Origin of the sequence: uncultured Oscillibacter sp. (assembly GCF_950073225.1) — a bacterium.
Classification (GTDB): Bacteria; Bacillota; Clostridia; order Oscillospirales; family Oscillospiraceae; genus Oscillibacter.
This window is the reverse complement of sequence record NZ_CATMPS010000014.1, coordinates 1-57,671: the sequence shown is the minus strand read 5'-3', so window position 1 is coordinate 57,671 and position 57,671 is coordinate 1. Positions and strand designations below refer to the sequence as shown.

The window sequence follows — 57,671 nt, the reverse complement described above, 5'->3', positions numbered from 1 at the left end:
AACATCCCCGCTGTCACCGCCACGGTCAATCTGACCTATGGCTCGGTGGAGGCCCCCACCGTCAATGACTACGCCAAGACCTATGATGGGCAGTCCACCGATCTGCCCATGCCCAGACTGCCGGAGGGCATCCAATCCGTTGCTGTGGCCTACAAGGGGACCGCCAACAGCGGACGGCCTTACAGCAGCGCCACCGCCCCGGTGAACGCGGGCAGCTACACCGCCGCCGTCGCCTTTGTCATGGAGCAGGGCTATCCCCAGCTCTCCGGCGTGACAGCGCAGTATGTGATTGAAAAGGCAGAGCAGACCTGCCCCGCCCCCACGCTGGCGGCGGCAGCTACCAACTCCCTGACGCTGAACACGGTAGAGAACGCCGAGTACAGCGTGGACGGGAAGATGTGGCAGGACAGTCCTGTGTTCAAAAACCTGGACGCTGGCACGATCTATACCCTCTATCAGCGACTCAAGGCCACCGAGGACGGCAACTATGAGGTTTCTCCCGCCGCCTCCGCTCAGTTCTCTACCGAGTACACCACCGTGGACCCTGGCGATCTGTCCGATGTGCTTCAGCCGCAGACCCGCCCATATACCGGCAGTCCTGTGGCCTATCAGGTCCCGTCCATTTCTCACGTCACCAAGTCCACCGTGACCTACTCCGTGGACGGCCAGACCACTACCGCCGCCCCCACCAACGCGGGGACCTACCCCGTGACCGTCAGCTTTACCATGCAGACGGGTACGGCACAGTTGGAGCCTGTCACTTCCACGCTGACCATCACAAAGGTGGAGCAGAGCGCCCCCTCCGCTCCCCGCGCCAGCAATACCGCCACCAACTCCATCACCGTCACCGACATTCCGGGGGCGGTGTTTTCCATTGACGGCGGAAAAACGTGGCAGGTCAGCACCATCTTTGAGGGACTGACTCCAGACACGGCCTATACCATTCAGGCCAAGTACCCTGCTGATCGTAACCATGAGGAAAGCCCTACATCCTCCGCCATCATTCGCACCACCCGGCAGGATACCTCCGCTGGTACGGTCCAGTCCGCCGTCTACACCTATGACGGGACGCCGAAGTCCCTGACGGTGGATGTTCCCACGGGATGTACGCAGGTAGTCCAGACATTCACTGGAACCAATGGGACCTCCTACGGCCCCACCACCGAGCTGCCGACGAACCCTGGCGTTTACAATGTGAAGGTCAGCTACACCATGCAGAGTGGATACGAGGAATTACAGCCGCAGTACGCCACCCTGACCATCAACAAGGCCACCCCCGCCACACCCCTGGCCCCGGTGGTCACTGGCGTTACCGATTCCTCCATCACCATTGAAGTGGTGGACGGTATGGCCTACTCCATTGACGGCGGTGTGACGTGGCAAACCACGGACACCTTCACCGGCCTGAACCGGGACACCGCCTATGAGATCAAGGTCAAGGCGGTGGAGACCGCCTGTTACAAGGAATTAGAGGGCCCCTCCACCATGCAGGCCACCGAGAAAACCGTTGTCACCTTTGAGCGGTTTGCCGATCAGACGGTGGAGTACACCGGACACGCGCAGACCTATACCCTCCCCAAGTCCAACCCCGGCATCGCCTCCATGACCATCGTCGGCTATGACGGCATTGCCACCCCGCCCGTTACCGTGGGCGATTATGTGGTCAACATCGACTTTGTGGCGGCGGAGGGCTATAAACTGCCCGAAGCCCTGCCCGCACCGGTGCTGCATATCACCCGTGCCTCCGGCGAGGCCGGGACTGTTCGGCCCGTGCTGAAGGATGAGACTGTCACCTACACCGGCGCGCCCCAGCGTTACCACGGGGCGGACGGCATTGAGGGCATGGCCTCCGTTGCCCTGACCTACACCGGCGCGGACGGCGTGGAGAGTACCACCGCTCCCACCAACGCCGGAACCTATGCCGTAACAGCTATTTTCTCCCCGGACGCCAACCACACCCTGGCTCCCGGTGACTACACCGCCACCCTGACCATCCGCAAGGCGGGGCAGGATACCCCCATGGCTACGCTGGAGAGCAGTTCTTCCCACTCACTGACCGTCTCCGCTATCCCTGGTGCGGAGTACAGCATTGATGGCGGGACCACTTGGCAGAGCGGCAACACCTTCAGCGGGCTGGAAGCGGATAAGGATTACACGATTCTGGTCCGCATGGCCGAGGACGAAAATCACACCGCCTCCGGTGTCCGCCCTGTCTCCGGCAGGACCACCGACAAGCCTTTGGACATTCTGGACACGGATATGCCCGCTTACAGTACCGTCTACAACAGCAACCGTCAGCCCTACCCCTATACCAATCTTCTGACGGAGATGGAGGGTGTAAAGTCTGTCAGCGTCATGTATGTCGGCACCCTGGCCAGCGGCAAGCCCTATGAGACTTCCGAGGCCCCCGTGGACGCTGGTACTTACAAGGTTCGCTTCTACTTGGTTGCCGAGGACGGCTACGATCTGACCGCCGAGCAGGTCTACGCGGATATGACCATCTCCAAGGCTCCGCAGACCATGACTACCGCCCCCACCATCGCCCGCCGCACAACGACCACCATTGCGCTGAACCCCGTTCCCGGCGCGGAGTACAGCATGGACGGCGGCGAGACTTGGCAGGACAGCCCCAAGTTTACCGGCCTGACCCCGGATACCGTTTACACCTTCACCCAGCGGATGAAGGAGACGGACAATCTCACCGTCTCTGAAAGCCAGAGCGTGGAGGGCCGGACCGTGGCCGACACGGGGCTGGACTATGAGATCGACTACCGGAAGGAGATCGTCACCTTCGACCCCGATGTGGTGGAGGCCGGGAAGGACTACACCCTGACCGATAGTCTGCCCAACGGCGGCGAAATCATCCCCGGCACGACCATCTATGTCCGTCTGGTGGATGATGGCACTGGAAGTCCCGGCCCCGTGGTCATGGAGGTTTTACCGGAGCGCCCCGCCGCCCCGGATGTGAAGGTGAATCCCTTCGACCTCACCATGAACACCACCGAGGATATGGAGTATTCCGACGATGGCGGCAAAACCTGGAAGCCTTGCGGGGACAGCCAGAATGTGGAGGACCGGCAGGGCGAGACGCTGCTGGTGCGGATCGCCGCTACGGACGATTCCTTTAAGAGCGAGGCCACAACCGTGACCGTCCCCGTCCGGGGCGAGGCTCCCGCGCTGACCGTTGACAACGCCACGGAGCGCATGGACAGCACCGCCGCTATGGAGTATTCCAAGGACGGCGGTAAGACCTGGATTCCCTGCCTGGACAACATGGACCTCTCCGAGCTGACCAACGCCACGTTGCTGGTGCGCTATGCCTGTGACGGCACCAAGCACGCCAGCAACAGCGCCACCCTGACCGTCCCCAGCCGGAACGCCGCCCCCACCGCCGACATTGACCGTGTGGCAGAGCTGCTGACCGTCTCCGGCACCGCGCCGGAGTATCGGACGGAAAATGGCTGGGCTGCTGTGCCTGTTGATGGGCTGGATGCGTCCAGCTTCTACGGCAAGGAGCTGGCAGTCCGGGAGAGGTACGATGCCGAACATTTTGCCAGCCTGCCCGTGCTGGTGAAGGTCCCCAACAAGGGTGCGAAGCCCGACCTCACTATTGACCGGGATAAGCAGACGGTAAATACTACCACCAGTATGGAGTATTCCACGGACGGTGGCAAAACCTGGACCAAGTGTGACCCGGATATGGATGTGTCCAACCTGACGGGCCAGACCATTCTCGTCCGGGAAGCGGCGACCGAGGACCAGTTTGCCAGCGATATTACGGAAGTCCATATCCCCAGCCGGACGGAGAATCCCACCGTTACCCTGGACACGATCACCGAGACGGTGGACACCACCGAGGATATGGACTACTCCACCGATGGCGGTTTGACCTGGAACCCCTGCACCAAGCCCCTGGACGTTTCCGGCCTGACCGGGCAGACCATCATTATCCGCAACCATGGCAATGAGGATTCTTTCCCCAGCAGCGGTTTGAGCATTACCATTCCCGTTCGCCGGGAAGCCCCCAAGGTGGAGGTGGACAGCAGAGCGCAGACCGTCAGCTCCGACAAGGGTACGGAGTTCTCCATGGACGGCGGCAAGACCTGGACCGCCCTCTCCAAGCTCTTGAACACAGCCGATTACCTGGGCAAGACGGTTCTGTTCCGCTATCCCGCCACCAAGGAGGACTTTGCCAGCCGGACCGTTACCGTGGTGATCTCCAAGAACCCCGGCGCTCCCATTCTGGTCTTTGACCCTAAAAATGAGACGCTGAACACCACCCCGGATATGGAGTACAGCACGGACGGCGGCAAGACTTGGAAGCCCTGCCCGAACCCTCTGGACGTATCCGATCTGGCTGGGAAGGATGTTCTCATTCGTTACCCCGGCAAGGGTGACGGCCTGCCCGGTGAGACGGTCACGGTGAAGATTCCCGACCGCCGCAAGGCTCCCAGCGTGGGCCATACCGATGAAACCCGGCAGGGGCGGAATGACGGCGCTCTCACCAAGACGGATAAGACCATGGAATACCGGCTCCTGCCTGACGGCAAGTGGACCGCTATCACCGGAGAAACCGTGAGGGGACTGGCTCCCGGCACATACGAGGTGCGCTATGCGGCCACCGCCTCTGAAATGGCCTCCCAGGTCCAGAAGGTCACGATTGCCAAGGGCGGCAGCACGGGCGGCATTGGTGATCTGACAACTCCCGGCTCCAAGCTCTCCCTGCTGAACCGGAAGGACCACATCGCCTATATCGCCGGACGGACCACCACCCAGGCCGCGCCCAACGCCGATATTACCCGCGCCGAGGTTGCCGCTATCCTCTACCGGCTCCTGACCCCGGAGGCCAAAGCCGCCTACGGTACGAATATCAACCGCTTCAAGGATGTGCCCGCTGGGGCGTGGTGCGGCACCGCCGTCTCCACCCTCTGCAACATGGGCGTGATTAACGGCTACCGGGACGGCACATTTGGCCCCCGGCGCAATATCACCCGTGCGGAGCTGGCGACCATCCTCTCCCGGTTCTGCGATACCAGCGGCAGTAATACCGTTCTGGACCGCTTCACCGACATTTCCCATAGCTGGGCGCGGAAGTACATCAATCTGGCGGCGGAGGCCGGTCTGGTCTACGGCTATAAGGACGGCACCTTCCGGCCCGACCAGAACATCACCCGCGCGGAGACAATCGTGATGGTCAACCGTATCCTGGGCCGCAGCGCCAGCGCCGACACGGTGGTGAAGGGCTACAAGACCTTCTCCGACGTGCCCACCGGCGCATGGTACTATTGGGACATTGTAGAAGCGTCCAATGGACATAGCTTCAGCATGAATGGCTCCACGGAGAAGTGGACCGCCCTGGGATAATCCCATAACACTTTCAGCCCCGGAAGGACTTGCTCCTTCCGGGGCTTGTTTTACGTTTAAGGAGGTATATTTTACGAAAACAGGAGAAAACGGTAACAATTTATGTTCAATCTCGCTTTCTGGCGGCAAGGATTCGACAGCCATGCTCCTGCTGATGATCGAGAAGGAAATGCCCATTGACTGCGTTCTCTATGCGGATACCACCATGGAATTTCCCGAAATGGAGGCACATATCGCCAAACTGGACGAACATCTCTACCGGGAGCGTGGTATCCATATCACGACCCTGAGCCATCCCCACGGCTTTGAGTGGCTGATGCTGGACGTCCCCATGCAGCAGGAACGGGCCATAGCCAGACGGATTGCCAAGGGTCAGCCCCTTACCGGCTACGGCTGGCCCGCAATGCGGATACGCTGGTGTACCGGGCAACTCAAAACCCATCTGATGACCAAAGAGGTCAACCGGCTGAAAAAAGAGAAGAACGCTCTGCACCATATCGGCATTGCTGCTGATGAGGCCCACCGCTGTAAGGACGATCCGCAGAATCGCTATCCCCTGGTAGAGTGGGGGATCACCGAAGCCCAGGCGTTGCAGATTTGCTATAATCGAGGATTTGATTTCGGGGGACTGTATAAGATTTACCGCCGTGCCTCCTGCTGGTGCTGTCCCCTCCAACGCATTGACGAGCTGCGGAAACTGCGTACCCACCACCCGGAGCTGTGGGCGCGGCTGCGGGAGATGGACAACCGGGCACGGGCTATGTATGGCCCTGGTCCCCTGGGACAGTTCAAGAAGGATTGGAGCGTGGAGCGGCTGGAGGAACGCTTTGCCCGTGAGGAAAAGGAGGGCTGCGCCTGATGCACGTTCTCTGCCGTCTAGTGGTTCCGCCTTAGTTCTCATTGCCGTGCCTACATCAAAATTCGATTAGGAAGGAGTTGACTATTATGGAAATGTTTGCGGAGCATGACGCACAGCAAAAGCTGGGGGAAAGATTGGACGAAAGCCTCTTGAATCACGCAAAGGCCCTTTCTACGGCGGACAGACCTCAGATCGTGCAAGTGTATGGACTGCAAGCCTTGGCGGAAATTCACTGCTATCTGAAAACGGTGCATCAGTTTGACCCTGCCGAGGTAGAGGCCCTTCTGCAATTTAATGACCCGCTGGTGGCGGCGAGCCTCTGTTGGGAGGAAAATTCCCATGAGTACAGTTTTCCCATCTGCGATCTGCTGCGGGAGACAGGGGCAAAGGAGCGCCTGCCTCTGGCGGAGCCTGAGCCGCCGAAAAAGCTCTCTGTGCGGGAACAGTTGCGTTCCGCTATGAAGAAGGCCCGCCAACAGCTCGCCCCGGCAGAACGGCCCAGGGGTGATGAGGGGCGCTGATGCAACCAGCCGCCGCTTGTGAGAACGGGGTAATCTCTATTCTAACAATAAGACCAATCACGCTCAAAGTCGCCAACGCCTATGTAGTGCAGTATCATCGGCACAACCAGCTCACAAATGGACATAAGTGGTTTGTGGCCTACTATGACGGCGAAAGACTATGCGGCGTTGCAATAGCTGGACAACCCGTGGCACGGAGACTGGATGATGGATTGACGATTGAAATAAGGCGTGTCTGTACGGATGGGACCCGTAATGCTTGCAGCATTTTATATGGAGCGTGTGCCAGAATTGCACGCGAAATGGGCTATAAGCGGATCATTACATACACGCTTGCTTCAGAACCGGGAACAAGTCTGCGGGCAAGCGGATTTGAAGATCACGGCGAGGCTGACGGGGTGTCCTGGAATATGCCCGGACGCCCACGGGAGATCATGCAGGAAACGGCCCAAGGTCCTGTGCAAAAATACTCGCTGGGAAAGAAAAGGCGGTGGGAAAAACATTTTAGTACAGGAAGGGGGTAAATCATCATGCAGGACGAAGTGCGGGACAAATCCGTAGCACTGGCAATCAAGGTGAGCAAGACCGGCGGCAGACTGACCTCCGATTTGCTCAAATGGGCCATGCGGAAGTACATGGCGCAATCCCAAAATCCGAAAATCCATCACGGCAAGCAGACTGTAAAGCAGCTTGTCGGGCAGGGAACGGGCGTGAAAAGTATTGATATTACGGAGAAAAATATCAAATCCTTTGAACGTGTGGCAAAAAAATATGGCATTGATTTTGCGCTGAAAAAGAACCCGGGGAAAGGCGAATACTACGTCTTTTTCAAAGCGCGGGATGATGATGCCATGCAAGCCGCCTTTGCCGAGTACGCCGCCAAGACTGTCCAGCGCAAGGCCCCGGAGAAGCCCTCTGTGCTGCAACAGCTCTCCCATTTCAAGGAGACGGTCAAGAACATGGCGCGGGATACGGCCAAGAACAGGGACAAAGGGGGCCATGAGCTGTGAAATTTGACTTGAAAAAGTTTCTCATCCTCAATTTCCCCTATGTGTTCATCTTCTGGTTTTTCAACCGTGTGGGCGAGGGCTACCGGCTGGCGGCTGGCGCGGATGTGGTGGCAAAGAGCATGGGGGCAATTTCCAGCCTGGGGGAGATCATTTCCCACAACCCTCTCCCCAGCTTCCACCTCCAGGACCTCCTTGTGGGGTTGATCGGCGCAGCCTGTGTCCGGGCGGCGGTCTATATCAAGGCCAAGAACACCAAGAAGTACCGCCACGGAGTAGAATATGGCTCCGCACGATGGGGCACGGCGGAGGACATTAAGCCCTTCATTGCCCCTAAGTTTGACCAGAATATCCTCCTGACGCAGACCGAGCGCGTCATGGTAGGCCGCAACAAGATTCCCAAGTACAACATCAATAAAAATGTGCTGGTGATCGGCGGCTCCGGCTCCGGCAAGACCCGTTTCCATATTAAGCCCAACCTCATGCAGATGAACGCTTCGTATATTGTTACTGACCCGAAAGGTACAGTGGTCAAGGAATGTGGCAAAATGCTCCAACAAGGCGGATATGTTATAAAAATCCTCAATACTATTAACTTCAAGCAGTCTATGAGGTACAATCCGTTCAAATACATCTACTGCGAGAACGACATTCTGAAGCTGGTCAACTGCATTATGGAGAACACCAAGGGCGAGGACAGCAAGGGCGGCGAAGATTTTTGGGCCAAAGCCGAAGCCTTGTACTATCAGGCGTTGATCGCCTATATCTGGTATGAGGCCCCGGAGGAAGAAAAAAACATGACCACGCTGCTGGAAATGTTAAACGCCTCGGAAGTGCGGGAAGATGACGAAAACTTCAAAAATGCCGTGGATTTGATGTTTGAACAGTTGGAAAGCCGGGACCCGGATCACTTCGCCGTCCGGCAGTACAAGAAGTACAAAATGGCAGCGGGCAAAACAGCGAAGTCGATCCTGATTTCCTGTGGCGCACGAATGGCCCCCTTTGATATTAAGGAGGTCCGCCAGCTTATGGAGGGTGACGACCTGGAGCTGGACAAGATCGGGGACCGGAAAACGGCGCTGTTCTGTATCGTCTCCGATACGGATATGACCTTCAATTTCATCTCGGCCATGGTCTACACACAGATGTTCAACGTCCTGTGCGACAAGGCTTTAGAGAACGGCGGCGCGTTGAAAACCCACGTCACCTGTCTGCTGGACGAGTTCGCCAACCAGAAGATTCCAAACTTCCAACATCTTATCAGCGTGATTCGCTCCCGCGAAATTTCCGCCCATATCGTGGTCCAGACGCAGAGCCAGCTCAAGGCCGTTTATAAGGACCACGCGGAGACGATTATCGGCAACTGTTCCTGTGTGTTGTTCCTCGGAGGCAAGGAAAGAAGCACCTTAAAGGAGATTTCCGAAACTTTAGGGAAGGAAACCATTGATCTATATAACACCTCTGACACCAGAGGGAGCCAGCGGAGCATGGGTGTAAACTACCAAAAATTAGGGAAGGAACTCATGACAACCGACGAACTGGCGGTAATGGACAACAGCAAGTGCATTTTGCAGGTGCAGGGCGTAAGACCGTTCTTCTCTGAAAAATATGATATTACCAAGCACCCGCAATACAAATACTTGCTGGATTCCAGCAAGAAGAACTACTTTGATATTGCAAAATATCTGAGCCACAGGCTGACCGTTCGGCCTGATGATGTTTTCGAGTGCTGTGAGCTGGAGGCCCCGGCTGCGCCGGAGAAACCTGCTCACGGCTGATTCTATATCCGCATAGCGCGGAACCAATCCCTGACCGTCTGGCCGGACAGGCTGCTTTTGATAGCTGTTACTCAAAAGCCACGTTCCCGGCCCGGTAGAGTCGCTGACTGACACCATCAGTCAGCGGTTTTTATATTTCTGGGGAGATTCTCCCATCACTTTCAAACTAATATTTTCAACATTATGGAGGTAGTTTTATGGAATTTTTCACTTCTGCTATTGACACTTTGAAGGTTCTTGTGGTCGCGTTGGGCGCTGGTCTGGGTGTGTGGGGCGTCATTAACCTGCTGGAAGGTTATGGCAACGATAACCCCGGTGCGAAGTCCCAAGGCATGAAAGTGCTACACCAGCCTGACCAACGGCGCGGTGGAAATTCCCCTGAAAGACCTGGGAACCGGCCAGCAGATTACCGTTCAAGCGGCGGACCATGCCGGGAATTATTCGCAGACGTATCAGGTGAAGAATCCCAACTACAAAGCACCCGCCGCCAGCCAGTCCACCCAGGGCCAGAAGCCCACAACCACCACGCCGGTGAAGCCTCCGGCCACCTCTGCCACCAATCCGCCCTCCGGTTCGGCCAGCGTGACCCCGGACCCGGAGGGTCAGCTTTCCGCCAAGCCCCTGACCCCGGACGGGCAGGGCACGGTGGTGGACAATGTGACGGACCAGGACAGCAAGGAATTTTTCACCTTCACCACCCCCAGCGAGAACACCTTTTATCTGGTGATTGACAAGCAGCGGGAGAGTGAAAATGTCTATTTTCTCAACGCTGTCACGGAATCCGACCTTTTTGCCCTGGCGGAGAAGGACAAGGAGCCGGAGGACAACAACGTTTCCGCTATTCCCGACCCGGAGCCGGTCTGCAACTGCGAGGACAAGTGCGCTCCCGGCGAGGTTGACACCGATTGCCCCGTCTGCCCCCTGACCATGAAGGACTGCACCGGCAAGGTCCCCGCCGCTGACCCGGAGGGCGATAAGGACCCGGAGCCGGAAAAGCCGGAGAAGGGTAGCTCCAGTACCATGATTCTGGTGGTAATTGCGGCTCTGGCCGTAGGCGGCGCTGGGTACTATCTGAAAATTTACAAGCCCAAGCACGATCTGGACGATGCGGAGGATTTTGACGAACTGACCGGCGAGGACGAGGAAACGGTCAACGAGGACGATCTGGAACCCGCCCCCCGGCGCGGTCCCTGCGAGGAGCCGGAGGAACCGGACTACCAGGAATACTACGGCTACGAGGAACCGGAGGATGAGGAATGACCCGTTTCACCGACAGTCCTTATGAACGCATAATGATCCAGGTTCCCACGGAGCGGCGGGAGGTCCACGGACCTCCCGCCCTTTCTCCCGGCCATCCCTGCTATGGCTGTCCCTATGGCCGTGACGTACCCTGCCTGGGTGTGTGCTATCGAAAATTGATAAAGGGAAGTGGTAAAAATGCGACATAACCTTGTAATTGCGGAAAAGCCCTCGGTTGCCATGAGCATCGCCAAGGTGCTGGAGGCAACAAGTCGGAAGGACGGCTATATGGAGGGCGGCGGCTGGCTGGTTAGCTGGTGTGTGGGCCATCTGGTAGAGCTGGCCCCGGCTGACGCATACGACCCCAAATATTCCAAGTGGAATTACGCCGATCTGCCCATTATCCCCGACTTGTGGCGGTTTCAAGTTTTGCCGGACACCAAGAAGCAGTTTAACATCCTGCGCCAGCTTATGAACCGGGAGGATGTGGACACGGTAATTTGCGCCACGGATGCCGGACGGGAGGGTGAGCTGATTTTCCGGCTGACCTATAACCTTTGTAAATGCACGAAGCCCGTCAAGCGGCTGTGGATTTCCTCCATGGAGGAATCCGCTATCCGCAAGGGTTTTGATAATCTGGCAGACGGCCAGAAGTACGACAACCTCTACACCGCCGCCCTCTGCCGCGCCAAGGCTGACTGGCTCGTTGGCATCAATGGGACCCGGCTGTTTACCACGCTGTATAAAGGCAAGACGCTGAACGTGGGCCGGGTGCTGACCCCCACGCTCACCCTTCTGGCGGAACGGGAGGCGGCGATTGAGCATTTCAAGAAGGAAAAATTCTACATTGTGGAGTTGACCACCCAGGGCCTCCGGGCCGTCAGCGGCAAGTTCAATTCTAAAACGGACGCGGAAGCCCTGCGGTCCTCCTGCCTGGGCAAAACCGCCGTGGTTCAGTCTGTCACCCGGAAAGACAAAACCGAGCGTCCCCCGAAACTCTACGATTTAACTACTCTCCAGCGGGAGGCTAACCGCCTCTTTGACTACACCGCCCAGCAGACCCTTGACTACCTCCAATCTCTCTATGAGAAGCGGCTGGCAACCTACCCCCGGACGGACAGCCGCTATCTGACCGAGGATATGGCGGAGGGCCTGCCCGTCCTCTGCTCCACTGTGGCTGGTGCGCTGTCCTTCCTGGCGGGCCAGCCCCTCCCGGTATGCGCTGCTCAGGTGGTGGACAGCTCCAAAGTGACTGACCACCACGCCGTCATTCCCACGGCGGAGATCGCCGGTGCTGACCTTGCCGCCCTGCCCACCGGGGAGCGGAACATCCTCCGCATGATCGCCGTCCGGCTGCTGTGCGCCGTGGGCGAGGCCCATACTTATGCGGAGACTGCCGTTACGCTGGACTGTGGCGGCGCTTCTTTTATGACTAAGGGCCGCACGGTGACGGCGCTAGGCTGGAAGGGAACGGAGAAAGCCTTCTTATCCACACTGAAGCAGAAAGCCGAGGAACCGGCCCCGGCGCTCCCGGCGCTGTCCGAGGGCCAGCGGTTGGAGAGTGCGGACGCTCTGCTGAAGCAGGGCACTACGTCTCCCCCGGCACGGTTCACCGAGGACACCTTGCTCTCCGCCATGGAACACGCCAGCGCGGAGGACTTTGCTGCTCTGGAATCTGTGGAGCGGACCGGCCTGGGCACACCCGCCACCCGCGCCGCCACCATTGAAAAGCTGGTGAAGTCTGGCTTTGTGGAGCGCAAGAAGAAACAGCTCATTCCTACGGAGAAGGGACTGGCCCTGTTCTGGGCCATGCCCGACCAGCTCAAGTCCGCCAAGCTGACAGCGGAGTGGGAGGACCGGCTGGGGGCCGTGGAACGGGGTGAGCTGGCCCCGGAGGACTTCATGGCGGGGATTACCGCCATGCTCACCGATTTGGTAAAAGCCTATCGGAATGTGAACGTAACCCCGTCCCCTCTCTCCGATTCCGGGCGGGCAGTGATTGGCAAATGCCCCCGCTGCGGCAAAAATGTGGTGGAGGGCAAAAAGAGCTTTTACTGCGAGGGCTACCACGATACCCCCTCCTGCGGCTTTGCGCTGTGGAAAAACGACCGCTTCTTTACCAGCAAGCGCAAGGAGCTGACAAAGAAAATCGCCGCTTCTCTCCTGAAAACCGGGTGCGCGGCTGTCACCGGCCTGTTTTCTGAGAAGAAGGGCGTTTTCTATGACGCCACCGTTGTCCTGAACGATGACGGCGGCAAATTTGTCCGCTTCAAGCTGGAATTTGACAACAACAAATCTACTGAAAAGAAAGGAACGTGAGAATGAATATGAACAACAATATTTTTGACCGCCGTTTGAAGGCGATTCTGTCCGCCAGCGGTGTGGAGCGCGGGGAGCTGGCTCGTCACCTGGGCGTGTCCGTGCCCACGGTGAACCGCTGGCTTAACGGCATCAGCACCCCCAACGCCTACCAGTTCCGGGCTATTGCACACTATTTCGGTATGCCCTACGACTGGTTCCTGGAGGACGAGGGTGGCGTCCCCAACGCGGACGATATGGCCGTCAAGCTGGGCCTGTCCCCGGAGACAGTGGAGGCCCTGCTGGAGCTGGCTGACTCCGAGAGCGAGGAAGTGCTGACGGCGGTGGACGATGCCGTCTGCGCCGTGATCACCGCCATCAACGCTGTGTATGGCGATCTGCTGGAGATTGCTGAGAGCAGCGGAGGTTGAGCCTATGAGAGATGTGGAACAGGTCGTTGCGGGCCTGAAAGCGGAAACTGTCCGTGGACTCACAAAGGAGAACGCCCGCCCAGAGGCTCAACTGGCGTGGTACTGGACCTATATCGGTTCTCTTGATATGGCACAGCAGTTGGGGCTAATCAATGATACGCGCCGCCAGGAGCTTTATAGGGAAGTAGCGCAATTTAAGCCCAAGTATGAAATAAAAGCTGTTCAGGAAGTGAACCATTTAGCGGCTGCGGAAATGAGTGTGGAGGGCAACTACAACCAGATTGACGGCATCATCAATAACGAGGCCCCCAAGCCTGTTGTGGAGGCATCCGAGAATGAGGCCCTTTACCTGGTGGGCGGTACTGCGTATCTTCATATCCAGACCAGCGAGGATGATCGTGAGTATACCTGTGACGATTGCTTTGCCACCTATGACTACACCCTCTATGATAAGGAAACCATGCGGCTGATAGACGGTGGGCGGATGGAGGTCGTTGCGGATATACAGGATACCCCCAGCCAGATTCACCGGCTGGCCGCACAGAACATCTTAGAGTGCCAGACGCTCCTGGGCGCTTCTTCCATTGAATCCGTGTCTATGGACATTCTGGAAACCTTACAAGTTGCGAAGGAAGTTATTGTCAGGAGTGAGGCCCCCAAGCCCTCCCTCCTGGACAATCTGCGCCAGTGCCAGGAGGAAGCCGGACGGTCCCAGGGCGGGGCCGCTCCCTCCAACCCCAGCCGGGACCCGGAGAGGTGACGCCATGCGACTGACCAACATCGAAAAGGAAACGGTTATCAACTTCAACGAGGCAGAGCGCACGGCCAGCGTCTACACCCACAACGAGGCTTTGAAGCATCAGCTTTTGGAGCTGTGCCAGTCCCACCCGGAACAGGTGCGCCAGACCGCCGTCAACGCTTGGGGCGGGCTGACGTTTGAACTGCCGAAGAAGTGGCTGAAGGTATCATCGCCCCGCATCCTCTCCCCGGCGCAGAGGGCTGTGCTGGATAAGATGAACCAAAACAAGCGAACGAGCGGCTGACCGCCCATATTGCCCGGAGCGGGATATTTCATCCATTTCGGGCTTCTCTATACTGAAACGAGGAGGTATTCATGGCAAGCAAACTGCAATTTGTATCGGAGCTGGCAGCTCACACCGCCCAAACCGTCACGCGGGATGTGGACGGCTGGAAACGGTATTTGGGTACCGCAAGCCGTCTCTACAAATATCGTTTTGATGAACAGCTTTTGATCTACGCCCAGCGCCCGGACGCTACGGCCTGCGCCAGCATGGAGCTGTGGAATGAAACCATGCGGCGATGGGTGAAGCCCCATTCCAAGGGCATCGCTCTCATTCGGAACAATAAGTGGGGTAAACCCCGCTTGGAATATGTCTTTGATGTGGCGGACACCCGCCCGGTGCGGGGAGCTCGTGAGCCGTATCTGTGGGAAATGACAGAGGAAAAATATGGCGCTGTTGCGGAGGCATTGGAGCGGCAGTATGGTCCCAGCGTCGAACTAGACATTGGCTGGCGGCTCATGGAACAGGCCAGTTGTGCCGTGGGGGAAGCCTACCGGGACTACCTGGAGGACCTGCGTCATGACACGCGGGGCAGCTTTTTTGAGGAATTGGACGATCTCAGCCTGGAGGTCCACTTTCGGAATATCCTCACCGCCAGCGTCCAGTACACCGTCCTGACCCGCTGCGGCCTGGACCCCAGCGATTACCTGGAGGACGAGGACCTTGCGAACATTACCGAGTTTTCCACCCCCGCCGTCCTCCACCACTTGGGTAATGCCGCCAGCAAGGTTTCCATGGACCTTCTCAACGAAATTGGCCGCGCCGTCAAAGCCTTTGACCGGGAACAGGCAAAAAATAAAGAAAAAAATATTGAAAAACCTCTTGCAAAATCGCCTGAGATCGACTATACTAAGGCCAAGGAAGAGTTTAGCGCTGTAAAGCGCGAAAGCGAAGAAAGGAGCGTCAACCATGACGAAAGAACTGACTTACAAGCAAGCGGGCGATTACCTGATTCCCGACCTGACGCTGGACGGAGCGGAGGACCTGGAGGAAATGCCCCTGGGCAAGTACGGGATGCTGAGGGAGACGTTCCTGGAGGAACGCCACGCCGGGACATACACCTCCATGCTGCTGACGGGACGGCTGTACCCCCACCTGCGGGAGATCGACCGGCAGGCGCGGGAGCAGGTGGACCGGATGGTGGCCGACTTGAAGGAGCAGAACGGAGTGGACGAAGCGATGAAGGCCCGCGATCAGACGGGCTGGGTTCAGGCGGTGAACAGCTTCACGGCCCAGGCGGAGGAGATCGTGCTGGCGGAGATCGTCTACAAGTAAATCAGGAACAGCAGGAGACGGCGGGCGAACAGCCCGCCGTTTCTGCGTCCAAAGAAGAAACGCTATACCCTGCGGAGCCGGACCTTTCGTTGTTCTCCCTGTTCCCTACGGTAGAGGAACAGATTGAGAATATCGCCCAGGCCCAAGCAGAGGACCAGCGGACAGCCCAGCAGCAAACCACCCTTCCTGCCGGACAGGTGCCGGAGGCGGTCATTGGCTACGCCCTCACTAGCGGAGGCAACCGTTCTCACAGCATTGAGCGCATTGTGGCCTTCTTCCAGAAGGGTCCCACCGGTTCCGCCGCCGCTTCCTTCATGGCAAAGGAATTTGGCGAGGGTGGCAAGGGCGTTACCATTGACGGACAGGAATACTCCCTATGGTTTAATCAGGAAGGATTTCGTATCGCACCGGGACGGTCCGCTTTTGGTCCCGGCAGTACCCTTGTTACCTGGGTGAACGCCGCCGCTATGACCTCCAACCTCCTGCGGGATGGAACATTCGCCGCGCAGGATAAAATTGACGCCGCTCCCGACAACGAAGTGCGGGAACTGGCTGAAAAGCTATGGTATCTCCGCCAGGATTTCAGCGACAGCGCAAAGGAGCGGAATCTTATGCCCATCATTTCTCAGCACTTCTTGGGCAAAGGTTTTCCGGACGATACAAAGGAAATCGCTGAACTGCTGAAATTCCCGGTCCACCGCCAGCAGATTTTGCAGGAGCTGGACGCATTTATGGTCGAATACAGATACCGCCCGGACCTCCTGCGCTTCCGCAAAATCCATGACCCGGAGGAACTGTTCAGAAGCATTGACCGTTTATCTGCGGTAAAAGAGCAATATAAAGAGGTAGAGGGCTTTGCCCCGGCAAAGGCCAGCTTCATCACCGAGGATGAAATTACCCAGCTTTTACGTCGCGGCGGCAATATATCCGAGGCCAAACTGCGTATTTACGCCTATTTTAAGCAGGGTCATGACCCCAAGGAGTGCGCCGACTTTCTGAAAAGCAGCTATGGCGAAGGCGGACACTGCTGCACCGGCTACGACGAGAACCATGGCACCAAGGGGATCAGTCTCACCCGTGAGGATGAAGAATCCGGCTATAAGGGCTATGATACGGTCACGCTGAACTGGAACCAGGTGCAAAAGCGCGTCCGGGCGTTGGTTGACAGTGGGCAGTATCTCAACGATCAGGAAAAGGCGTACCTTCCGGTTTATGAGAAAGTAACCCTTGCCCGGCGGATTTATCATTTTTACAGTATGGACCCCAACCGGACCAATCCCCCCGGCAACGATATGGACGCCGCCGTGAAGAGAATCCGGGCTATTCTGGAATCTGATGATTCCAAGAAACAATCTGAATTGTACGGCGAGATGTTCAACATCATGAACGCTGTCTCCCTGGACAGCCCGGTATACCAACGGATGACGCCCGCCCTGCGGGATATGGAGACATTCATGCGGGGTGAATATTCTCTGTATGAACCTCTGCCGGAAGCTGTTTTGCAGGCGGAGCGTCAGGCGAAACAGACAGCAAAGGAGGCCCGGCGTGCGGTCCCCGCACCCCAACGCACACCTTCCGAGGCCCCGCCTGATTCTGGGGACCGGCTGGCGGCTGCGGCCCGTGCCCTGACGAACAAGCGGCGCACTCCGGCACAGGAGAACCAGAGCGGCCAATTCAGCTTGTTCTCCCCGGCAGCGTCCGCCCCGCTGGAGCCAGGACCGCCCGCACCTGCGCCGGAGGTCCAGCCGCCAGCGCCGCCCCAGGCCCCGGAGCAGAGCAGTACCTTCGTCCCATCCCCGTATTCGGCCTATAAGGCCATCAAGGAAGCCCACCCAGACGGCATTGTGCTGTATCAGGTGGGCGACTTCTTTGAGATGTACGGCGAGGACGCCAGGACCGCCGCACCTCTATTCGTATCTTCAGCGGTCCATCCAGGCCGTGCGGGACCTTGTTGCCAAGGCCCGCACCGCTGTCCTGGGCACGGAAGATTCCGCACCTCCCCCGCCTCCCTCTGAACCGGAGCCGGAACAGGTGGAGATTGACGGCGGGCAGGTGATTCCGCTCCCTCCGCCAGTTTCCCGCCAACCGCGCCGGGAACGCCATAACTTCCAGATCACCGATGATAACCTGGGCGTGGGCAGCGAAAAAACGAAATATCAGTATACGATGTCCGTGATGAAGTGGTCCGTCTATGTAATCGGCATCATAGCGATTCCCATTGCGTTTTCCAAGCCGTCCAACCTGACGGTTATGCTGTGGTCCGCAGCTGGAACCATCATGTCCGCTGTTGCCGGTCCTGTGGTAGTCGGCCTGTACAGCAAAAAAGCCGGAAAGGGCGCAGCTCTGCTCGGCTCTATCGGCGGGTGCGCTTCCTTCTGCATCCTCTACTTCGGGCACATTATCGGTTCCGTATATCAGTGCTGCGGCATCGGCGGCTTTATCAGCGTGGTGCTGACCCTGATCGGTATTCCCCTGTTCAAGCCTATGGACCCTGCTCATGCAGAAAAAATGTTCGTGGGTGTTGAGGATACCGTTACTGAACCGTAACAACCAAATAAGGAAAGAAGGGTAAAGACTTATGGGAACCTATGAGTGGAAACAGATTACTGCTGATCTGAAAAGATATCTCCATTTGATGTACACCCCGGTCGGGATGAAGTGGATTGCCACGGAGGAGGAGCTGAACGCAATCCCGAAAGTACGCATCCACGAAAAACATTACGCGCCCTGCATGGTGGTGGGTCATGCCTTCCAGTTTGGGTGGACCTCCGCGTGCAAGCCTGAAAACATCCATAACAACTACTGCCGGGGCGTGCATGGCCTTGTGGAACGCGACGAGGAATGGTACAGCGGAAAGGTATTCGAGGGTGTCTGGTATGGCAACAGCGAAGCGGCCAGGGGACATCATGCGGCGCTGAACTGCGTTGACTCCAAATACTATGCGGTCGTTGCCTCCCCTATCGACGCCGGCCGCATTGAGCCGGATGTGGTAATCATGAACATCAGCCCTTCCCAGGCGTTCATGCTGTTTGCCGCTTATCAGTTCGACAACTACGAAAAACTGGAATTTACTTTCACGGGCGAGTCCACCTGCTCGGATTCCTGGACGCGGACCTTTATGACCGGGAAACCGTCCTTGGCCCTCCCCTGCTTTGCGGACTGCAAGTTCAGCGGCGTAGGCGAGTGGGAGCTGCGTGTCACGCTGACACCGGATCATGTCCTCCGGTGCGTGGACGGGCTGGGGAAGATGTTCAAAAACGGGCTTCGGCACCCGATTGCCCCTTCCAGCCTGACGACGGATATTACCGAGGGGCTTCCGGCCTCTTACCTGAAGTTCTGACGCAATCGACGTCTGCATAGCGATGATGGAGCCGTTATGGGAAGCTGTAACGGCTCCATCCGTTGCAGACGTAACAGGAGAATACAATGTCGGTCCAGGAAATAAAGGAAATAGGCCATCATAAACTCCAAGAGATATGTTTAACCATCGAAAACCATATTGCGGTAATGAAGTTACAGCCTTTGGCGGCGGCAGTTGCCCTCGCTGGCCTTTGGTATGAAATATGGCTGGTTCAGGACTACATCAACCAAAATAAAGACATTTGGATGTGCTTTCTGCGCTCCGATCTGAAAACCTTTTGTTCTTGTGTGGATATCCAGCAATTACAGCAGGGCAGCTCGGATAAAGACGCACCCAACAAGGAGCCATCCAGCCCAGTTACCCCGCAATCCCTGTTTAACCTGCGGGTCCCTTTGATCTGCGATTTGGAATGTCCGTCTTTAGGACAACACGTAATATGGGTACATTCTAAACCGGACTGAAAGCTATGGAGCAGCCCAAAGTGTTATTTATGGATGCTCGAAAATAATAGGAGATGCAGCATGGCAGTTAAAAAAGTAAATGAAATTGGGTTTAAACCACTTCAACAGGTTTTCCTCACTATAGAGGATCACATCGCAGTCATGACGCTGCACAACCCTCCGGTAAACGCGGTCAGCGGCGTTATGCAGGAGGAAATCCTGCGGGTTTGTGACTATATCAACCACAATGACGAAATATGGGTATGCGTCATGCACTCGGACTTGAAAACATTCTGCGTAGGCGTTGACATCAAGCGATTCTACCAGAGCATTGAGGACAGGGACGTGACCAATACCCAAGAGCTCTACTATGACGGGGCGCAAGCCCTGTATGATCTGCGGGTCCCCCTGATCTGCGCGGTCCACGGCCACTGTCTCGGCGGGGGCCTCTGTTATCCGGCAGGCGCGGATATCTCAATCGCCGTGAAGGGGACCCTCTTTGGAGCGCCGGAAGCCAGACTAAGCGTCGTTGGCGGAAGCGGCCATCTGGCCCGGATACTTCCGCCCCAAATCCAGAGGGATATGTGCTACTGCGGAAGCTCCATAACGGCGGAGGAACTGCACGAAAAGTACGGCGGCGTCACGATGGTGGTTGACAGCCTGGAGGAGCTGATGCCAGCGGCTATGGAGAAAGCACGGGAACTCTGCAAGCGGGGGCCTCTGGTTCTCCGCTATCTAAAGGCGTGTATGAATGAGCAGGAGGACTTCCAGATGCACCGCAAGAACGAATTGGAAGTTACTTATACTCGCTACATGGCGCGGCACTCGGATTTCAGGGAAGGAGTCAGTGCCTTCCTGGAAAAGCGGGAGCCGCAATACAAGGGCATATAACCACTGTGCAAGAACGAATAAAGATAGCCTCATGCCAGCGGCGTGGGGCTATCTTCTCTTAGCGAGTACATTCAATCGCTTCATCTATGATTTTTAGAACATGCGGCAGTTTGTCAGCCGGAACGGCTTTCAATTTCTGTATGACATATTCAAAGCTGTCTGGAGCTCTCCCAAACAATAAGGTGTCTGCGGAGAGATTGAGGGCCACGGCAAACGCGCGGATAGACTCAGAGGACAGGCCAGAACGTCCTCGTTCCACTTCCTGAATAAAGTTAGCACTATAACCAGACAATTTCGCCAAGTCCTCACGAGTCATTTTCTGGGCTGTCCGTTCGCTTTTAATTCTGGCTCCGATTTCTATATTGACGTCTTTTAATTTCCTAGCCATAGCATTACACCACCTTTACAAGTAGTGTAACCCCGAATAGGCAAAAGGAAAATTCTTACAAGTTTGTAGTTTTATCTATAGCAATGCACCGAATTATATGATATACTGCCAGCAGTGACCCAGATGGGGCGGTGACTACGAAAACTTCCCGTGCCGTCTGGCATGGGAGGCTTTTTGCATATAAAATGGGACAATCAGAATTTTTCTGAATTTACCTTATTTCTCGGGAGGAATAAACTCCAAAAGTTCTCCGATCTCACATTCAAGCACTGTGCATAGGCGAGATAAGACATCAACATCTAATCTGGATATCGTGTTGTTGCAATAATGATTGATTTGCGTCCGCTGCATTTCCGCTCGATGGCTAAGTTTGTTTTTGCTTATACCACGATCTTCAATCAGCTTTGCCAAATTTATTTTTATTGTTCCGTAGTTATCCATGACTAGCCTCCATAAGCAACGGTATTGACAAGGCCAGTTTATATTTGTTAGAATATATTTAAAAGCTCTAAGAAGTCATGTCTAATTAGTTGCACATACGGTCGAATGTAAAGACGCATGGAAAACCTCCCGTGCCGTCTTAGCACGAGAGGTTTTGTTATTGCTCCATGTAAAGGGTGCTTTCCTTATCACGCCGTTCAATTTCCGTTTCCATAAAACTAACTAATTCACTTGGCCGTAAATCCAAAGCCATAGCAATTTTCCAAATGGTTTCAAAGTTTGGTTGCTTAGATCCGTTCTCTATCATTGTTAAATGAGTACGTGCAATTCCAGCAAAACCACTAAGAACATCCTGCGAAATCTTTTTTTCTTTTCGTAGTTTACGTATAACTTGTCCTACTACATCCGAATTGAATTGCACAAAATCCCCTCCCCACAACTTTCTAAGTACAGATTGTAAAAGATATAGGAGAAAATGAGGTCTACGATAATAGACAGACGGGATGTATTATGATATAATGATTTGAACGTTAGTCGCTAATATAATAATGTCCTCCCATACCAAAGCATGGGAGGATGCCGCTATCTACCTTATATTATTCCTCTAATTCATCATCTAATGAGAAATTATTTAATTCTGGAAAATCAAGAAATTCTGCTAATGTCATATTAAAAGCAGTTGCAATTTTGTGCAACGTACCAATTTTAGGATTTTTAGATGCGCCACACACCAAGTTGTGAATAGTGGATTGCCTAACCCCACTCATTTCAGCAAGTTTATTGATTGTAATGCCCCGCTTATCACACAAAAAGAGTATTCTGGGCAAAATAATGTTTGAATAATCAGCGTTCATAGTAACCTTCTGCTATTGTGAGACGATGAAATCCTTCTCTATTGTGCTCATGATAGCAGTAAAAATTCCCCTACCTAACTATGTGTAGTTGACCCGAATAAATTTTCGACATCTAAAGGGGATAGAGGTCTTTAAAAGGGAATAGGGGGGACATAATGGAAAACACTTTTTTAACACAGAAGGCAAACGGCGAAAAGATTCTAATTTCTGAACTTCTGGCAGCTCCACCCTCTGACGAGGTTTTAGCGGAGCTTTTCCCGTACAGCAAGAACAGCAAGCCACACATAACCCAGCTCGGCCTGAAGATTTTGAAGCTGCGCCTGGATGGGAAGGACAATGAAGAAGCCGGGAAAGAACTGGGCCTCACACGGAATCAGGTAGAAGGCCGGTTCCAAAATATCAAAGCCAAGTTTGAGCGAGGTCCCATACCGGATTATATTGAGCTGGACAGTCCGGCTCTGCGGCGGCTTCGCGGCCTGGAGGTAACGTTCACGGAGGGATACATGAAGCTGTCGGAGCTTCTGCGGGACATGCCCTCCGACCAAGAGCTAAAAGAGTTCGCCATCATGCGTGGAAACGTTCCTGGTTTCGGGACCAAACGAATGTTGAACCATGAGGACCTGATCCTAGTCCAGAAAAAACAGGCGGTAAAGCGGAACGCCACCATTGCCAGGGAGCTTGGCGTCCGGCCGGAATCTGTTCGTTTCCGTTTAATGTGGATTCAAAATGTGCTGAAGCGGAAGCTGGGCGTTCAAATTGATCTGCCGGATTTGTTCCCCTTTGAGGCGGATGAAGCTGGGTGATTTTTCAGAATGTGGATGATTTGGTTGCTCTAGTTAATGGCAAGAAGATGGAGTTTGTCCAGTCTAAAGCAGTCCCCAAAATGCTGGAGGTGGCATTATGGTCATAGATAAAACGACAGGGCGGGGCTGTGCCTGGAGCATAGCGTCAAAAACAGTCACCAAGCTGTTGATCGCAGAAGGTATTATAGGCAGAGCAATTTTTAGAAAGCCGCGCCCAAATGGAGATGGATATAACCTGCTCTGTGTAGTTAAATACGGAGAGAATGCGCACGTAATGTTGCAGAGGGGCGATGATATGGCGGTGGAACCGCTATGGGCCCCTTCCTTTGTTGATGAGGAAATATGGAAACAAGCGGTCGTGAAATTCCATATCTTTACGGAATTGGATAGAAATGTAGAGAAGCACCTGCTTCCAGAAATGGATGAATACCTGCAAAGTATTCCTGACGCGGAACTGGTTTCTATGACCAGGGACTTCTTAATAAAGCAGGGCGTAATCAATAAACCCATTTCTCAACGCGGAGGAAAAACGTATTACTTCAACAAAAATGAAGTGTACACTCTTGATAAGGAACCAAGGCTTTTCCCCTATGAGGGACGCATAAAATTTTGCATATTTGAAGTTAGGGGCGACTGCTTCAATATGAATGTCTGGCAGAAAGCGGTTTCCCAATTTGAAGTTGGGAGAACACTGGAGGATTGCATTGAAGTTTTTCTAAAAACAGAGATTGTGTATAGAGTTCCACGGGAACCATCTTCCATCGACCGATTGGTACAGCACATATCTCCACCCACATATGAACGTGCTCCAGAGAACCCGGATGAAAGTACATTTGATTATATCCGCATGATCGTGGGACTCCCCCGCTATCGGTTTGATTCTTGGGAGGCTCTGAAAGATGAAGTCAAAAAGCATCGGTCTGAAATATATCAGCGAGTCCTCCAAAGATTGAAAATTGACCGTCAGTTTAAGAGCTATGGAGTACCGATAAACTTCCTCAAAGCGAGTAACATTATATTACGGTGTGACTATGCCATTGAATTTATTTTTGAACTAAAAGAGCGGGAAGTCAGCCCGCTTTCAGGTTTGGCCGGGAGCCAGGGGAGCCTATGACTATGTTTGAAAATTCCTGTGCCTTTACCGGGCACCGGCCCAAAAGTTTCCCATGGAAGTATGACGAAACGGACCCCCGGTGCGCGGCACTAAAAGCAACGCTGGCAGAACAAATCGCGGCACTGGCCGAGACCGGAGTGACAGGTTTTTTTACAGGAGGCGCGGACGGCGTGGACTGCTGGGCGGCGGAGATTGTCCTGGCTATGCGCGAAAAAAATCCCGCGCTGAAACTCCATTGTATTCTGCCCCATGAAGGGCAGGCGGACAAGTGGAGCGATTCAGCGCGGGAGCGGTATCATTCTATCTTGAAGCGGGCTAATTCTGTGACTTATGTGAGCCGGGAATACTACGATGGGTGCATGATTGACCGGAATCACCAGCTTGTGGAGGCCGCTGGTCTGCTGCTGGCCGTTTTCAACGGAGTGCGGCGGAGCGGAACAGGGGCTACTGTGAATTATGCACGGAAATTAAAAAGAGGAATTGTTATAATCCATCCAATCTCGATGGACATTACACGCATACAAGGCGGGAGGTAGGGTACAAATGAGCGTAGAGTTTGAACATAAGGTAATCTATTGCAAACAATTCCCGCATCAAGACATTGACAAACTTCTGGAAGAACAAGAGGTATCCGGTGAGAAATTTTCCTCCATGCCACGGGAATCACCGGAGGCATTTCGCCAGCGTATCGAGCAAAGCAGCACCTATATTTTGCGGGCGGATAAAGCGCAGAAAAAAGAAGCGTTTATAAATTTGGCGAAAAGCCTGTCTGCCGGTTATGAGATCGACATGAAAATTGAAGAATACGGTTACTTTGTTTCCGTAACCATGTATATGGATTGCGCGACCTATACTGGAGAAGTTAAAAAGATGCTTACAGAGTTGCCGGGTAGTTCGGTTGGCTCCCCTCGCTATCGTCCAGCACAAGCCCTGCAAGGTCAGTTTCAACCCATATCTGGACAAGGACTATTTCGCCCAGCTACAGCACCGCCGTGATGAACAGAAGGCCAATGGTAAGTATAAAGCAGTCTGGCAGCGTCAGGGGGGCCTATGCGCATTTTGCGGAAATCCAATGTTGGCTGACCAAGAAATTGAGATAACTGAAAAGGTGATCGGCAAAGGGCATCGAGTGCAAAACCTGATTTATATTCATCGTCAATGTGCCTACGATATGTTCTCGGATTCGGGTGATGCCTTTGCGGAGCATATCGACATCTTTGAGTTGCTGGGTGACTTCCTTGATAATGCCCCGCTACGAAATTCACCCTATCTGGAATTGCGAGAATACTTCCGCCTGTCCGACAAGACTCCACTTACCTTGACCTTCCGCCAGATTGAACAAATCCTTGGAGACAGCTTACCGGCAGAAGCATATTTCTATGATGCTTTCTGGTATGAGGTGATGCCAGGGATGATTTCTCCAATGTGGAGGGAGGAAGGATACCCATTCCATGCGATTATTCCAGACGAAATAGACTACTATATTTCTGAATCCTGGACAAGCCAAGGGTACGAAATAAAGGCTCTCCACCGCAATGATAGGCGTGTGGTATTCCGTCGAGTTGTTACAGGTGTATCTGGCGTTAGAATCCCCAGGGCCTTGACCGCCCGGAAACTGCCTAATGCGCTTGTCTATAAACTGGAAAAGGTGCTAAAGCAATTTGTTCAGGAGCATGGATTATAGCGCTTTTTTGCGGAATTTATAGAAACTAGACAATAGGCGATTATTATGGTATAATAATTACTAACGATGAACAAAGTAGATAACGGAGAGCAGTAGCCAACAAAGGAACGCAGCCTTTGGCCACAGTATCTCAAGGGGTGCAGACAGTTTGTTTGCATCCCTTTTTTGCTAGATGTTGCTCTATCCCTGCGGGTAAAACCCAACGGTATTTGAGCGGCTTTTTTGTAAGTGCGTTTGCGGATTTTGAAAGAAACTGTCGGCTAAATTCATCTCGACGGTGATATATTTTTGAATATGAAAGGCGGTATTTATGAGGTATCAAGTCCTGACGCTGGACATTCACTATGAACTCCACAACGCACTCAAATTTAGGTTTCAAGGGATGGACGCTGATTTCATCATGGCACTCACCTATCAGGACGCCATGCGTCTATGTGCTGGGCAATCATTTCACCTGATTGTACTTTGTTTTCCTGAAGCAATTTCCTGCGCTGAATTTCTCATTGCTCTGCGCCGTATCAGCTATGCACCGGCAATCGTACTATTCAATCAATACGATACAAAAAATGCTTGCTCCGCCCTGCAATCCGGCGCGGACTTGTGCATTGGGTCAGAATGGCCTGTTGATTTAGTGGCGGATCACATCATGGCCCAATTTCGCCGCTACTCGGCCTATACCCATGATAAAGGCATCCAAGTACGTGACTTCCAGGTTGGGGACATTTATATTGACCCGTCGCGTTGCGTTGTCCGGGTGAAGGAGCGGAGCGTCAGGTTGCGCCCCAGGGAGTTTTCACTGCTGTTGTACTTTATGGAGCATCCCGACCGTGTATTGACTTCCGAGCAGATATGCCGGGGCGCATGGGGAATGGATTATGTCCAATCCGTAGGCCGGTCTATCCACGAACTGCGGAAACAAATTGAGGCGAATCCAGCCCAACCATGTTATATCAAAACAGTTTATCGGATGGGCTACCGATTTACCGGGTATTCCAACGAAACTTGCGATAATTAGGAAAGTTTTAGGAAAGTTTGGGGAAAGTAATAGGAAAAGTGCGTGGTATCATAGCTCCTATCACCAATAGGAGGATGCCGTCGTGCAAAAGTGCACTACCGCAAAAAAATATGCAATCGAGGCCGCTGTCCCAGCAAGGGACAGCGGCCTCTTTTTATTCGACAAAAAAGCCGCAGATAACTAGAGAAGCGGCATAGTTCTCTCCCTGCAATTTACAACATTTTTCGCAGAAAGATAACCAATTTTAAATAAAAATAAAAATTTTTCAAATTATTTTTTTAAAGGCCAAGCTAGGCTTGCCCTTTACCTGTTACGATAGATTTCAGAGAGCGGTGGAAGGAGGTGAACACATGAGCGCGGGTGAACGCCGCCAGAGGATTCTGGAAATATTGTGCCTGAAACGGCAGGATACATACAGCAATCTGGCAAGTGAGTTTAAAGTCTCCAGGGAAACCATTCGGAACGACATAATGATGCTCATGTGTTCATACCCTATCGAAACTGTCCGTGGCCGCTACGGTGGGGGTGTACGGCTAAAGGCGGATTACCAGCCTTACCGCAAGGCCCTCAACAAAAAGCAGGTCAAGCTGCTTGTTCGATTGAGCGCCCAGCTTGCCGGTGATGATCTGGCTACGATCAGCAGTATCATTTTCCAGCTTGCTCCCTGACGCAAAGCCCCAGCACCTTGACAAACAGCGGGACAGGTTTCCGCTCATATTCAGTATGTAAGCGTGCATCCTGCATCAGCCGCACAATTGCCAAGACTGCCTGCGGGCCGGGGACAAACGAAAGGGGGTGGACCCTCGTTCCCTGCCCGTCAAAACGATCACATCAAAGGTACGAGCGACACCTGGGCGGCTGTCCGGCGCTGGCAACGCCGTAGGCGCAGGATACACCGCAAACACCCGTATCGCAGGGTAAAAGGGAGATGCTGGGGGAACGGCCTGGGCAGCTTAGTCACCTGCCGCCACCGTCTGCTGGCACCGCGCCGCCACGCCAAAGGCGGGCTTACATACTCCCGTGCCGGGGGAGAGCAGCAGGGCGGTCATGCCGCCCGATAATACGGCACACATTTTTATAAAGGGTATTCAAGGGAACCCGCGCCGGTCACATTTCCTTACAGTATGGGACACAACCGGGACCGGCGCGGTCCTTCCCGCCCGACAGCCGGATGAAAGACCTGGAGCCGTAGGCAGACTACGGCCCCAGGTGTTCCATTCGGCAAGGAACGATAATACGGCCCATGGTCGGGGAGGTGAGAAAATGAAGATTCCAATTTTTCAGATTAAGGTCAACGAAGGGCGGCGAGAGGTAAACCCGGAAGCAGTCCATGAGCTGTCGGACAGCATTACCAAAGTAGGGCTACTCAATCCGATCACGGTTGACTTGGACTACACTCTGATCGCCGGACTGCACCGGCTGGAGGCGGTGAAGCTGCTGGGCTGGGAGGAAATTGAGTGCAATGTCAGCAGTTTAGATGGGATTCAAGCAGAGCTGGCGGAGATAGATGAAAACTTTATCCGCAGAAATTTGTCGGCTATGGAATATGATGATCTCTTGTTGCGGCGAAAAGAGATTTATGAAATTCTACATCCCGAAACACGGCAAGGGAAACGCAATGGTCAAACTTCTAAAACCGACACGGGGTCGGTTTTAGGAACTAAGTCCTTTTCTCAGGACACCGCAGAGAAATTGGGCGTTACCCCACGCACGGTTGAGCGTAAGGTGCAAATCGCCAAAAACCTTACGCCTGAAGTCAAGGGAATTGTCGATCAGCATAGAATTGGTTTTAGAAACGCATTGAAGCTCTCTCGTCTTGCGCCGGACCAACAGGAAGAAGCTGCCGATCAATTAGTGTCAGGGACTATCAAATCAGTAGATGAATATCACCCCGTCCCAGTAGAGCCGGAGGCTACGGAAACACCGCAGGAACCGGAACCGCCTGCGCCGCCGAAGGTCCCCGAACCGGCTTCTGCCCCGGTTGGCGGTTGCCCTTCCATTCAGGAGTTGGCCGCTGACTTGAAAAACCCGGACAAGGACCGCCGATGCACCCCGGACAGCTTTCTTGTAACATTTTCGTATTTTCTGCAACGATTCTGCCAGAGCATGGAGAACTACACCGGCCCGGAGTACGATGCGGTTTTGCCGGTCCTGACACGGGACCATCTGGAGCAGATTCATCAAAAAGTGCGGCTTGTTCACGAGGCTTTAGACGAAATGTATCACAAAATTGAAAGGATGGCTCAACATGAAGCGACATAAGAAAATCTCCGCTGTTACGGAACAGCAGAAGAAGGGAAATTCCCGGCAGACTACCTTGGGCGGCATGACGGACGGCGTACAATGGGAGGAAAAAATTCTCTCTACCGCAGACCTGTATTCCGGTCAGCCCTACCAGCGACCTGTACTTGACCGCGTGGTGGATAAGCTGGTACGGCATTGGGACCCCCGTCTGCTGACCCCTCTGGTGGTCAGCTTCCGGGATGGGCGCTATTATCTGGTGGATGGGCAGCACCGTGTCTGCGGCGGCAAGAGGAAAAACAATGGGAAAGACGTAGATATGCTCTGTCAGGTCTACTACGGCCTGACCTATGAACAGGAGGCGGAGCTGTACTACAAACTGGATCAGGCGAAGGGACGTCTGCGGCTTTCCAGCGCGACCAAGGCCCTGCTGGAATCCGGCAGCAACGCGGAGGTTACGGATGTGAAGCTCCGGGTGGAGGACGCTGGTTTTACCTGGGCGCTGGACAAGCCCACCGGCGAACCTTTTGAGATCGAGGCCACCCGCACCGTTATCAACGCTTACCGTCTCTTGGGCGGCGCGGCCTTCTCCCGTATGCTTTCCCTGCTGGCTAAAACGTGGCGCGGTGCGCCCGGTTCCACCAAAGCCTCCATCCTCTCCGGTATGGCGCTGTTTGTCAAGACCTATGAGACGGAGCTGAACGACGGCACATTTATCAAGCGCCTGTCCGCCGTAGACCCGGAGGAAATCATCCGGCGTGGGAAAATTGATTTTTCCACCAACAAAGCGGCCCTTCGTTTTGCCCGTGTCATTTGGGACAAGTACAACGGCCAGCGTGGAGGGCACAAGCTCCCTTACCGTTTCAATGGCTGATACATCACAAAACTGCCGCAGACCAGGGAGGTCTGCGGCAGTTTTTACCACAGATTTTGACCAGAGGGGAGGAAACTCATGGAACAGCGAGTTTATACCAGGGAGCAGATCGAGGCTATGCAGGACGTGGACGTTCGGACGGTGGACCCTTCTGATCTGCGGGATATTCGAGATGTGAAGGTCAACACCGACCTGCCCAAGCGGGAACGGATTCTTGATTTTATCCGGCAGATCGGCAACCCCTATTGCTACCGGCACGGGAAGTATGTGGTGAAGGTCAGCTTCACCGACACGGATGTGACCCTGGAGGACCGGATGCTCTCCTACATACGCTCCAAATGCTGACACAAACTTTTTTGCAAAACACTCTGGACATTGCCGGGAAGTTATGTTAACATGGCGGCAACAGGACAAACCGGCGCTCCCCTGGTTGTTAAAGTGTTTTGCTGATTAACTTTAACAATTAGGAGAGAAGCATATGAAAATTTCCGCTGAACAGGTATGGAATACCTGCGGTTACGTTCGCCTTTCCCGCGAGGACGGCGACAAGGAGGAAAGCAACAGCGTTACGGGTCAGAAAGACTTGATCTGTGACTACATGACGCGCCACCCGGAACTGCGGGAGTGCGGCATGAAAGTGGATGACGGCTACACAGGTTCCAATTTTGACCGTCCGGCCTTTCAAGAGATGATGGCCGAGGTCAAGGCTGGCAAAATCAACTGCATTGTGGTCAAGGATTTGTCCCGCTTCGGCAGGGACCACCTGGGCGTGGGGGAGTATCTGGAACAGTTATTTCCCTTCCTGGGTGTGCGGTTTATCGCAGTCAACGACCACTATGACAGCCTGAACAGCAATGCGGAATCTGACGAGCTGGTTATCCCGTTCAAAAACCTCATCAATGAGGCATATTGCCGGGATACCTCGGTGAAAACACGGAGCCAGCTTGAAATCAAACGCCAACGCGGAGATTTCATCGGCTCTTTTGCTGTTTTCGGCTACCGGAAGGACCCGGAAAACCGTCACCGTCTGCTGGTAGACGAATACGCCGCCGGAGTTGTGCGGGATATGTTCAGGTGGAAGCTGGAGGGCATCAGCGCGGGGGATATAGCCGACCGCCTGACGGCGGCTGGCATCCTCACCCCCATGGACTACAAGCGGTCCCAGGGGATGCGCTACTCCACCTCCTTCCGGGTAAAGAAAGAATCCTCCTGGGACGCGGGGATGGTACTGCGGATTCTGAAAAATCCGGTTTATACCGGCGTGTTGGAGCAGGGGCGTGTCACCACGCCCAGCTACAGGGTGAAGCGGCTGGTGGTAAAGCCCCGTGAGGAATGGGCGGTGGTGGAGAACTGCCACGAGGCCATTATTGACCGTTATGACTTTGATACGGTTCAGAAGGTGCTTGCTCTGGATACCCGTACCAGCGTCAGCGGCAAGGCGGTGGAGCTGTTCTCCGGCATAGTCTTCTGCGGCGAGTGCGGCGGGGCTATGATACGAAAGACCGTTCCGACCGCTAAAAAGAAGTATGTCTATTACGTCTGCGCCGCCCACAAGAACGAAAAGAGCTGCTTTGCCCACTCCCTGCGGGTGGAGGCGCTGGATGAGCTTGTGTTGGAATCGCTGAAAAAGCACATTCAAGACGTGATCGACCTCTCCAATCTGCTGGAGCTGACAGACGCCGCCCAGCTTCAGCAGGCGGGTGTACGGAAGCTCCGGGACCGCTTGGAGAAAAAACAAGCGGAGATTGACCGCTGGCAGACCCTTTCCCGTTCCCTATATGAAAGCCTCCAAGACGGCTTGATCGACAAAGACGAATATCAGGATTTACGAAAGACCTACTCCCGCCGCCGCAGCGAGGCGGAGGAACAGGCCGGTGCCATTCAAGAGGAAATGGACCAGGAAATGGGCAATTTCTCGGAGGGCCGAGGCTGGATGGAGCAGTTTCGGAAGCGCCAGAACATCGAAGCCTTGGACCGCGCGATTATCGTTTCTCTGATTGAGCGCATCCTGATTTTCCGTGAACACCGGGTTGAAATCGTCTATCGCTGGAACGACGAATTTCACTGGCAGACGGATTTACTTCTGCAAGCCCAAGGGCTTCTTCCCGGAAGGGAGGCGGTCTAAGATGGCGAGGACGAAACGTAAGGTCAATCCTATTCTGCCGGTAGCTGCCCCCGCAGAAAAGCCCAAGCGGGTGTATCATGCGGGCGGTTATGTCCGGTTGTCGGTAGAGGACAGCGGAAAGCCCGGAGCGGACACGATCATCAATCAGCGGGAATTGATTCAGCGCTACATTGACAGCCAGCCGGATATGCAGTTCTATGACCTCTACTGCGACAACGGACGGACAGGGACCAACTTTGACCGCCCGGAGTTTGAGCGGCTGATGGAGGATGTGCGAACCGGGAAAGTGGACTGCATTGTGGTCAAGGACTTATCCCGGTTTGGCCGCAACTACCGGGAAACCGGCAACTATCTGGAGAGGATTTTCCCTCTCCTGGATGTACGGTTTATCGCCGTCAACGACAATTTTGATACGCTGACCGCCGAACGGTCCCAGGACGGCTATATTGTGCCTCTGAAAAATATCTTCAACGAGGTTTACAGCAAGGACATCTCCAGAAAGCTGCTGCCCGTATTCGCGGCAAAACAGCGAAACGGGGAATTTATCGGTGCCTGGGCGATTTACGGTTATCAGAAGTGCCCTGACGACCATCACCGGATTGAGCCAGACCTGGAGGCCGCGCCTGTGGTCCGGGAAATCTTTCAATGGCGGCTTTCCGGCATGAGCTACCAGAATATCGCACGGAAGCTAAACGAACAGAATGTCCCGTCTCCTGCCCGGTATCATTATTTGAAGGGCAGGTCAAAGTCTGAACGCTATGCCAATACGATTTGGAATGTACGTGCTGTTAAAAACATACTGTTCAGCGAGGTCTACCTGGGCCATATGGTGCAGGGCCGGAAACGCTCCGGGTTCTCCGAGGGCAGAAAGACCTACCGAGTCCCGAAATCCGAGTGGATAATCGTTCGCAACACCCATGAGCCTTTGGTGGACGAGGAAACCTTTCAAGCGGTTCAGCAGATAGCTGAAAAGGCCAAAACCACTTACCATGAGAGGCAGGGGAAATATGACACGCTGGGGACCACCCCCAATATTCTCCGAAAGCTGGTCTACTGCGCGGACTGCAAGCGGCCTCTAGTGCGGTACAAGAATGTGAACAGCAGCAAGGGGAAACGTTACTACGTCTATATCTGCCAGTCCCATTCTGATAATCCTGTTTCCTGCCCCAAAAAATATTTTCATGAAACCAAGTTGATTGAAATTCTGTGGGATACCTTACAGCGGGAAATCGCGCTGGCTGAAAATCTGGACAAGCTGGTGCGGCAGTACAGTAAATCCCCCAAGGCGGTCAGCCGGGAGGTGGCGGTCAAGCAGGAGATCGCCGCCGCGAAACAGTCCCTCAGCCGTGCGGAAATGCTTTATGACAGCCTGTTTCAGAATTATGCGGATAAGCTGATGTCGGAGCGGGAATACACGGAAATGAAGCGGCAATACCGCTCTGATATAGAGCGGGCGCAGACCCGGTTGGATGAGCTGGAACAGCGGCAGAAGGACAAACGCCAACAGACCACGGAAAACCCCTGGCTTACCGTCTGCGGACGGTTTAAAGAAGAACAGGCGTTGACGGAGGCTATGGCCCACGCGCTGATTGAGCGGGTGGAGATTGACGCGGAAAACCATGTCAGCATTACCCTCCGTTACCAGGACGAATACATTGCCCTGGTTCGGCTGCTGGCGGCGGAGGGAGAGGCGGTGCCCGCATGAGCGGTATCACCGCCAAATATATCCGTTTGTCCGCCGAGGATAACGATTTGGGTGAAAGCGGAAAGACTGAATCCAACAGCATCACAAACCAGAGAAATTTACTGGATGCCTTTATCAGCCGTACATCGGAATTGGCTGACAGCAATGTAATCGAGTTCTGTGATGATGGGTGGAGCGGCAAAAACTTTGAGCGTCCTGGCTTTCAAGAAATGATCGCCAAAGCGCGGGCGGGGAAAATCCAATGTATCGTGGTTAAGGATTTGTCCCGGTTTGGCCGTGATTATCTCACTGTCGGCAATTACATTTCCAGCGTGTTCCCCTTCCTAGGAGTACGGTTTATCGCCGTCAATGATGGGTTTGACAGCATCCGTCCAGCCGATATTGACAGCCTGGAAACCTCTTTCAGGGCCCTGATTTACGATTTCTACAGCCGGGACTTATCCCGGAAGATACGGAGCATAAAGCGGTTTCGTGCCCAACAGGGGGATTTCCTTTCCTCGTTCGCGCCCTATGGCTACATCAAAGACCCGGCTCATAAAAAGCGGCTTATCATTGACCCGGAGGCGGCGGAGATCGTGCGGCGCATTTTCCGGCTGACGGCAGACGGTCAAAAGAAAGAAGAGATTGCAAGGCAGCTCAACCGTGAAGGCGTCCCCACTCCCATGCTTTACAAGCGGGCGGCTGGATGTACCCGTACCAAGTGGAACAACTTGTTTGATGAAAACTTTTGGACGGGCAGTCTGATTTATGGCATCCTGCGGGATGAACGGTATGTCGGCAGGATTGTCTACGGAAAGCATACTCGTGACCGAATCGGTCATGCCCATGTGGTTCGGGTTGACCGGGAGGATTGGATTATTGTAGACGATACCCATGAGGGCATTGTTACACAGGAAGAATTTGACTGCGTACAGGCGGCAATCCGGGCATCTGGACACGGAGCAGTCAAGAATCATAACCATCCGTTACAGAAGAAAATCCGCTGCGGCATCTGCGGCTACGCTATGAGCCGGGTACAGGGGTCAGCGCCGTACTTCGTTTGCCGCACCTCCCGCATGAACGCCGCCTATACTTGCAGGTGTAGAACACCCGAGGCTGATATTCTGGAAACCGTGACCGAAGGACTTCGTGTGCAAGCGTCGATAGCGGTGGAGTTGAGCCGGTTATGGGAGGAACAGCGCCAGGGCCGGAAAAAGGATATTGCCACCGCAAGGAAAAACCTTGCCGGACTGCGGGAAAAACACCAGCGGCTTTCCCAGCAGGTCAGCGGCCTCTATGAATCCTTTGTGATGGGTGAGGTTAGCAAGGCGGAATATCTTGCCGCCAAAGCTGCCGCCGTCCGCCAGAGGGACGATGCCGCCGCCCAGATCAGTGAAATGGAGGCCGTTTTAGACAACATGGGCGCGGACGGCAGTTTACGGAATGGATTTGTTTCTGCTTTTGGGAAGTTTCTGGAGGTAGAGGAAATTACCGATGAGATTGCGGCGGACGTTTTAAAAGAGGTCCGCATCCACCCTGGCGGGCGAATTGAAACCGTCTGGAATTACCGGGATGAGCTGAAAAGGTTGATACTTGATTTACAAGGAGATCATCAAGATGGAGAACAAGAGAGCTTGGATTTATTGCAGGGTTGCTTACCCTGATGTTCATGCGCTGGCGGTTCAACAGGCCAGCTTGGAGGAATATGCGGAAGCGCACGGTTTTGAAGTTGTGGGTACGACTGCTGAACAGGCCAGCGGGTTAGACTTCTCCCGCCGTGGGCTGGCAGAGGTTTCCGCTGCGGTGGCCGATGGGAAAATCGACCTCCTGCTGGTAGCAAACATCTCACGCCTGGGGCGGGATGTGGGAAAGACAGACGCTTATCTGCGCTGGCTGGAAGATCAGTTTATTGAAGTAGTCTGCGCCGATGGTACTGTGCCGCAGACGGCCACGGAGATACTGCATGAGCTGGTGAAAGCAAGCGGCGTTTCTATGGATAGGGTACATTAGGGATATAGGTTCTACTTTCGACACCGTTCATAATTTATTTACACCTTTCTTTTGTTCCGTGCTTGACATCAGCGGACAAGGGCTACTCTGGCAAGAACATTGAGCGCCCCGACTTCCAGCGGCTTCTGCAGGACATCCGGCTGGGCCTGATTAAGCGGGTGATCGTCTACAAGCTGGATCGGATTAGCCGTTCCATCGTGGACTTCGCAAAGCTCATGGAACTGTTCAAGCAGTACGATGTGGAGTTTGTGTCCTGCACAGAAAAGTTTGACACTTCCACACCAATGGGCCGGGCGATGCTCAATATCTGCATTGTCTTTGCCCAGCTTGAACGCGAAAGCATCCAGATGCGTGTGCAGGACGCTTTCTATTCCCGGTGTACCAAAGGCTACTATATGCGGGGGCGGACGCCATACGGTTTTGATACCGAGCCCATCGTCATGGACGGGATCAAGACAAAGAAGCTGGTAGAAAATGCGGAAATGGATTTTGCCGAGCTGATGTATCAAATGTATGCGGAGCCGGGCAATTCCTACGGCGACATATCCCGGTACTTTGCCGAGAACGACATCAAGGTTTATGACAAGTCCCTAAAGCGCGGGTTTATTGCTCAACTGCTGAGAAACCCTGTCTACGTCCAGGCCGATATGGACATCTACGAATACTTCAAGGCCCAGGGCGTAAAAATCGAAAGTCCCCCGGAAATGTTCACAGGGGACAATAGCTGTTATCTCTATCAAGGGCGCGAGGGCGAGGAGCCGATCCTCGTGATTGCTCCCCACCAGGGGCGCATCCCCTCCCAGCTCTGGCTGACTGTTCAGCGCAAGCTCTCACAAAACACGACATTCCAGAATGGCCGGAAATGCCATAACACATGGCTGGCCGGGAAAATCAAGTGCGGGCGCTGTGGTTATGCCCTGGCAAGTTTGAACGCCAGAAACGGTGTTACCTATTTGCGGTGCAAGCAACGGGCAGACAATAAGAGCTGCGAGGGTGCCGGTACGCTGACCGCGCAAAACATGGAGGCGTTTGTCTACGGCGAGATGGTTAAGAAGATGCGAAAATTCCACACGCTGAAAGGCGGTAAGGAACAAAGCTACAATCCGAAGCTGACCGCCGCCCGTGTTGCCCTGGCAAAGACGGAAAGCGAGATCGAGAAACTTCTGGACACTTTGTCCGGCGCTAATCCGCTTCTCCTGCAATACGCAAATACACGTATTGAGGAACTGGATGCGGAACGGCAGAAACAGCTCCGGCTGGTCGCAGACCTCACCGCTAATTCTGTTTCCGCTTCACAGATTGACAGCATTACGGGCTATCTCGATGACTGGGAGTCCGTGAGCTTTGACGATAAGCGCAAGGTGGTTGATATACTCATATCACAGATTGACGCTACCAGTGAGAGTGTTACAATCCACTGGAAAATCTAAAACCTTTTCACTTGGCATTATGCCCTTGTAAAAAATAGTTTGTCCTCTTGCAACTATACCTCGCCAAACAGCACGTCATCGTTCAGTTCCGCAAACTTAGGGGCAAAATCATTCAGGACATCCCTGCCCGCAGTCTGCTTTACCACGCCGGTATCTCCTATTTCAGATTCTTCTGGAAGAAGTCAACCAGCTTGTCGAAGGGGATAATGTCCATCCGGTCGTAAAGGTCCGTGTGGACGGCATCCGGGATGAGCAGCAGCTCCTTGTTGTCCCCCGTCAGCTTGGCGAAAGCGTCCTTGCCGAAATAGCAGGAGTGGGCCTTCTCGCCGTGCATGACCAGGACGGCGCTGCGAATCTCATGGGCATAGGCCAGGATGGGCTGATTCATAAAGGACATACAGCCGATGACGTTCCAGCCGCCGTTGGAGTTGAGGGACCGGGGATGATAGCCGCGCGGGGTCTTGTAGTAGTCGAAGTAGTCCTTGAAGTAGAAGGGGGCGTCCTCCGGCATGGGATCAGATACACCGCCGCCCAGGGCGTACTCGCCGCTTTTGTAGTCAGTCAGCCGCTGGGCGTTCAAAGCCTTGCGCTTGGCATAACGGGCTTCCTCGCTGTCCTCGGAATCAAAGTAGCCGTTGGCATTCACTCGGCTCATGTCGTACATGGTGGAGGCAACCGTGGCCTTGATCCGGGTATCCAGCGCGGCCACGTTCAGCGCCAGACCGCCCCAGCCGCAGATGCCGATAATCCCGATCTTCGACCGGTCCACATCGTCCCGGAGGGAGAGGTAGTCCACCGCCGCCTGGAAGTCCTCCGTGTTGATGTCCGGGGAGGCCATATAGCGGGGAGCGCCGCCGCTCTCGCCGGTGAAGGAAGGGTCGAAAGCAATCGTGAGGAAGCCCCGCTCCGCCATAGTCTGGGCATACAGGCCGGAGGACTGTTCCTTCACCGCGCCGAAGGGGCCGCAGACGGCGATGGCAGGCAGCTTGCCGGACGCACCCTTGGGAACGTAAAGGTCAGCGGCCAGCGTGATGCCGTAGCGGTTGCGGAATGTCACCTTGCTGTGATCCACCTTGCCGCTCTTGGGGAAGGTCTTATCCCACTCCTGGGTCAAAGTCAGTTTCTCGTTCATGATATATACTCCTTTGTTACGGTAGTTTCATATTTGTCCGATACAAGGTATGCCTGCTCCATAGTAAAAATAGGCTTTGAAAATCCCATTGTATTTGTTTCTTCCACAATATAATAATAAAATCAATAGAAATTATCTGGATAAATAATATTGTGCAAAAAGATCCTAACCTGTGCTAAAGACAAAAACACTTTGGTTCGCTATAATTTGCGTAAAGAAATGACAGAGTTGATAAAATTGAGGAAACATAGGAGGGATGATTTGAATAGTATTTTGCTTTTTTCGGCAGACGCTTCCATCAAATTTTCAAAAAAGGCAAAATGAGAAGTAATTTGTATTAAATTATTCAACATATCCGATTTGAGTGGGAATCCCATCATACAGACACGGATTCGGAGAGGAGCTTTGGAGTATGCTGCGTTTGGATGAAACATTTCACAATCCGGTCAAGCATCTGCTTCAAAATCAGAAAAAGGTACTGGGTGCTTGGCTGCAGATTGCGAGCCCCTTTGCAGCGGAGATTTTTGCAAAGGCCGGCGTGGATGCGCTGATGATTGATATGGAACACGGCCCCAATGATATTTTGAGTCTGATTGATCAAATGCGGGCGCTGGGGCGGTTTGACGGCGTGCCGCTGGTTCGGGTGCCGTGGAACGATATGGTGGTCATCAAGCGCATTTTGGATGCGGGCGCTTACGGGGTGCTAGTTCCCTACGTCAATTCCAAAGAGGAGGCCGAAAGCGCTGTGGCCGCCTGTAAGTATCCGACAATAGGTGTTTGGGGGGTGGCGCCCAGTCCCAGAGCGCCGGGCTGGAATATGAACAGCATGAATTACATGCTCCGCGCCAATGAAGAAATTCTGGTTATGACGGCGGTGGAGACTATGGAAGCGGTGAACAACATTGAGGAGATTGTACAGGTGGACGGACTGGATGGCATCTTTATCGGTCCCATGGATTTAGCAACCTCCATGGGATACTTCTGCGATCCCTCGGCCGAAGAGGTTCGGGCAGCTATCGAAAAGGTGGAGACTGCCGTTTTAAAATCCGGAAAGTTCCTGGCGTCGGTCGCAAACGGCATGGACGCGGCAAAAAAGAAATTTGACCAGGGCTATTCTTTGGTTATTCCCTTTGCCGACGGCGGTATGTTGGGAGCCGCCGCCAGAAAGAATGTGGAGCAGTTCCAGAGAATGTTTCCGGAACGATAACGATAAAGGGAGAGGTGAGAAGAACGGTGGAACGGGTGCTTGTGACCGAGGAAATTGCCGCCCCCGCTATGGATTTGTTGCGTAAGCACTTTGAAGTGGTGCAGGGGAGCGGCCCTGACCATGTAGCGGCGGAGCTTGCCGGCTGTGTGGGTATTTTGATTCGGATGGCGCATGTAACGGCCGAGGATATGGCGAAAAATCCGCAATTGCGGGTAATCGCAAAACATGGCATGGGATTGGACAAAATTGATGTTGAAGAGGCGACCAGACGGGGCATTGCTGTTGTCAATACTCCGTGGTCCAATTCTAACGCAGTCGCGGAGCATATTGTCATGTTTTTGCTTTCGCTCAGCAAGCGGACCGTATTGATGGACCGCCTGACCCGGAAAGATGGTTTTTTTAAGCGGGACACATATCAGTTGACCGAGTTGAAAGGCGCAACGCTTGGCATAATTGGTATGGGAAAAATTTCCCGCCTGGTTGTCAAGAAGGTCTGTGGACTTGAGATGAACGTCATCGCCTATGATCCTTTTGTATTGCAGGAGGATGTGAAAGACCTTCCGGTTCGTATGACAAGTGCGGAGGAGGTCTATAGAACCTCTGATTTTGTGGTTGTACATACATCGCTGACGAAGGACACGTATCATCTTGTTGGGGAAAAGGAGTTCGGGGCCATGAAAAAAACGGCGTATTTTATTAATGCGGCCCGGGGTGCCGTGGCGGATGAAGACGCACTGATTGCGGCGCTGAAGGCCGGATGGATTGCGGGGGCAGGACTAGATGTATTTGAGAACGAACCTCCCGCGGCAGATAATCCGTTGCTTGCCATGGATAACGTCATCGTGTCTCCCCACAATGCGGCGCTGACGGATAAGGCGTTGCTATCAATGGCTATGGATAGCGCGATGGGGATTATCGATTGTCTGGAGGGCCGAACGCCGCAGTATCTTTGCAACAGGGAACTTTTTTCGAAGAACGGATGAGACGGTGCCGGGGACCGGGGAAAACTAGGGATGAGAGGTAAGGCAAATGCTTGATTTTTTAATCAAAGGCGGCCACGTGATGGATCCTGCATCCGGGGAGAACGGAATCCGTGACATCGGCGTTCATAACGGAAGGATTGTAAAAACGGACGGAGAAGTACAAGCAGAGCATGTTGTGGATGCGGCAGGATGCTATGTGTTCCCAGGATTCATTGATGCACACGCGCATGCGTATTACCCCGGCAGCGGATTGGGCGTCCCGCCCGATTTACAGGCAGCGACCGGCGTAACTACAGTAATTGATGCGGGGACCGCCGGCTGGTCCAACTATGCGGCCTTTCATAACACCACGGTGGTAAACAGCATGGTCCGCGTGAAGGCGCTGGTCGCTTATAACAACTCCGGTCAAATCGAACTTGGATATGTGGAAAATTACGAGAGAGCCAGCGTCAAACCGGAAAAAATCCGGAGCATCCTGGAGCGCTATCCGGGGGAGGTCCTTGGAATCAAACTTCGCTTTCAAAAGGAAGTTACCGGCGAAACCGGCGTGCGTTATCTGAGAGAAGCGATCGAAGTCGCGGAAGAATGCGGGTGTCCGATAACGGTTCATACGACGAATCCTCCGGCAACGGCAAGCGAAATCGCTGATCTGCTGCGCCCCGGCGATGTGTATTGTCACTGCTATCAGGGAAAGGGGTCTACGATCATCGATAAGAACGGCCATGTTTATGAGGCTGTACGCAGCGCGAGAGAACGCGGAGTGCTGTTTGACGCGGCGAATGGCACAGGAAACTTTGCGTTTTCAACTGCCGTCGCGGCCATCAAAGACGGATTCTTCCCGGATATTATCAGCGCGGATAACGCTTCCAACTCCTATGGATTGGAGCTATATGCGAAAAATCTCCCCTTTGTGATGTCTAAGTATCTGACGTTGGGCTTGGAGCTGGAACAGGTGGTTCGCTGTGTGACGGAGAATCCGGCAAAACGATTGGGGATTCAAGAACGGATCGGGACTCTGGCCGAGGGCGCTGTTGCGGATATTGCCATTATGAAGCTTCTGAAAAAACCGCAGGTTTATTGGGACTCTGTGAAAGACCCCAGCACGCAGATGTACGGTGAGGAAATCCTGGTCCCGCAGATGACTTTGATCGGGGGCATGCCTGCGTTTAGGGCAAATGATTTCTAAGGAGGTGAGCGCATGAAAAAATTGAAATGGTGGGAGGAAAATTTTGAAGGATTCCTCCTGTCGATGATGCTGACAGCGCTGACGGCACTGGTTATTCTGCAGGTAATCATGCGGTATTTTGTGAATAATCCGCTGACCTGGTCCGAGGAACTCTGCAGAATGCTTCTGGTGTGGTCCGGGTTCTTCAGCATAGGTTTCTGCGCACGTAAAGGGACGACGATTTGCCTTGACACCGTCCTGAACCTCATGCCTCTTCCGATAAGACGAATAATTTTGAATGCGACAACCCTTTTTATGATTCTGCTGCTGCTCTGGCTTTTGAAAGGCGCTTATCAGCTGACCGTGGAAACCTATCGTGGAGGCAGCTTGCTTCCGGGGCTGCTAATCTCTCAGTATTGGCTGTATGTGGGTCCCATGGTAGGGATTGCGCTTGGTGTGATTCGCTTTATTCAATGCTTGTTACGCACACATTTCTACAGGAATATTGAAAAGAAGGAGGGATGATTTGTGTCCGTCGGCGCTTTTTTCCTGATCTTTTTTGCGGTGCTGTTTTTTGGTCTGCCCATTGCGGGCTGCTTTGGGTTCATGACGATCCTGCCAAATCTTGTGTCCGATTCTTTTCCTGTGGATGCTATGATGGCTGTGCGCACGATGGCCAACGGGCTCAACAGCTTTACCCTCTTGGCGATTCCGTTGTTTGTCCTTGCAGGCATCATTATGGCAAGGGGAGGAATTTCGGAAAAACTATTCAACTTTTTTGCATATTTTATTGGAAATAAAACAGCGGGATATCCCTGTGCGGTGGTTGCGACCTGCCTATTTTACGGTGCGATCTCCGGCTCGGCGCCCGCGACCACAGCGGCGGTTGGTAGCATGACCATTCCACTGCTGACCAGGCTGGGGTATGATAAGAAATTTACCGTTGCGCTGGTAGCCATCGCCGGCGGCTTGGGAGTGATTATCCCGCCCAGTATTGCCGCTTGGGAGGCTCTCGGCGCGGCGCCTACCCCGATGGATTGGGGCGAGGTCTATGTTGGACTGCAGCAGAAAATGATCGACGGTGTGGAACAGCCTTATTTCTCCATTTGCAGCTCCAAGCTGTACGAGGTGCAGGACTACATGCTGGAGACCAATCATATTGCCCAGCCCGCGGCGCTGTTCATGAGCGAAAAGGTGTATCAGGGTCTGCCTGCCGAGATCCAGGCCTTGATCGATGACTGCTCTGAAATTGCCACCCAGAAGACCCGTGAGACCACTGACAGCATGATGGCGGACCGCCTCCAGGAGATTAAGGATCACGGTGTGGAAGTTTCTCAGGTCACACCCGAACTGCTGGCGGAGATGCGTGAGCGTGTGGCACCTGCGACAGAACTCATCAAGCAGGATGTGGGCGAAGAGTTCTTCAATGCCTACGCTGCGGCGCGTGACGCTGCCAGATAACGGGTAGGCATTTGTAAAAATCGTGCACTCTCTTTGATAAGAATGCGAGCCTGTGAACCGCCGGAAAACAGGCTCGCGTTTTTACCGCTATTTTCTATGAATGGAGGACCATCCTGTGAGTGAAGCAGTACGATACATTGATTCTGAGAGTCTCCGCGTCTTTGTAGGGGAGCTCTTTGCAGCGGGCGGCATGCGCCTTCAGGAGGCTGAGTGGTACGCGGAAACCATCGTGCAGGCCAACTTGTGGGGGATTGACTCCCATGGTATCATTAGAGTACCGGCTTATTTCGACCGGATCCGAATCGACGCGATTAACCGTCGGGCGGAGATCCGGACTATCCGGAAAGCCCCGGCGATGACGCTGCTCGACGCGGATGGAGCGGCCGGCGCCGTAGCCGGCCGGGTGGCCATGGAGCAGGCTATAGAAGACGCCCGCATCCATGGTGTCGGTGTGTCCGGCGTAACCAACAGCAACCATTTTGGCGCAGCGGCATTATACAGCCAGCTGGCTGTCAAGCAGGGAATGGTGGGAATTGCCATGACGAATGTCAGGCCCTTGATCGCCGCTCCCGGAGCTAAATGCGCTGTGGTGGGAAACAACCCTTTCAGCATAGCGGTGCCGACGTATTGCGAGTTCCCCTTTTCTCTGGATATGTCCATGTCGGTAGTAGCCGGTGGGAAACTGCACTTGGCGGCGGCAAAGGGAGAGAAGATTCCCTTTGGCTGGGGGGTTGACAAGGATGGAGGGCCGACGGACGACCCCCGGAAGGCCCTGGAGGGCTTCCTGCTGCCAATCGGCGGCTATAAGGGCCTTGGACTGGCCTATGCGGTGGATATTTTAAGCGGCGTCATTACAGGCGGTTTGTTTGCGGATCAGATGCGGAGCATGTATCATGATCCGGACATTCCCAGTCTGACCGGGCACTTTATGGTCGCCATGGATATTTCCGCCTGGATTTCCCCGGAGGAAATGGGGAAGCGCATGGAATATTATCACCATTTTATTCAAGGCATTCCCATGGCGAACGGCGTATCCCCCTTAATCTTCCCCGGCGAGCTGGAGGCGCTTCAGGAGAAAAAACGCCGGAAAGAGGGGATCCCCGTTCCGATCAGTACAATGAAAACGCTGAAGCAGCTAAGAGAGGACTATGGTGTTCAGTCCTGGCTGCGCGAGACCCGAGGAGTAAAAAAGGACGGAAGCCTAGTATCTTAGCCGGACTTTCGCAGAATAAATCGGCGGATAACAGGAGGGCACCTATGCTGTTTGGATGTTGTATCCCAGTGAAGGCTTATGGATAGGCAGAGCGGGTCGGCTTTGATTTTGTGGAATTTTCCGGTATTGAGCTCTCCGCCATGACAGAGCCGGAGTTTCAGTAGACCTGCCGGACTGTCTGTGACAGGAGGATTCCATATCTGGCGCACAACAGCTATTGCAGTGGAATCCCCGTGATTGTGGGCGAGGGGTTTGACGCGGAGGCTGCCCGACTATATGCCGAGGGTCTTTGTACCCGCGCGGCAGCTTTGGGCGTGCGGATGATCGGTGTTGGCGCGCCGGACGCCCGCAGGATGTCTCCCGGATTTGATTACCGGCAGGCTGACGCCCAATGCCGGACCTTCTTAAAAGTTACGGCCGGCTACAAGGGCACCATGAGTATTGAAGCACCCGCGGAGGATTTGCTGCGGCAGGGGGCGGAAACGCTGAACATGCTGCGGCTGGCGGAGGGGTAACGATATGTTGGATTCTCTTTTCATTGGCTGCATCGCAGACGATTTTACCGGCGGCAGTGACGCGGCTTCTTTCCTGAGAAAGGCGGGCCTGCGAACAATCAATCCTTCTGAACGGGAAAGTTGGTCATCCTTCGTTCGCTCCTTTCGTCCCAGGTCTTTTGCAGCGTCGGCCCCGGCTTCCCCGCTTCCGAAGGCTGGCCTGATATACTGCTTGCCCCTGCTCCGGGTCGTACTTGGGACGGGAGTTCAGGTCAAGCTCCCCGGTGTGGCCCCGTGTCAGTTCTGCGCAGATCGTGCCGGGGGGCGCAGCCCGGGCCCTTCGCAATCGACACGGCGCTGTTCCCGTCTGCCCAGCGTTTTGCTATCACTTTTCTGTCGTTTAGGGTCAATGCCATAACTTTTTCGCCTCCTTCCCCGCTGGTGATATAAAAAAATCAGGTTAGACAGGTTCAAAAAATCTTGTCTAACCTAATGACAGGGGGTGCAGAAATTTCGGAGACGAGGACTTTTTCTTGACGGCTTTGACTCGTTAACTGAAAATTAGCACACATACAGTGGAAAAAGGAGCGTTTCGATATGGAAAGAATTGCGGTATATGGAGCGGGGACAATCGGTGCGTGTCAGGCGACGCTTGTGATCGGCAACGGGCTCCCATGTACGGTGATTGGCCATTCTGAAGAAGGTCTTGCGCGCTGCCGGGCTGCTGTCTCCCAGAACTGGGATGATCTTATCAGAGAGGGCCTTGCTTCCGAAAAAAATAAGCGCGCGGCCATGGCGGCATTGACCATTACGAACGACGCCTCCCTGCTGACGGGCAGCAGTTTTGTGTTTGAGGCTGTCAGCGAGGACCGAGAACAAAAATGCCAGGTATTTCGGACCATCGGACGCTATGCCGCCAATAACGCGATTATTGCGTCTTGCACTTCTTCCATCGATGCGGAGGAACTGGCCGCGATGATGAAGTATCCGGAACGTCTGCTGATCGCACACCCTTTTCAGCCGGTACATATGCTGCCTCTGGTAGAGGTCGTCCGGCACAATAAAACCTCCGATGAAACCTTACAACGTACGATCGCCTTGCTGAAGCGGCTGCACCGCAAGGTTGTCCTGATGAACCGTAGTGTTCCGGGCTTTTTAGTGAATCGCTTTGCACAGGCGCTCTTCCGGGAGGCTATTTATCTGATAGAAGAGGGGATTACCACGGCGGCCGATATTGACACGGCGGTTAAATACGCCATGGGGATGCGCTATAGTTCCATCGGACTGATGGAGTATTTTGATGCGGTAGGCTTTGATTTGGAAAAGAGAATCGCGGAAAATGTTTACCCCGACCTGTGTGATACAAAGGACATTCAGTCTTTGGTATTACAGGGCCTGGCTAGCCGCAAAACAGGCCAGGCGTCCGGAGGCGGTTTTTATGATTGGTCTGGTAAGGATGCGGATGATTTCCGTTACCGGAAGCAGCGGCCCTATTTTGAGGGCATCCGGGAATGGTGTATGCCCGGAGAGTAAATGTCTGCCTTCACTTCTAACTCCAGATTCTTTGGATGCTATATTTAGCGGCTCCGCAACATAACACAGGCAGCCTGTGTTGCCAGTCCGAGAAAAGAATATTATTTCCGAACGGAAGAGTCAGGCGTGATATGCCATACCTTGCGGCTGCCGTTGCGGACAGCGGCCCCAATTTTGCAAAATATAGTTTGTAAATTAGTTTTTACTTGCTGGATTGGCGGATAAGAGCAGAATGCGGCGGCTCGCTCACGGTTTGGGCATGGTGAATCCTGACACCCGCAGGGTTTTCACCCTGCGGGTGTGTTGTATGTGAAAGACCAAAAGTATTATATTAAATAAAATAATGCATGTAAAAAACGCATGAAAGTTTTTCGCCCAGCCGCCTGAGGCTTCTTTCAGAACAGGCTCTAAGCGGCGCCCCGCTTTATTTCACAGGAGTTTTATGAATAAATTACGCCAAAAATGGTATACAATTTCCATCCGGTCCAAGGTTATTCTTTTGGCAGGAGCCGTCCTGGCCGCCCTTTGGACCCTGGTAGCTATGGTGATGATACAGCTTCACAGCTTCAGCGGTCAATCCGCCATCATCATGGAGGAATACATGGACATTACCGGCTTCATGGACGCATTTTCTGCGGAAAATGTCTGTTTGGAGGCTTTTGTCCGGCAAATACAGCCTCCCGAGGCCCGAGAGGACTATCTGGCCGCGATCCAGGAGACAGACCAGCTTCTGCGTGAGCTCCGTCCCCACCAAAGGACGGACCGCCAGGGCGAGTATGCCCTGAAGCGGGCCATCAGCAACGCCATGGAGCACTACCGAGCGTCCCAAAGCGTACTGCTTTCTATTGAGGAGACGGATGAGATGATCGCGCCTTACCTATCCCTCCGCTCTCAGGCGGCCTATATTGACGGCTATTCCAGAGACTTGCTTCATGGCCGCATGGTACAGGGCGGCGGCCAGTGGCGGGAAATTACCGCCTCCAACAGCCGCAGCGGCCAGCGCTTCGCCCTGATTCTGGCGCTGGACACCGCGCTGATGGCTCTGGCCCTGCTGATTTTTACCCACAGCATTCTCAAACCCCTGACAGATCTGGGCCGGGCCGCCGATGAAATCAGCCGGGGCTGCTACGACGCGCCGCCTCTAGCCGTCCATGGCGACGACGAAATCGGCCGCACAGCCCATTCCTTCAACCTGATGCAGACAGAAATCCGGAAGACTATTCACGCGCTGGAACAACAGGCGGAAATGGAAAAATCCCTGCTGGAGAAGGAGGTGGAGGCCGCCCGGATGCATCGGCGGCTTCAGGAGCGGCGCTTTGCTCAGCTTCAGAGTCAAATCAATCCCCATTTCCTTTTCAATACCCTGAATACCATCGCCGCCCTGGCCCGGGAGGAGTCAGCCCCCTTGTCCGAGGAGCTGATCCTTCGTCTTTCCAGCTTCTTCCGCTACTCCCTGGAAAGTGATGAGAAGCTGGTGCCTTTAGGCCGGGAGATTCAGCTTTTGCGGGACTATATGGAGCTTCAGGAAACCCGATACGGCGACCGCATTACGATGGAAATTCATGCCGACCCATCCCTGAACAGCGTGGTCGTGCCGAAGCTCATTCTCCAGCCACTGGTGGAGAACTCTATCCTTCACGGGCTGCGGACTCGGGGGGGCGGCGGGCAGATCCGCATCCGTACCTACCGGGGCCGCCGGGGAGTGACAGTGATGGTATCGGACAACGGGTGCGGCTTCGATCCCCGGCGGATGAGACCGGAGTCCGGCCGGCACCGCTCTATCGGCCTGGATAATATTCGGGAGCGGATGGAGCTCAGCGGCGGACGCCTGGACATATTCAGCCGTCCCGGACTGGGCACTGCCGTACGCATCACCATTAAAGAGGAGGGCGAAGCGTGATTAAAATCCTGGTGGTCGAAGACGAACCCAAGAGCCGACAGGCACTGGCCAGCAGGCTCCGGGACATCTTAGGAGAAACCGCTTTGATCGAACTGGCGGCAGACGGCAGCGAAGCGGTCTCAAAGGCCGCTCAGGTCCAGCCGGACCTGGTTTTCATGGACATCGAAATGCCTCTGAAAAGCGGCGTGGAGGCAGCGGCGGTCATCAAGCGCCAACGGCCTGAAACCCACATTGTCTTTCTCACCGCTTACGACCGCTTCGACTACGCCGTAGGCGCGCTCCGCTCCGGCGGGGAGGAATACCTCCTAAAGCCCGTTCCCGAGGCAGACCTGCGGGAAACGCTGCAAAAGTTCTTCAACGTAGCGCCGGAGGGGACTCACAAGGTTTCTCCCTTTGAGGCGGAGCTGGACGTCTGGGTGCGCCGGCACTATACAGAGGACGCCGCCCTGGAGGACGCGGCGGCCAGCATGGGTATGAGTCCCTTTTACTTCTCCCGCCAGGTGAAGGCCGCCACCGGCAAAACCTTTCTGGAATTTGTCACTGACTACCGCATTCAGCGGGCCAAGCAGCGGCTGCTGTCCACAGAGCTGCCCATCAGCGACATAGGACGGGCGGTGGGCTACCCCGATTCCAACTATTTCACCAAGGTCTTCAAGCGAACGGTAGGCTGCACACCCTCTGCCTACAGGTCCTCTAAAACCTGACAAAAGGATTTTCAGCGGCAGGCTTTGCCTGCCGCTGTCGATTTTGCACAAAATCGGTCAACGTAATTTGGAGTTTACAAAAAAATGAACGGTCTAAACGCAAAACTTTACGATTTCCTCCCCCCTTACTTTTCAGTAAAATAAAAATATAAGATTTGACGCCGCATTTGCGGGTCAAAATACGAAGAAATGAGGAGAAAAAGTATGAAAAAGTCTCTTGTGACCCTGCTGGCAGTTGTCATGCTGCTGGCTCTGTGCGCCGGCTGCAGCGGCAATAACGGCGGCTCCGCCGGCGACAGCACACCCGCTGCCAGCGGCGGCGAATCCGCCCCTGACAGCGGCAGTGCCAGCGGCGAATCCGTGGTCCTGCGGCTGGCCAACAGCCACAACGCCGAGCACATCACCAGCCAGGCCTGCCAGATGTTCGCCGACCTGGTGAATGAGAAGACCGGCGGACGCATCACCATCGAGTGCCATTTCGCCGGCGAGCTGGGCGACGAGCGCTCCACCATTGAGCAGTGCCAGTTTGGCGGCCTGGATTTCACCCGCGTGTCCTCCGGCGCCTCCGCCGAATTCGCGCCTTTGATGAACGCTCTCCAGATGCCCTATGAGTACACCAGCGTCGATCACCTCTTCGAGGTTCTGGACGGCGAGATCGGCCAGGAGGTCTTCGAGACCTTTAAAAACAACAACCTGGTTGGCATCACTTACCTCCATCCCGGCTCCCGGAACTTCTTCAACTCCATTCGGGAAATCCACACCCCCGCCGATATGGCCGGTATGAAGATCCGCGTCTCCGAGTCCGATCTGATGCTGACTCTGATGAGCAGCCTGGGTGCCGCCGGCGTGGGCCTGCCCTTCAACGACACCTACTCCTCCATCCAGACCAGCGTGGTGGATGGCGCTGAGAACAACATGACCTCCTATATCGAAATGTCCTTCTGGGAGGTCGCTCCTTACTGGACCTATGACGGCCACTCTTACATGCCCGACATGATTCTGGCTTCCAAGCAGACCATGGACAAGCTGTCCGCCGAGGACCAGCAAATCATCTTTGACTGCGCCAAGGAGGCGGAGATTTGGCACCGTGACGCCTGGGAGGAATCCGAGGCCAAGAACGCCAAGATCGCCGAGGAGAAGGGCTGCACTCTGACCACCCTGACCCCCGATGAGCTGAAGGCCTTCCAGGATGCCGTCGCTCCCATGTACGACAGCTTCTTGGACGCCGATCAGCAGGCCATCGTGGAGCGCGTCCAGGCCCTGGGCTGATTCCACGCAGATAAAGGGCGGCCTCACGGCCGCCCGTTTTAAATGAAACATGTAAATATGGGGAAGGAGGCCACCCATGAACCTTTTGCGGAATATCTGCCGTACGCTTTTTAAGGCGCTGGAATGGTTCGCCATCATCTGCATGGTGGTTTTGACTCTGATCGTCTTTATGGACGTCATCCTGCGCTATATCTTTAAGCAGGGCTTCTCCTGGACCCAGGAGATCGCCACGCTGATGCTGGTCTGGTTCAGCTTTATCGGCATGGCCATCGGTGTGCTGGAGAAAATTCATATCAGCATTGAGATGTTTACCTCCAAGCTGCCGGGCAAGGTCATTACCGTTCTGGAGTGCTTCAACCACATTCTGATCGCCGTTTTTGGCGGAGCGATGATTTACTTCGGCGCTGTTATCATGGATATGACCAAGCTCTCCACTATGCCCGCCACAAAGCTGCCCAGCTCCGTGCTGTACATCATTCTGCCCCTGTCCGGCGTTCTTGTACTGCTGAACGCGGTATTGGTGGCGGCACGGCAGGACAAAAAGATTTTCCCGGAAAACAGCCCGGAGAAGGAGGATCACAATGCCTGATACCACCATTGCCATCGCCATTATGCTGGGGTCCTTCGTAATCCTGCTGGCGATCCGTATGCCTATTTCCTTCACGCTGGCCATCTCCTCCATCCTGACGAGCCTGTATCTGAACGTCCCCCTGGCCACACTTTTTCAGCGGATGGTCAACGGCGTGCAGTCCTTCTCCCTGCTGGCGATCCCATTCTTTATCCTGGCCGGCGAGATCATGGGCCAGGGCGGCATTTCCCGCCGGCTCATCACGTTGGCAAATGCCTTCGTGGGCTGGATGCGGGGGGGCTTGGCCCAGGTGAACATCCTGGCCTCCATGTTCTTCGGCGGCATCTCCGGCTCCGCCGTAGCTGATACCTCCTCTATCGGCTCCATCCTCATCCCCATGATGACGGACTCCGGCTACGACAAGGACTTCTCCGTGGCCGTCACCGTCACCTCCTCCTGCCAGGGCGTGATGATCCCCCCCTCTCACAACATGATCCTCTTCGCCATGGCGGCTGGCGGCGGCGTGTCCATCGGCCAGCTCTTCATGGGCGGCCTCATTCCCGGCGTGCTGCTGGGCATCGCCCTGATGGTCATAACCGCCATCATCGCCCGAAAGCGGAACTATCCCAAGGGCCGTATGATGTCTTCCAAAGAAATCTGGAAGGCCACCAAGGACGCTCTCCTGGGCCTTATGACCTGCATCATCATTGTGGGCGGCGTTATCTTCGGCTGGTTCACCGCCACTGAATCCGCTGCTGTGGCGGTGGTATACGCTTTTATCGTCACCTTCTTCGTTTACCGGGAGATTCCCCTGCGGCAGTTTGGAAATATCCTCCGCAAATCTTTGCGGACCATCGCTATGGTTATGGCCCTGATCTCCACCGCCTCTATGTTCGGCTGGCTGCTGGCTTACCTGAAAATCCCCACCATGGTCACAAATCTGCTGTTAGGCATTTCGGACAACAAGGTAGTCATCCTCCTGCTGATCAACGTTATGTGTCTGGTGCTGGGCTGCATCATGGATATGGGGCCACTGATTTTGATCCTGACCCCCATTCTTCTCCCCGTAGCTACCCAGCTGGGTATGGCCCCGGTACAGTTCGGCGCCATGCTGATTCTGAACCTAGCCATCGGCCTCTGCACGCCGCCGGTAGGCGCCGCCCTCTTTGCGGGCTGCTCCATTGGGCGCATCAAAATTGAGGAGGCCACCAAGGCCTGTCTGCCCTTTTATGCCATGATGATCCTTGTGCTGATGCTGGTGACCTTCTTCCAGCCCTTGTCCATGTTTGTGCCGACCCTGATGATGGGCTGATTGGAGATGGAAGCTATCATCAGCAAGGCCGCGGGCCTGGCCCTTATGATTTTGGCGGGCTATGGCCTGAAACGCCTCGGCGTCTTCCGCCAGGAGGACGCCAAGGTCCTCTCCCGCATCGTCATCAATCTGACTCTTCCGGCAGCTCTGATCGGCAGCTTCAAGACCTTCCGTTTTGACGCCGGTTTCCTGGTACTGATTCTCATTGCGGCTGCCGGCAATCTGGCAATGTTCTTCGCGGGTCTTTGGCTGAGCCGGAAACGGGACGCTCCCACTCAAGCCCTCTACGCTCTGAATGCCTCCAGCTATAACATTGGCTGCTTTGTGCTGCCCTTTGCCCAGAGCTTTCTCCCGGCAGAGGCGCTGATCGGCTTATCGATGTTTGACGCAGGAAACTGCCCCTTCAACTCCGGACTCTCCTACACCCTGGTAGCTGCCAGAGCCGGCGGAGAGCAGGCCCGTCCCGGATTTGTGCTGGGCCGCCTGGCCCGTTCCGTTCCCTTCATGACATATTTGATCCTGATGCTCCTGTCAGTTCTCAATATCCGCCTGCCGGAATTTGTGTATCAGACTGCCGCCACTGTGGGCGGAGCCAATACCTTCCTGGCGATGCTGATGATCGGCGTCCTCTTCGATCTCCAGGTAGAGCGGGAGGACCGGAAACAGCTCACAGAAATTCTTGTCCTCCGGTATGCCGGAAGTCTCGCCATGTGCGTGTTGATCTGGCTGCTGCCTCTGCCTCTGCTCATCCGGCAGGTCTCGGTACTGGCTATGCTGGCGCCTATACCATCAGTATCAATGGTGTTTTGCGAAAAATGCGGCTGCAAGCCCTCGCTGTACGGTGTGGCCAACTCTCTAAGTTTGGCAGTCAGCCTGTGTCTGACATTTCCCATGCTGATACTCTTGCAGCTATAGTCAATAAACTCGAAAAGCAGCGCTGATGCTTTTCAGCGGCGGAAACCGTCAGGTCCGCTGAAAGCAGCCAGTCCGTTTGATCCCGCAGCTCGGTAAACATGCGCTCCCCGCACTGGCAGGTCTGCCGGTCGAGGAGCTGCAATCTACCGCTTTTCAACCTTACTTGACTATATAAGCGATGCAGGCAAAGGGCGGTTGGGTGAATTTTATACATATAAGTACCTAAAGCCGCTTGTGCTGTTTCATAATGGTTGCGCTTACGGTGTCTACAATGGCATTTGCGCCCTGTACCTGCCTGACCGCCACACCGTTTACATAGATTTCAAGGTCTGCCATCAGCTTGACAAAATCCGGGTGTGCCGCCAACTCGCACAGCGGAGCATTATCCACCCGCCCGCTTTTCAACAGGTCAATCATTCTGTCACTCAAACGCAGGTCTGCAAGATCAGCGTTTGGGTGACGATTCATTTCAGACAGCCCCAGCAGATAGTCGGTGGTCACGCCGTAAAACTTTGCCAGCTTGATAAGGGCATAGTGGCTGATGTCTTTGAAATCGTCTGCTTCATAACTGCCCAACGCAGACTTGGAGAGGTTTGTCTGCTCCGCAAGCTGTTCCAGCGTCAAGCCACGCTCTACACGCAGGTCTTTTAAGCGCTCTTGGATTGTTAAACTCATCTGATACTCCTCTTGCTATTCATCGGGCAAATTTTCTATGTATCTGCATCTTGGATAATTGGAGCAACCCAAAAACCTTTTCCTGCGCTTCTGCTATGCCAGGGTAAAGGCGCATCTGACGGCGTTGGACAGCGGGGCAAATACCGCCGCTTAACCGAATGCAACGAGCACTTTCAGCCGGTTCGCAAAAAATCCTCGCTGACCGGCTTGTCTTGTTATACCCTTTTTCGGCTACCAAATTCCTTCAAGATTTTTTTGTTTGAGGGCTTGACATGTATTTGCAGGTTTGCCGCTGCTACCTACGTATATCCTGACCCGGCTGTAATTCAAAAGCTATATCCCGTTCTCCCACTCGCTTTTCAACAGACGCAGAAACTCCTTGGAAGCCTTTGAGAAAACCTGATACTTTTTCCACACGATACAAAGCCCAGCCTCCAAGGTGGGAGATAGCGGGCGGAAGCAAGGCTCACTGTCTCCAGTGGTGTTGATGATTTTATCCAATGCAATGGCATAACCGATTCCTTTTTTCACAAACAGGGACGCATTAAAGATGGCCTTTTCATCTTCGACGATTAGAATGGTTGCCAAAGAAATCACCCCCTTTTTCTACCAAACATTATAGTTCTATTCTTGCAAGAACACAAGCGATAAAACTGCAAGGATAAGAAGACGTAACTATGTGCCGCCACATACAACAAAGCGACCAGACGGACTTTTCCCACTGGTCGCTTTAGCAATTAACAGTAAATCAGTTCCAAAAAAATGATTTCCTCAACTTTGGCCTTGCAGTTATTCATTAGCCCCACCCACGCCATCTGGTCATGCGCTTTCAATTTCTCTGTTACACCAGCAGCTATCATGAATTGGGGCAGGAGTGTGTCCATGTGTTGTTCTGCCATCCGCTCGACACCCTTTAGGTGATCGGCCAGCTAGCCGCTGTTTACCAGCACCATCCATAACTTGGGTCGATGCTTCCGGAGATAGTCACGTCGAAGATCACCGTACTTGCCATAGAATACATCCTGTTCCGGTTCCTCATCAAGTATCAGATCGGGGATGTAGTAGTCGCCTACTCGGATGTAAGTCAATTCTGCCATAATGAGCCGTCTTGTTTTCAAATCCTATTATCCTATTTTTTCCGCGAAAAGTCCAGTTGATCGTGTCCCTGTTCGTGAATTTTTGTGGACAACTGAACTCGTCACAAGGTATTATGGCATATCCCTTCATCCTATAGGACAGGAACGCGTATGAAAACCTTACACATTTTTTCAAATCTGCAGTCCCTTTTGCATCTGATCCCGATTGAATATTCAGGGGGTATGCACCGCTGTTATCTTCTGACACTATCATACTAACGGACCAGAGCATGGTCAAGCCCCGCTCCTTTAAGCAAAGACCGGCTGAAAAGGACGGAGGCCCTGCATCTCAGGGTCTCCGTCCTTCTCTTACGCCTTTACAGCTCTTTTAGAAGTTCCTCCGCAGATACGCCATACAGCTTTGCCAGGGCAATCAGATTCGCCGTGGAGGGGTCGGACGTGCCGTTTTCCCATTTGCTGACCGCCTGCTGGCTGACGCCCACCGCCTCCGCCACGAACTCCTGGGACATCCTGCACCGGGCCCGGTTCTCCCGGAGCCTCTCCCCAAGGGTCCCCCGGACTTCCTTGGCCTCCGCTCTCGCCGGACTGCCCTTGATATACTTGCGCAGTGCCCTGACAACGAGAAGAATCAGGTACACGAAGAGAGCAGGAGCTGCTTGTCCAGATTGTACTTCACCCGCCCGTGGTCCACGTTGACGGCATAGCTCCAGATGCGGCCCGCCATGGGCTTGACGTTGTTGGGCCAGCTAACCTGAGAGAAGATCTCCTCCAGATGCCGCCGGATGGTGAAGAAGCTCCGGTGGAGTACGTTCGGGAACAACCGGCTCTGCCGGAAGGGGACGGCCTGGGGGACGTGCTTGTCCTGCCCGTAGATCTCCGGCTTTTCCAGGAGGGCGTAGCTCTCGGCACAGAAGTCGTCGAAGTAAAGACAGATGTACCGACCGCCGCTTTTCATCAGCACTAGGGACCGCCGGGGCTCATAGTCCATGGGCGGCTCATCCACCGGGAAGGCGCACGTCCAGGACCACTCCAGCCGCTCCACCCGGCCCGTTGAGAAAAGCGTCAGCAGCTCCTCCAGCTTCTCCGCCGTGACCGCCTCCCCGTGGAGCTCCACCGGGGTACTCCACAGGGGCGGGAGGTCCTTGTCCTTACTGCGGACGGCATAGTCCCACTGGACATAGACCGCCTCCGGCAGGACCTTCAGCGCCTCCATGGGGAAGCCCTTGGGGTGGAGCTGGCCGTCCAGGAGCTGCTTTGCCAGGGCCTCGGCGGCCTGGGCGTCCCGGACGTCCTCGAATTGCTCCATCAGCTTCTGTCCGAAGGGCGTCTGCTGGAACAGGGCCAGCACCCGGTCCCGCTGGAACCAGATGCAGACGTACAGCACCTCCGTGTTCTCGGCAAAAATCTGATAGGGCAGAAAACTGACCGGAGGCAGGGACCGGGCCCACTCCGGTTCCTCCGCGTCCTCCATGCCCACCGCATCGGGAATGGGAAGCCCGCAGACCTGATCGGCAAGGCAGGCGGCGATGAAGGTCCGTCCCTCCTCCGGGGCGGCGGTGTCCTCCAGACGGCGGAGGATTTCCGCTTTCACGGTTTCGTACTGATTGTAGTAGGCGGCGGTGATGGGCAGAAGCCGCAGGAACGGGGCATCTATATGTGCCTCATCCACAATACTCCTCCAGTGGTTATGAACCTGAAAAAGATACGCCGGCTGATGAAGAAATATGGCTTGCAATGTCCGATCCGGAGAGCAAATCCCTACCGAAAAATGAAGAACGCAATGAAAACAAACAACTACGCGCCCAACCTTTTAGACCGTGAATTTGAGAGTTATGGCCCCCGGCTCGTACTTCTCACAGACATTACCTATATCTCCTGGGGCGGTTCATTCCTCTACCTGTGCGTGATCATGGACGCATACACAAAGCAGGTACTCTCCTATGCCCTTAGCCCGTCTCTGGAAGTTGACTTTGTGCTGGATGCGGTCGATATTTTGATACGGGAGCATGGCGTCTCGCTTTACGCGCAGGCCGTGATCCACAGCGACCAGAGCTGCCATTACACCAGCTGCAAATTTATTGAACTTGTTGAGCGCAACGATCTTCGCCGCTCTATGTCCCGCAAAGGAAATTGCTGGGATAACGCGCCGCAGGAGAGTTTCTTTGGACATATGAAAGATTTGATTGACTTAACAGGTGCTCTCTCTTTTGACGAAGTAAAAGCGGTTATTGACGATTAGGTGACAAATACTTCAGATTCATTCGGCCTGCTGTCCTTTTTATTGCCTGTCCAAATATTGGGGTGTCTATTTCTTATTTTGTCCTTGACAAAGGGGACACTTCAAGTCGGAAATTCCGACTTCTAGAGGTCGAGAAAATCGACTTCTAGAGGTTTCAAAAACCGACCCTAATAAGACTAATAAGAATCAAACAGAGTTTATTCAAATCAATCTATCCATCCCTTCGCACCGACCACCAGGGCCGGAGGGGATAGCTCGATACGAACGTAGAAAACAAATACCAGATGTCTACGGAGGACGATCTGCGCTCCGCTGTTGTGCTGGACTTCTCCAGGAAGAACAAGCCTATCCGAAAACCACGCCCGGACGAGGCTCTAAACCGGCACCGCTTGCGGCGCAGTCCCAGCAAGTATGTCGTCTGTTAAACAGACGACCCTTGTTAGGGGGAACTCCCCCTAATACCCCTGTGAAATGCGTCTCACGGTGAGCAATGCCATTAAGTTAACCAATAAATTCCAAAAGAAAAAAAGCCTTGACAAAGGCAAAAAAATGTGCGGCAAGGCCCTGAAAACGAGATTGATTTTCAGGGGGCGGG

General features: G+C 54.3%; 58 protein-coding genes and 4 pseudogenes (1 of these 62 running past the window's edge). 50 read left to right on the top strand and 12 right to left on the bottom strand.

Features of this window, described 5'->3' with window-relative positions:
- From Q1M04_RS08860 to Q1M04_RS08805, 13 genes and pseudogenes are all read left to right on the top strand, one after another.
- Positions 1 to 5,364 carry the 3' portion of an S-layer homology domain-containing protein gene (locus Q1M04_RS08860; RefSeq protein ID WP_300447418.1) on the top strand. It extends 1,323 nt beyond the left edge of the window, so the window shows 5,364 of its 6,687 coding nt (coding positions 1,324-6,687); its start codon lies off the left edge, out of view; it ends in the stop codon at positions 5,362 to 5,364.
- A gap of 109 nt (positions 5,365 to 5,473) precedes the next feature.
- On the top strand, positions 5,474 to 6,223 hold the full coding sequence (locus Q1M04_RS08855; RefSeq protein WP_279380508.1) for a phosphoadenosine phosphosulfate reductase family protein: 750 nt from the start codon (positions 5,474 to 5,476) through the stop codon (positions 6,221 to 6,223).
- Positions 6,224 to 6,309: 86 nt separating this feature from the next.
- Positions 6,310 to 6,744: a hypothetical protein gene (locus Q1M04_RS08850; RefSeq protein ID WP_243413932.1), complete on the top strand. Its 435-nt coding sequence runs from the start codon at positions 6,310 to 6,312 to the stop codon at positions 6,742 to 6,744.
- Positions 6,744 to 7,268, top strand: a complete 525-nt coding sequence (locus tag Q1M04_RS16155; protein ID WP_366140820.1) for an XF1762 family protein — start codon at positions 6,744 to 6,746, stop codon at positions 7,266 to 7,268. The genes Q1M04_RS08850 and Q1M04_RS16155 overlap by 1 nt, the downstream gene beginning before the upstream one ends.
- A gap of 6 nt (positions 7,269 to 7,274) precedes the next feature.
- Entirely contained in the window at positions 7,275 to 7,754 is a 480-nt protein-coding gene (locus Q1M04_RS08845) for a PcfB family protein (protein WP_204790082.1), read from the top strand.
- A complete protein-coding gene (locus Q1M04_RS08840; protein ID WP_204790081.1) occupies positions 7,751 to 9,529 on the top strand; it encodes a VirD4-like conjugal transfer protein, CD1115 family in 1,779 nt (592 codons plus the stop codon). The genes Q1M04_RS08845 and Q1M04_RS08840 overlap by 4 nt, the downstream gene beginning before the upstream one ends.
- Before the next feature lie 197 nt (positions 9,530 to 9,726).
- A pseudogene (locus tag Q1M04_RS08835) lies at positions 9,727 to 9,873 on the top strand (Maff2 family mobile element protein); the annotation flags it as partial.
- 22 nt (positions 9,874 to 9,895) lie between these two features.
- Positions 9,896 to 10,789, top strand: a complete 894-nt coding sequence (locus tag Q1M04_RS08830; protein WP_300447412.1) for a DUF4366 domain-containing protein — start codon at positions 9,896 to 9,898, stop codon at positions 10,787 to 10,789.
- Positions 10,786 to 10,977, top strand: coding sequence for a hypothetical protein (locus Q1M04_RS08825; RefSeq protein WP_297311956.1), 192 nt, complete (start codon positions 10,786 to 10,788; stop codon positions 10,975 to 10,977). Before Q1M04_RS08830 ends, Q1M04_RS08825 begins: the two co-directional genes overlap by 4 nt.
- The gene (locus tag Q1M04_RS08820; protein WP_300447409.1) at positions 10,967 to 13,087 is read left to right on the top strand and encodes a DNA topoisomerase 3; all 2,121 of its coding nucleotides are present in this window, start codon (positions 10,967 to 10,969) and stop codon (positions 13,085 to 13,087) included. The genes Q1M04_RS08825 and Q1M04_RS08820 overlap by 11 nt, the downstream gene beginning before the upstream one ends.
- Positions 13,088 to 13,095: 8 nt before the next feature.
- Complete coding sequence (locus Q1M04_RS08815) at positions 13,096 to 13,497, top strand: helix-turn-helix domain-containing protein (protein WP_297311959.1); 402 nt, start codon at positions 13,096 to 13,098, stop codon at positions 13,495 to 13,497.
- Between the two features lie 4 nt (positions 13,498 to 13,501).
- On the top strand, positions 13,502 to 14,257 hold the full coding sequence (locus Q1M04_RS08810; RefSeq protein WP_300447405.1) for a DUF4316 domain-containing protein: 756 nt from the start codon (positions 13,502 to 13,504) through the stop codon (positions 14,255 to 14,257).
- A gap of 4 nt (positions 14,258 to 14,261) precedes the next feature.
- Complete coding sequence (locus Q1M04_RS08805; RefSeq protein WP_297311961.1) at positions 14,262 to 14,540, top strand: hypothetical protein; 279 nt, start codon at positions 14,262 to 14,264, stop codon at positions 14,538 to 14,540.
- Between the two features lie 476 nt (positions 14,541 to 15,016).
- On the opposite strand, the gene Q1M04_RS08800 is transcribed toward Q1M04_RS08805, so the two are convergent.
- Positions 15,017 to 15,490 (bottom strand): hypothetical protein, encoded by a 474-nt coding sequence (locus Q1M04_RS08800; RefSeq protein ID WP_204789852.1) that lies wholly within the window; start codon positions 15,488 to 15,490, stop codon positions 15,017 to 15,019.
- On the opposite strand from Q1M04_RS08800, the gene Q1M04_RS08795 reads away from it, so the two are divergent.
- The 6 genes from Q1M04_RS08795 (at position 15,489) to Q1M04_RS08770 (ending at position 20,546) form a co-directional block, all read left to right on the top strand.
- Positions 15,489 to 15,854, top strand: a complete 366-nt coding sequence (locus Q1M04_RS08795; protein ID WP_300347355.1) for a TnpV protein — start codon at positions 15,489 to 15,491, stop codon at positions 15,852 to 15,854. The genes Q1M04_RS08800 and Q1M04_RS08795 overlap by 2 nt on opposite strands.
- A gap of 89 nt (positions 15,855 to 15,943) precedes the next feature.
- Positions 15,944 to 17,869 carry a hypothetical protein gene (locus tag Q1M04_RS08790; RefSeq protein ID WP_300347353.1) on the top strand — a complete coding sequence of 642 codons (1,926 nt, stop codon included), beginning with the start codon at positions 15,944 to 15,946 and terminating at the stop codon, positions 17,867 to 17,869.
- Positions 17,870 to 17,885: 16 nt separating this feature from the next.
- Positions 17,886 to 18,401: a hypothetical protein gene (locus Q1M04_RS08785; protein WP_300447400.1), complete on the top strand. Its 516-nt coding sequence runs from the start codon at positions 17,886 to 17,888 to the stop codon at positions 18,399 to 18,401.
- Between the two features lie 31 nt (positions 18,402 to 18,432).
- A complete protein-coding gene (locus Q1M04_RS08780; RefSeq protein WP_204791233.1) occupies positions 18,433 to 19,194 on the top strand; it encodes a DUF169 domain-containing protein in 762 nt (253 codons plus the stop codon).
- Between the two features lie 86 nt (positions 19,195 to 19,280).
- On the top strand, positions 19,281 to 19,676 hold the full coding sequence (locus tag Q1M04_RS08775; protein ID WP_204791234.1) for a hypothetical protein: 396 nt from the start codon (positions 19,281 to 19,283) through the stop codon (positions 19,674 to 19,676).
- Between the two features lie 60 nt (positions 19,677 to 19,736).
- On the top strand, positions 19,737 to 20,546 hold the full coding sequence (locus tag Q1M04_RS08770) for an enoyl-CoA hydratase/isomerase family protein (protein WP_300447395.1): 810 nt from the start codon (positions 19,737 to 19,739) through the stop codon (positions 20,544 to 20,546).
- A 58-nt stretch (positions 20,547 to 20,604) separates the two neighbouring features.
- On the opposite strand, the gene Q1M04_RS08765 is transcribed toward Q1M04_RS08770, so the two are convergent.
- The 4 genes from Q1M04_RS08765 to Q1M04_RS08750 all read right to left on the bottom strand — a co-directional run bounded on the left by Q1M04_RS08765 (position 20,605) and on the right by Q1M04_RS08750 (position 22,229).
- Complete coding sequence (locus Q1M04_RS08765; protein WP_204792227.1) at positions 20,605 to 20,934, bottom strand: helix-turn-helix domain-containing protein; 330 nt, start codon at positions 20,932 to 20,934, stop codon at positions 20,605 to 20,607.
- Between the two features lie 216 nt (positions 20,935 to 21,150).
- A complete protein-coding gene (locus Q1M04_RS08760) occupies positions 21,151 to 21,375 on the bottom strand; it encodes a helix-turn-helix transcriptional regulator (protein ID WP_300447391.1) in 225 nt (74 codons plus the stop codon).
- Between the two features lie 157 nt (positions 21,376 to 21,532).
- A complete protein-coding gene (locus Q1M04_RS08755) occupies positions 21,533 to 21,796 on the bottom strand; it encodes a helix-turn-helix transcriptional regulator (protein WP_300447388.1) in 264 nt (87 codons plus the stop codon).
- Positions 21,797 to 21,971: 175 nt separating this feature from the next.
- The gene (locus Q1M04_RS08750; protein ID WP_300447385.1) at positions 21,972 to 22,229 is read right to left on the bottom strand and encodes a helix-turn-helix transcriptional regulator; all 258 of its coding nucleotides are present in this window, start codon (positions 22,227 to 22,229) and stop codon (positions 21,972 to 21,974) included.
- A 155-nt stretch (positions 22,230 to 22,384) separates the two neighbouring features.
- On the opposite strand from Q1M04_RS08750, the gene Q1M04_RS08745 reads away from it, so the two are divergent.
- From Q1M04_RS08745 to Q1M04_RS08675, 15 genes are all read left to right on the top strand, one after another.
- Positions 22,385 to 23,032 carry a hypothetical protein gene (locus tag Q1M04_RS08745; protein WP_204792269.1) on the top strand — a complete coding sequence of 216 codons (648 nt, stop codon included), beginning with the start codon at positions 22,385 to 22,387 and terminating at the stop codon, positions 23,030 to 23,032.
- A gap of 97 nt (positions 23,033 to 23,129) precedes the next feature.
- Entirely contained in the window at positions 23,130 to 24,146 is a 1,017-nt protein-coding gene (locus tag Q1M04_RS08740) for a hypothetical protein (protein WP_300447381.1), read from the top strand.
- Between the two features lie 2 nt (positions 24,147 to 24,148).
- Positions 24,149 to 24,682, top strand: coding sequence for an SLOG family protein (locus Q1M04_RS08735; RefSeq protein ID WP_204792296.1), 534 nt, complete (start codon positions 24,149 to 24,151; stop codon positions 24,680 to 24,682).
- Between the two features lie 7 nt (positions 24,683 to 24,689).
- Complete coding sequence (locus tag Q1M04_RS08730; protein ID WP_300447376.1) at positions 24,690 to 25,142, top strand: hypothetical protein; 453 nt, start codon at positions 24,690 to 24,692, stop codon at positions 25,140 to 25,142.
- Between the two features lie 79 nt (positions 25,143 to 25,221).
- On the top strand, positions 25,222 to 25,830 hold the full coding sequence (locus Q1M04_RS08725; RefSeq protein ID WP_300447372.1) for a hypothetical protein: 609 nt from the start codon (positions 25,222 to 25,224) through the stop codon (positions 25,828 to 25,830).
- A 310-nt stretch (positions 25,831 to 26,140) separates the two neighbouring features.
- Positions 26,141 to 26,845 carry a response regulator transcription factor gene (locus Q1M04_RS08720; RefSeq protein WP_300447369.1) on the top strand — a complete coding sequence of 235 codons (705 nt, stop codon included), beginning with the start codon at positions 26,141 to 26,143 and terminating at the stop codon, positions 26,843 to 26,845.
- Between the two features lie 350 nt (positions 26,846 to 27,195).
- Positions 27,196 to 27,513, top strand: a complete 318-nt coding sequence (locus Q1M04_RS08715; RefSeq protein ID WP_300447367.1) for an HTH domain-containing protein — start codon at positions 27,196 to 27,198, stop codon at positions 27,511 to 27,513.
- A 595-nt stretch (positions 27,514 to 28,108) separates the two neighbouring features.
- Positions 28,109 to 29,107 carry a ParB N-terminal domain-containing protein gene (locus tag Q1M04_RS08710; protein WP_300447364.1) on the top strand — a complete coding sequence of 333 codons (999 nt, stop codon included), beginning with the start codon at positions 28,109 to 28,111 and terminating at the stop codon, positions 29,105 to 29,107.
- On the top strand, positions 29,094 to 29,960 hold the full coding sequence (locus Q1M04_RS08705) for a DUF6551 family protein (protein ID WP_300447361.1): 867 nt from the start codon (positions 29,094 to 29,096) through the stop codon (positions 29,958 to 29,960). The genes Q1M04_RS08710 and Q1M04_RS08705 overlap by 14 nt, the downstream gene beginning before the upstream one ends.
- 78 nt (positions 29,961 to 30,038) lie before the next feature.
- A complete protein-coding gene (locus tag Q1M04_RS08700; protein WP_300447358.1) occupies positions 30,039 to 30,305 on the top strand; it encodes a DUF6870 family protein in 267 nt (88 codons plus the stop codon).
- Between the two features lie 133 nt (positions 30,306 to 30,438).
- Positions 30,439 to 32,085, top strand: a complete 1,647-nt coding sequence (locus Q1M04_RS08695) for a recombinase family protein (protein ID WP_300447356.1) — start codon at positions 30,439 to 30,441, stop codon at positions 32,083 to 32,085.
- Position 32,086: 1 nt separating this feature from the next.
- Positions 32,087 to 33,790: a recombinase family protein gene (locus Q1M04_RS08690; RefSeq protein WP_300447353.1), complete on the top strand. Its 1,704-nt coding sequence runs from the start codon at positions 32,087 to 32,089 to the stop codon at positions 33,788 to 33,790.
- The gene (locus tag Q1M04_RS08685) at positions 33,787 to 35,433 is read left to right on the top strand and encodes a recombinase family protein (RefSeq protein WP_300447350.1); all 1,647 of its coding nucleotides are present in this window, start codon (positions 33,787 to 33,789) and stop codon (positions 35,431 to 35,433) included. The genes Q1M04_RS08690 and Q1M04_RS08685 overlap by 4 nt, the downstream gene beginning before the upstream one ends.
- Positions 35,387 to 35,779, top strand: a complete 393-nt coding sequence (locus tag Q1M04_RS08680; RefSeq protein WP_300447347.1) for a recombinase family protein — start codon at positions 35,387 to 35,389, stop codon at positions 35,777 to 35,779. Before Q1M04_RS08685 ends, Q1M04_RS08680 begins: the two co-directional genes overlap by 47 nt.
- A 62-nt stretch (positions 35,780 to 35,841) precedes the next feature.
- Entirely contained in the window at positions 35,842 to 37,209 is a 1,368-nt protein-coding gene (locus Q1M04_RS08675) for a recombinase family protein (RefSeq protein WP_300447345.1), read from the top strand.
- A 157-nt stretch (positions 37,210 to 37,366) separates the two neighbouring features.
- Here Q1M04_RS08675 and Q1M04_RS08665 read toward each other — a convergent pair whose 3' ends face one another.
- Positions 37,367 to 38,341, bottom strand: coding sequence for an alpha/beta hydrolase (locus tag Q1M04_RS08665; protein WP_300447342.1), 975 nt, complete (start codon positions 38,339 to 38,341; stop codon positions 37,367 to 37,369).
- Positions 38,342 to 38,753: 412 nt separating this feature from the next.
- On the opposite strand from Q1M04_RS08665, the gene Q1M04_RS08660 reads away from it, so the two are divergent.
- From Q1M04_RS08660 to Q1M04_RS08590, 15 genes are all read left to right on the top strand, one after another.
- A complete protein-coding gene (locus tag Q1M04_RS08660; protein WP_300447338.1) occupies positions 38,754 to 39,548 on the top strand; it encodes an HpcH/HpaI aldolase/citrate lyase family protein in 795 nt (264 codons plus the stop codon).
- A 26-nt stretch (positions 39,549 to 39,574) separates the two neighbouring features.
- A complete protein-coding gene (locus Q1M04_RS08655) occupies positions 39,575 to 40,531 on the top strand; it encodes a hydroxyacid dehydrogenase (RefSeq protein ID WP_300447336.1) in 957 nt (318 codons plus the stop codon).
- Between the two features lie 46 nt (positions 40,532 to 40,577).
- Positions 40,578 to 41,717, top strand: coding sequence for an amidohydrolase family protein (locus Q1M04_RS08650; protein ID WP_300447333.1), 1,140 nt, complete (start codon positions 40,578 to 40,580; stop codon positions 41,715 to 41,717).
- Between the two features lie 12 nt (positions 41,718 to 41,729).
- Positions 41,730 to 42,221, top strand: a complete 492-nt coding sequence (locus Q1M04_RS08645; RefSeq protein ID WP_300447331.1) for a TRAP transporter small permease — start codon at positions 41,730 to 41,732, stop codon at positions 42,219 to 42,221.
- 3 nt (positions 42,222 to 42,224) lie between these two features.
- On the top strand, positions 42,225 to 43,157 hold the full coding sequence (gene dctP / locus Q1M04_RS16150; RefSeq protein ID WP_366140818.1) for a TRAP transporter substrate-binding protein DctP: 933 nt from the start codon (positions 42,225 to 42,227) through the stop codon (positions 43,155 to 43,157).
- A gap of 115 nt (positions 43,158 to 43,272) precedes the next feature.
- Complete coding sequence (locus tag Q1M04_RS08630; protein WP_300447329.1) at positions 43,273 to 44,370, top strand: Ldh family oxidoreductase; 1,098 nt, start codon at positions 43,273 to 43,275, stop codon at positions 44,368 to 44,370.
- 353 nt (positions 44,371 to 44,723) lie between these two features.
- Positions 44,724 to 44,885, top strand: coding sequence for a hypothetical protein (locus Q1M04_RS08625; protein ID WP_300447326.1), 162 nt, complete (start codon positions 44,724 to 44,726; stop codon positions 44,883 to 44,885).
- A gap of 4 nt (positions 44,886 to 44,889) precedes the next feature.
- Positions 44,890 to 45,282 carry a four-carbon acid sugar kinase family protein gene (locus tag Q1M04_RS16145; protein ID WP_366140817.1) on the top strand — a complete coding sequence of 131 codons (393 nt, stop codon included), beginning with the start codon at positions 44,890 to 44,892 and terminating at the stop codon, positions 45,280 to 45,282.
- A 179-nt stretch (positions 45,283 to 45,461) separates the two neighbouring features.
- The gene (locus Q1M04_RS08620) at positions 45,462 to 46,397 is read left to right on the top strand and encodes a 3-hydroxyacyl-CoA dehydrogenase family protein (protein ID WP_300447324.1); all 936 of its coding nucleotides are present in this window, start codon (positions 45,462 to 45,464) and stop codon (positions 46,395 to 46,397) included.
- Positions 46,398 to 46,839: 442 nt separating this feature from the next.
- Positions 46,840 to 48,297, top strand: coding sequence for a sensor histidine kinase (locus Q1M04_RS08615; protein ID WP_300447321.1), 1,458 nt, complete (start codon positions 46,840 to 46,842; stop codon positions 48,295 to 48,297).
- Positions 48,294 to 49,001: a helix-turn-helix domain-containing protein gene (locus tag Q1M04_RS08610; protein ID WP_300447318.1), complete on the top strand. Its 708-nt coding sequence runs from the start codon at positions 48,294 to 48,296 to the stop codon at positions 48,999 to 49,001. Before Q1M04_RS08615 ends, Q1M04_RS08610 begins: the two co-directional genes overlap by 4 nt.
- A 204-nt stretch (positions 49,002 to 49,205) precedes the next feature.
- Positions 49,206 to 50,270: a TRAP transporter substrate-binding protein gene (locus Q1M04_RS08605; RefSeq protein WP_300447315.1), complete on the top strand. Its 1,065-nt coding sequence runs from the start codon at positions 49,206 to 49,208 to the stop codon at positions 50,268 to 50,270.
- Between the two features lie 76 nt (positions 50,271 to 50,346).
- Entirely contained in the window at positions 50,347 to 50,859 is a 513-nt protein-coding gene (locus Q1M04_RS08600; protein ID WP_300447312.1) for a TRAP transporter small permease, read from the top strand.
- Positions 50,852 to 52,150, top strand: a complete 1,299-nt coding sequence (locus tag Q1M04_RS08595; protein WP_300447309.1) for a TRAP transporter large permease — start codon at positions 50,852 to 50,854, stop codon at positions 52,148 to 52,150. The genes Q1M04_RS08600 and Q1M04_RS08595 overlap by 8 nt, the downstream gene beginning before the upstream one ends.
- 6 nt (positions 52,151 to 52,156) lie before the next feature.
- Positions 52,157 to 53,065: an AEC family transporter gene (locus Q1M04_RS08590; protein WP_300447306.1), complete on the top strand. Its 909-nt coding sequence runs from the start codon at positions 52,157 to 52,159 to the stop codon at positions 53,063 to 53,065.
- A gap of 234 nt (positions 53,066 to 53,299) precedes the next feature.
- Here the strand turns inward: Q1M04_RS08590 and Q1M04_RS08585 are convergent.
- The 6 genes and pseudogenes from Q1M04_RS08585 to Q1M04_RS08565 form a co-directional block, all read right to left on the bottom strand.
- A pseudogene (locus Q1M04_RS08585) lies at positions 53,300 to 53,740 on the bottom strand (helix-turn-helix transcriptional regulator); the annotation flags it as partial.
- 15 nt (positions 53,741 to 53,755) lie between these two features.
- Positions 53,756 to 53,824: pseudogene (locus Q1M04_RS16140) on the bottom strand (topoisomerase DNA-binding C4 zinc finger domain-containing protein); the annotation flags it as partial.
- A 249-nt stretch (positions 53,825 to 54,073) separates the two neighbouring features.
- Complete coding sequence (locus Q1M04_RS08580; protein ID WP_366140816.1) at positions 54,074 to 54,328, bottom strand: hypothetical protein; 255 nt, start codon at positions 54,326 to 54,328, stop codon at positions 54,074 to 54,076.
- A 149-nt stretch (positions 54,329 to 54,477) separates the two neighbouring features.
- Positions 54,478 to 54,837: pseudogene (locus Q1M04_RS08575) on the bottom strand (TnpV protein).
- Between the two features lie 356 nt (positions 54,838 to 55,193).
- A complete protein-coding gene (locus Q1M04_RS08570; RefSeq protein WP_300447303.1) occupies positions 55,194 to 55,475 on the bottom strand; it encodes a helix-turn-helix transcriptional regulator in 282 nt (93 codons plus the stop codon).
- Positions 55,466 to 56,506, bottom strand: a complete 1,041-nt coding sequence (locus Q1M04_RS08565) for a hypothetical protein (protein WP_300447301.1) — start codon at positions 56,504 to 56,506, stop codon at positions 55,466 to 55,468. Before Q1M04_RS08565 ends, Q1M04_RS08570 begins: the two co-directional genes overlap by 10 nt.
- An 18-nt stretch (positions 56,507 to 56,524) precedes the next feature.
- On the opposite strand from Q1M04_RS08565, the gene Q1M04_RS08560 reads away from it, so the two are divergent.
- Entirely contained in the window at positions 56,525 to 57,076 is a 552-nt protein-coding gene (locus Q1M04_RS08560; RefSeq protein ID WP_300447298.1) for an IS3 family transposase, read from the top strand.
- Positions 57,077 to 57,671 lie beyond the last annotated feature (595 nt).

Coding starts and splice junctions, on each gene's coding strand:
- Q1M04_RS08850 (WP_243413932.1), top strand. CDS start 6,310: ATGGAAATGTTTGCGGAGCATGACGCACAGCAAAAGCTGGGGGAAAGA.
- Q1M04_RS16155 (WP_366140820.1), top strand. CDS start 6,744: ATGCAACCAGCCGCCGCTTGTGAGAACGGGGTAATCTCTATTCTAACA.
- Q1M04_RS08845 (WP_204790082.1), top strand. CDS start 7,275: ATGCAGGACGAAGTGCGGGACAAATCCGTAGCACTGGCAATCAAGGTG.
- Q1M04_RS08825 (WP_297311956.1), top strand. CDS start 10,786: ATGACCCGTTTCACCGACAGTCCTTATGAACGCATAATGATCCAGGTT.
- Q1M04_RS08820 (WP_300447409.1), top strand. CDS start 10,967: ATGCGACATAACCTTGTAATTGCGGAAAAGCCCTCGGTTGCCATGAGC.
- Q1M04_RS08815 (WP_297311959.1), top strand. CDS start 13,096: ATGAACAACAATATTTTTGACCGCCGTTTGAAGGCGATTCTGTCCGCC.
- Q1M04_RS08810 (WP_300447405.1), top strand. CDS start 13,502: ATGAGAGATGTGGAACAGGTCGTTGCGGGCCTGAAAGCGGAAACTGTC.
- Q1M04_RS08805 (WP_297311961.1), top strand. CDS start 14,262: ATGCGACTGACCAACATCGAAAAGGAAACGGTTATCAACTTCAACGAG.
- Q1M04_RS08795 (WP_300347355.1), top strand. CDS start 15,489: ATGACGAAAGAACTGACTTACAAGCAAGCGGGCGATTACCTGATTCCC.
- Q1M04_RS08800 (WP_204789852.1), bottom strand. CDS start 15,490: ATGGTTGACGCTCCTTTCTTCGCTTTCGCGCTTTACAGCGCTAAACTC.
- Q1M04_RS08780 (WP_204791233.1), top strand. CDS start 18,433: ATGGGAACCTATGAGTGGAAACAGATTACTGCTGATCTGAAAAGATAT.
- Q1M04_RS08775 (WP_204791234.1), top strand. CDS start 19,281: ATGTCGGTCCAGGAAATAAAGGAAATAGGCCATCATAAACTCCAAGAG.
- Q1M04_RS08770 (WP_300447395.1), top strand. CDS start 19,737: ATGGCAGTTAAAAAAGTAAATGAAATTGGGTTTAAACCACTTCAACAG.
- Q1M04_RS08765 (WP_204792227.1), bottom strand. CDS start 20,934: ATGGCTAGGAAATTAAAAGACGTCAATATAGAAATCGGAGCCAGAATT.
- Q1M04_RS08760 (WP_300447391.1), bottom strand. CDS start 21,375: ATGGATAACTACGGAACAATAAAAATAAATTTGGCAAAGCTGATTGAA.
- Q1M04_RS08750 (WP_300447385.1), bottom strand. CDS start 22,229: ATGAACGCTGATTATTCAAACATTATTTTGCCCAGAATACTCTTTTTG.
- Q1M04_RS08745 (WP_204792269.1), top strand. CDS start 22,385: ATGGAAAACACTTTTTTAACACAGAAGGCAAACGGCGAAAAGATTCTA.
- Q1M04_RS08740 (WP_300447381.1), top strand. CDS start 23,130: ATGGTCATAGATAAAACGACAGGGCGGGGCTGTGCCTGGAGCATAGCG.
- Q1M04_RS08735 (WP_204792296.1), top strand. CDS start 24,149: ATGTTTGAAAATTCCTGTGCCTTTACCGGGCACCGGCCCAAAAGTTTC.
- Q1M04_RS08730 (WP_300447376.1), top strand. CDS start 24,690: ATGAGCGTAGAGTTTGAACATAAGGTAATCTATTGCAAACAATTCCCG.
- Q1M04_RS08720 (WP_300447369.1), top strand. CDS start 26,141: ATGAGGTATCAAGTCCTGACGCTGGACATTCACTATGAACTCCACAAC.
- Q1M04_RS08715 (WP_300447367.1), top strand. CDS start 27,196: ATGAGCGCGGGTGAACGCCGCCAGAGGATTCTGGAAATATTGTGCCTG.
- Q1M04_RS08710 (WP_300447364.1), top strand. CDS start 28,109: ATGAAGATTCCAATTTTTCAGATTAAGGTCAACGAAGGGCGGCGAGAG.
- Q1M04_RS08705 (WP_300447361.1), top strand. CDS start 29,094: ATGAAGCGACATAAGAAAATCTCCGCTGTTACGGAACAGCAGAAGAAG.
- Q1M04_RS08700 (WP_300447358.1), top strand. CDS start 30,039: ATGGAACAGCGAGTTTATACCAGGGAGCAGATCGAGGCTATGCAGGAC.
- Q1M04_RS08695 (WP_300447356.1), top strand. CDS start 30,439: ATGAAAATTTCCGCTGAACAGGTATGGAATACCTGCGGTTACGTTCGC.
- Q1M04_RS08690 (WP_300447353.1), top strand. CDS start 32,087: ATGGCGAGGACGAAACGTAAGGTCAATCCTATTCTGCCGGTAGCTGCC.
- Q1M04_RS08685 (WP_300447350.1), top strand. CDS start 33,787: ATGAGCGGTATCACCGCCAAATATATCCGTTTGTCCGCCGAGGATAAC.
- Q1M04_RS08680 (WP_300447347.1), top strand. CDS start 35,387: ATGGAGAACAAGAGAGCTTGGATTTATTGCAGGGTTGCTTACCCTGAT.
- Q1M04_RS08665 (WP_300447342.1), bottom strand. CDS start 38,341: ATGAACGAGAAACTGACTTTGACCCAGGAGTGGGATAAGACCTTCCCC.
- Q1M04_RS08660 (WP_300447338.1), top strand. CDS start 38,754: ATGCTGCGTTTGGATGAAACATTTCACAATCCGGTCAAGCATCTGCTT.
- Q1M04_RS08650 (WP_300447333.1), top strand. CDS start 40,578: ATGCTTGATTTTTTAATCAAAGGCGGCCACGTGATGGATCCTGCATCC.
- Q1M04_RS08645 (WP_300447331.1), top strand. CDS start 41,730: ATGAAAAAATTGAAATGGTGGGAGGAAAATTTTGAAGGATTCCTCCTG.
- Q1M04_RS08625 (WP_300447326.1), top strand. CDS start 44,724: ATGTCTCCCGGATTTGATTACCGGCAGGCTGACGCCCAATGCCGGACC.
- Q1M04_RS16145 (WP_366140817.1), top strand. CDS start 44,890: ATGTTGGATTCTCTTTTCATTGGCTGCATCGCAGACGATTTTACCGGC.
- Q1M04_RS08620 (WP_300447324.1), top strand. CDS start 45,462: ATGGAAAGAATTGCGGTATATGGAGCGGGGACAATCGGTGCGTGTCAG.
- Q1M04_RS08615 (WP_300447321.1), top strand. CDS start 46,840: ATGAATAAATTACGCCAAAAATGGTATACAATTTCCATCCGGTCCAAG.
- Q1M04_RS08605 (WP_300447315.1), top strand. CDS start 49,206: ATGAAAAAGTCTCTTGTGACCCTGCTGGCAGTTGTCATGCTGCTGGCT.
- Q1M04_RS08600 (WP_300447312.1), top strand. CDS start 50,347: ATGAACCTTTTGCGGAATATCTGCCGTACGCTTTTTAAGGCGCTGGAA.
- Q1M04_RS08595 (WP_300447309.1), top strand. CDS start 50,852: ATGCCTGATACCACCATTGCCATCGCCATTATGCTGGGGTCCTTCGTA.
- Q1M04_RS08590 (WP_300447306.1), top strand. CDS start 52,157: ATGGAAGCTATCATCAGCAAGGCCGCGGGCCTGGCCCTTATGATTTTG.
- Q1M04_RS08560 (WP_300447298.1), top strand. CDS start 56,525: ATGAACCTGAAAAAGATACGCCGGCTGATGAAGAAATATGGCTTGCAA.